This window comes from Sinomonas humi (genome assembly GCF_000802235.1).
GTDB classification, from domain to species: domain Bacteria; phylum Actinomycetota; class Actinomycetes; order Actinomycetales; family Micrococcaceae; genus Sinomonas; species Sinomonas humi.
The window spans coordinates 115,343-173,013 of sequence record NZ_JTDL01000104.1 but is presented as its reverse complement, the minus strand read 5'-3'; the positions used below and the strand labels follow the sequence as shown (position 1 = coordinate 173,013).

41 protein-coding genes (1 of these 41 cut by a window edge) are annotated in these 57,671 nt (G+C 65.9%); 24 read left to right on the top strand and 17 right to left on the bottom strand.

The genetic code is table 11. The features are described from left to right. Window positions 1–213 precede the first annotated feature (213 nt). Window positions 214–2,217, top strand: a complete 2,004-nt coding sequence (locus LK10_RS10250; protein WP_231567714.1) for a GmrSD restriction endonuclease domain-containing protein — start codon at window positions 214–216, stop codon at window positions 2,215–2,217. Window positions 2,218–2,685: 468 nt separating this feature from the next. Next, window positions 2,686–3,828 carry a hypothetical protein gene (locus LK10_RS21870; RefSeq protein WP_156144121.1) on the top strand — a complete coding sequence of 381 codons (1,143 nt, stop codon included), beginning with the start codon at window positions 2,686–2,688 and terminating at the stop codon, window positions 3,826–3,828. Window positions 3,829–4,376: 548 nt separating this feature from the next. Here LK10_RS21870 and LK10_RS10240 read toward each other — a convergent pair. From LK10_RS10240 to LK10_RS21865, 3 genes are read right to left on the bottom strand one after another with little or no spacing between them, the layout of a single operon-like run. Beyond that, window positions 4,377–4,928 (bottom strand): hypothetical protein, encoded by a 552-nt coding sequence (locus LK10_RS10240; protein ID WP_043123146.1) that lies wholly within the window; start codon window positions 4,926–4,928, stop codon window positions 4,377–4,379. 35 nt (window positions 4,929–4,963) lie between these two features. After that, window positions 4,964–5,938, bottom strand: coding sequence for a hypothetical protein (locus LK10_RS10235; protein WP_043123143.1), 975 nt, complete (start codon window positions 5,936–5,938; stop codon window positions 4,964–4,966). Further along, a complete protein-coding gene (locus LK10_RS21865) occupies window positions 5,920–6,213 on the bottom strand; it encodes a hypothetical protein (RefSeq protein ID WP_156144120.1) in 294 nt (97 codons plus the stop codon). Before LK10_RS21865 ends, LK10_RS10235 begins: the two co-directional genes overlap by 19 nt. A 562-nt stretch (window positions 6,214–6,775) precedes the next feature. On the opposite strand from LK10_RS21865, the gene mobF reads away from it, so the two are divergent. Next, entirely contained in the window at window positions 6,776–9,823 is a 3,048-nt protein-coding gene (mobF, locus tag LK10_RS10230; protein WP_081998435.1) for a MobF family relaxase, read from the top strand. Window positions 9,824–10,034: 211 nt separating this feature from the next. On the opposite strand, the gene LK10_RS10225 is transcribed toward mobF, so the two are convergent. From LK10_RS10225 to LK10_RS10215, 3 genes are all read right to left on the bottom strand, one after another. Further along, complete coding sequence (locus LK10_RS10225) at window positions 10,035–13,382, bottom strand: Swt1 family HEPN domain-containing protein (protein WP_043123141.1); 3,348 nt, start codon at window positions 13,380–13,382, stop codon at window positions 10,035–10,037. 1 nt (window position 13,383) lies between these two features. Further along, window positions 13,384–16,143, bottom strand: a complete 2,760-nt coding sequence (locus LK10_RS10220; protein ID WP_043123138.1) for a DUF1156 domain-containing protein — start codon at window positions 16,141–16,143, stop codon at window positions 13,384–13,386. Between the two features lie 256 nt (window positions 16,144–16,399). Beyond that, the gene (locus LK10_RS10215; RefSeq protein ID WP_043123136.1) at window positions 16,400–19,810 is read right to left on the bottom strand and encodes a helicase-related protein; all 3,411 of its coding nucleotides are present in this window, start codon (window positions 19,808–19,810) and stop codon (window positions 16,400–16,402) included. A 119-nt stretch (window positions 19,811–19,929) separates the two neighbouring features. On the opposite strand from LK10_RS10215, the gene LK10_RS10210 reads away from it, so the two are divergent. Next, entirely contained in the window at window positions 19,930–22,608 is a 2,679-nt protein-coding gene (locus LK10_RS10210; protein WP_052207189.1) for a DEAD/DEAH box helicase, read from the top strand. 503 nt (window positions 22,609–23,111) lie between these two features. On the opposite strand, the gene LK10_RS10205 is transcribed toward LK10_RS10210, so the two are convergent. Beyond that, a complete protein-coding gene (locus LK10_RS10205; RefSeq protein WP_156144119.1) occupies window positions 23,112–24,812 on the bottom strand; it encodes a hypothetical protein in 1,701 nt (566 codons plus the stop codon). 831 nt (window positions 24,813–25,643) lie between these two features. Here LK10_RS10205 and LK10_RS10200 point away from each other — a divergent pair. From LK10_RS10200 to LK10_RS10190, 3 genes are all read left to right on the top strand, one after another. Beyond that, complete coding sequence (locus tag LK10_RS10200) at window positions 25,644–26,696, top strand: LLM class flavin-dependent oxidoreductase (RefSeq protein WP_043123288.1); 1,053 nt, start codon at window positions 25,644–25,646, stop codon at window positions 26,694–26,696. A 120-nt stretch (window positions 26,697–26,816) separates the two neighbouring features. Continuing rightward, window positions 26,817–28,235 carry an MFS transporter gene (locus LK10_RS10195; protein ID WP_197061904.1) on the top strand — a complete coding sequence of 473 codons (1,419 nt, stop codon included), beginning with the start codon at window positions 26,817–26,819 and terminating at the stop codon, window positions 28,233–28,235. 19 nt (window positions 28,236–28,254) lie between these two features. Beyond that, entirely contained in the window at window positions 28,255–28,830 is a 576-nt protein-coding gene (locus tag LK10_RS10190; RefSeq protein ID WP_043123129.1) for a dienelactone hydrolase family protein, read from the top strand. Window positions 28,831–28,833: 3 nt separating this feature from the next. Here LK10_RS10190 and LK10_RS10185 read toward each other — a convergent pair whose 3' ends face one another. Beyond that, entirely contained in the window at window positions 28,834–29,748 is a 915-nt protein-coding gene (locus LK10_RS10185; RefSeq protein WP_043123127.1) for an Fpg/Nei family DNA glycosylase, read from the bottom strand. Between the two features lie 200 nt (window positions 29,749–29,948). Here LK10_RS10185 and gcvH point away from each other — a divergent pair, with 200 nt between their 5' ends. From gcvH to LK10_RS10160, 5 genes are all read left to right on the top strand, one after another. Continuing rightward, window positions 29,949–30,335 (top strand): glycine cleavage system protein GcvH, encoded by a 387-nt coding sequence (gene gcvH, locus LK10_RS10180; protein WP_043123125.1) that lies wholly within the window; start codon window positions 29,949–29,951, stop codon window positions 30,333–30,335. A 31-nt stretch (window positions 30,336–30,366) separates the two neighbouring features. Beyond that, complete coding sequence (locus LK10_RS10175; protein WP_052207187.1) at window positions 30,367–30,855, top strand: FHA domain-containing protein; 489 nt, start codon at window positions 30,367–30,369, stop codon at window positions 30,853–30,855. Between the two features lie 15 nt (window positions 30,856–30,870). Then, window positions 30,871–31,593: a transcriptional regulator FtsR gene (gene ftsR / locus LK10_RS10170; protein WP_043123283.1), complete on the top strand. Its 723-nt coding sequence runs from the start codon at window positions 30,871–30,873 to the stop codon at window positions 31,591–31,593. Beyond that, on the top strand, window positions 31,590–32,096 hold the full coding sequence (locus tag LK10_RS10165; protein ID WP_043123122.1) for a bifunctional nuclease family protein: 507 nt from the start codon (window positions 31,590–31,592) through the stop codon (window positions 32,094–32,096). The genes ftsR and LK10_RS10165 overlap by 4 nt, the downstream gene beginning before the upstream one ends. Before the next feature lie 209 nt (window positions 32,097–32,305). Then, a complete protein-coding gene (locus LK10_RS10160) occupies window positions 32,306–32,899 on the top strand; it encodes a MerR family transcriptional regulator (protein WP_043123121.1) in 594 nt (197 codons plus the stop codon). Between the two features lie 93 nt (window positions 32,900–32,992). On the opposite strand, the gene LK10_RS10155 is transcribed toward LK10_RS10160, so the two are convergent. Beyond that, window positions 32,993–33,817 carry a ParA family protein gene (locus LK10_RS10155; protein ID WP_043123117.1) on the bottom strand — a complete coding sequence of 275 codons (825 nt, stop codon included), beginning with the start codon at window positions 33,815–33,817 and terminating at the stop codon, window positions 32,993–32,995. Between the two features lie 211 nt (window positions 33,818–34,028). Between LK10_RS10155 and LK10_RS10150 the strand changes: the two genes are divergently transcribed. After that, complete coding sequence (locus LK10_RS10150; protein ID WP_043123114.1) at window positions 34,029–37,430, top strand: pyruvate carboxylase; 3,402 nt, start codon at window positions 34,029–34,031, stop codon at window positions 37,428–37,430. 106 nt (window positions 37,431–37,536) lie between these two features. Next, a complete protein-coding gene (locus LK10_RS10145) occupies window positions 37,537–38,787 on the top strand; it encodes a MinD/ParA family ATP-binding protein (RefSeq protein ID WP_081998434.1) in 1,251 nt (416 codons plus the stop codon). 18 nt (window positions 38,788–38,805) lie between these two features. Here LK10_RS10145 and LK10_RS10140 read toward each other — a convergent pair whose 3' ends face one another. Beyond that, window positions 38,806–40,620 (bottom strand): AMP-dependent synthetase/ligase, encoded by a 1,815-nt coding sequence (locus LK10_RS10140; RefSeq protein WP_043123113.1) that lies wholly within the window; start codon window positions 40,618–40,620, stop codon window positions 38,806–38,808. Window positions 40,621–40,761: 141 nt separating this feature from the next. On the opposite strand from LK10_RS10140, the gene LK10_RS10135 reads away from it, so the two are divergent. Further along, window positions 40,762–41,826 carry an ROK family glucokinase gene (locus LK10_RS10135; protein ID WP_052207186.1) on the top strand — a complete coding sequence of 355 codons (1,065 nt, stop codon included), beginning with the start codon at window positions 40,762–40,764 and terminating at the stop codon, window positions 41,824–41,826. 33 nt (window positions 41,827–41,859) lie between these two features. Here LK10_RS10135 and LK10_RS10130 read toward each other — a convergent pair whose 3' ends face one another. The 3 genes from LK10_RS10130 to LK10_RS10120 are packed head-to-tail and all read right to left on the bottom strand — an operon-like array spanning window position 41,860 to window position 43,917. Further along, on the bottom strand, window positions 41,860–42,390 hold the full coding sequence (locus tag LK10_RS10130) for a hypothetical protein (RefSeq protein ID WP_043123110.1): 531 nt from the start codon (window positions 42,388–42,390) through the stop codon (window positions 41,860–41,862). Continuing rightward, on the bottom strand, window positions 42,387–43,142 hold the full coding sequence (locus LK10_RS10125; RefSeq protein WP_231567713.1) for an alpha/beta hydrolase: 756 nt from the start codon (window positions 43,140–43,142) through the stop codon (window positions 42,387–42,389). Before LK10_RS10125 ends, LK10_RS10130 begins: the two co-directional genes overlap by 4 nt. A 1-nt stretch (window position 43,143) precedes the next feature. Next, entirely contained in the window at window positions 43,144–43,917 is a 774-nt protein-coding gene (locus LK10_RS10120) for an alpha/beta hydrolase (protein ID WP_043123107.1), read from the bottom strand. A 67-nt stretch (window positions 43,918–43,984) separates the two neighbouring features. On the opposite strand from LK10_RS10120, the gene LK10_RS10115 reads away from it, so the two are divergent. Beyond that, window positions 43,985–44,725 (top strand): lysophospholipid acyltransferase family protein, encoded by a 741-nt coding sequence (locus LK10_RS10115; protein ID WP_052207184.1) that lies wholly within the window; start codon window positions 43,985–43,987, stop codon window positions 44,723–44,725. Window positions 44,726–44,778: 53 nt separating this feature from the next. After that, the gene (locus LK10_RS10110) at window positions 44,779–46,170 is read left to right on the top strand and encodes a class II 3-deoxy-7-phosphoheptulonate synthase (RefSeq protein ID WP_043123105.1); all 1,392 of its coding nucleotides are present in this window, start codon (window positions 44,779–44,781) and stop codon (window positions 46,168–46,170) included. Between the two features lie 41 nt (window positions 46,171–46,211). Here LK10_RS10110 and pknB read toward each other — a convergent pair whose 3' ends face one another. Together pknB and LK10_RS10100 are read right to left on the bottom strand one after the other, a co-directional pair. Then, window positions 46,212–48,257, bottom strand: coding sequence for a Stk1 family PASTA domain-containing Ser/Thr kinase (gene pknB / locus LK10_RS10105; RefSeq protein ID WP_043123104.1), 2,046 nt, complete (start codon window positions 48,255–48,257; stop codon window positions 46,212–46,214). Between the two features lie 49 nt (window positions 48,258–48,306). Next, a complete protein-coding gene (locus LK10_RS10100; protein WP_052207183.1) occupies window positions 48,307–49,449 on the bottom strand; it encodes a LysM peptidoglycan-binding domain-containing protein in 1,143 nt (380 codons plus the stop codon). Between the two features lie 184 nt (window positions 49,450–49,633). Here LK10_RS10100 and LK10_RS10095 point away from each other — a divergent pair, with 184 nt between their 5' ends. Next, window positions 49,634–49,966, top strand: a complete 333-nt coding sequence (locus LK10_RS10095; protein ID WP_043123101.1) for an Rv2175c family DNA-binding protein — start codon at window positions 49,634–49,636, stop codon at window positions 49,964–49,966. Window positions 49,967–49,972: 6 nt separating this feature from the next. Here LK10_RS10095 and LK10_RS10090 read toward each other — a convergent pair whose 3' ends face one another. Further along, a complete protein-coding gene (locus LK10_RS10090; RefSeq protein WP_043123098.1) occupies window positions 49,973–51,076 on the bottom strand; it encodes a polyprenyl synthetase family protein in 1,104 nt (367 codons plus the stop codon). Between the two features lies 1 nt (window position 51,077). Next, entirely contained in the window at window positions 51,078–51,641 is a 564-nt protein-coding gene (locus tag LK10_RS21860) for a hypothetical protein (protein ID WP_156144118.1), read from the bottom strand. A 119-nt stretch (window positions 51,642–51,760) separates the two neighbouring features. On the opposite strand from LK10_RS21860, the gene dinB reads away from it, so the two are divergent. From dinB to LK10_RS10055, 6 genes are all read left to right on the top strand, one after another. Further along, window positions 51,761–53,056 carry a DNA polymerase IV gene (gene dinB, locus LK10_RS10080; protein ID WP_231567712.1) on the top strand — a complete coding sequence of 432 codons (1,296 nt, stop codon included), beginning with the start codon at window positions 51,761–51,763 and terminating at the stop codon, window positions 53,054–53,056. Between the two features lie 193 nt (window positions 53,057–53,249). After that, window positions 53,250–53,609, top strand: coding sequence for a DUF3040 domain-containing protein (locus LK10_RS10075; RefSeq protein WP_043123095.1), 360 nt, complete (start codon window positions 53,250–53,252; stop codon window positions 53,607–53,609). 397 nt (window positions 53,610–54,006) lie between these two features. After that, window positions 54,007–54,438: a division/cell wall cluster transcriptional repressor MraZ gene (gene mraZ, locus LK10_RS10070; protein WP_043123263.1), complete on the top strand. Its 432-nt coding sequence runs from the start codon at window positions 54,007–54,009 to the stop codon at window positions 54,436–54,438. A 141-nt stretch (window positions 54,439–54,579) separates the two neighbouring features. Next, window positions 54,580–55,578 (top strand): 16S rRNA (cytosine(1402)-N(4))-methyltransferase RsmH, encoded by a 999-nt coding sequence (gene rsmH, locus LK10_RS10065; protein WP_043123093.1) that lies wholly within the window; start codon window positions 54,580–54,582, stop codon window positions 55,576–55,578. Beyond that, on the top strand, window positions 55,575–56,219 hold the full coding sequence (locus LK10_RS10060; protein ID WP_043123091.1) for a hypothetical protein: 645 nt from the start codon (window positions 55,575–55,577) through the stop codon (window positions 56,217–56,219). Before rsmH ends, LK10_RS10060 begins: the two co-directional genes overlap by 4 nt. Before the next feature lie 48 nt (window positions 56,220–56,267). Beyond that, window positions 56,268–57,671: the 5' portion of a peptidoglycan D,D-transpeptidase FtsI family protein gene (locus tag LK10_RS10055; protein WP_043123089.1), read on the top strand. It continues 447 nt past the right edge of the window; 1,404 of the gene's 1,851 nt are visible here — the first part of the coding sequence; its start codon is at window positions 56,268–56,270; the stop codon falls past the right edge of the window.

Here is a 57,671-nt window from a genome sequence, read left to right as displayed (position 1 = left end):
TGGGGACTGAGACGCTGTGCAGAGCGGTGCCGCGGTCTCCCACGGTGGTGGAGCAGGTGGTGGTCTGTTCGCTGACGAGGATGCACATCTTTGGGGGTTGGAGGCTCCGGGCGATCCGATTTACGATCGACGGTGCCGCCACCGTGGCGGCACCGTGCGACTTGGGCTTATGCCCGCCGATGGCAAACCAGGACGCCCACCTTCACGGTGCGCTTGGCGAACTCGCCCCGGACAAGCGCCAGCGTCCGGACCATCATCGCCACCGCTGCGGGTGTCGGTGCAGGGAACGTCGTGGACCACAACCCGATGGCGACGCTCCGCGCGGCAGCGCCGGGCGACGCATCGCGGCGAAGTAGAGTCTGCTGCGTGGGACACAAGGAGCCAATGTCGATCGCTGCAGCGCTGCGACAGATCCAGGAGCGCAAGCTCATCCTTCCGGCGATCCAGCGGGAGTACGTCTGGAAACCCTCCCAGATTATCCGCGTATTCGACTCCATCATGCGCGGATACCCGATTGGGAGCTTCCTCTCGTGGAAGGTGCTTCCAGAGACGGTCAGCAAGTTCAAGTTCTACGGATTCATGAAGGACTATAGCGCCTTCGACAATCGGCACAACCCTACGGTGGACATACCGACCGACCGGGAGGTCGTCGCCGTCCTCGACGGTCAGCAGAGACTCACCTCTCTCAATATCGGACTTCGCGGTACCTACGCCTACAAGGTCCATGGCGGCTGGTCGAACAAGCCCTGGTCCTATCCCGAACGCCGTCTCTATCTGAACCTTCTGGGAGGTGCCCCCGAGAATGAGCTCGGCCTCAAATACCACTTCCAATTCCTGACCAAGGAGGACTTGGAAGCAGCTGTGGCCGACGAAGGCAAGGTATGGTTCCCGGTCTCGGAGATCTTCGATGCAGCCGAACCGGCAGCCATGATGCAGATTCCGGCGAAGTACGGCGTCGGGAACAACGAGACAGCAGTCGCGCTCGCCGCCAAGCTCTGGCAGGAGATCCACCACAGGGCCAGCCTCCACTTCTACGAAGAGGACGTGCAGGACATTGAACGGGTCCTCGACATCTTCGTGCGAGTCAACTCCGGGGGCACCGTCCTGTCCTATAGCGACCTTCTCCTGTCCATCGCGACAGCTCAGTGGGAGGGGGATGCCCGTGCTGCTGTCCACGGCCTCGTCGACTCCCTCAACCAGACGGGGAACGGCTTCAACTTCTCACGGGACACGATCCTCAAATCAGGACTGGTGCTTGCGGACGTCGGCGACATCGGGTTCAAGGTCAAGAACTTCGGTGCCCCCAACATGGCGAAGCTCGAGGCCGGCTGGCATGCAATGAGTGCATCCCTCCACGTCGCGGTGGGGCTTCTCAGCGACTTCGGCCTGTCAGGTGGGGCACTCACCGCGGACAGCGTCCTCATTCCGGTCGCGTACTATGTGCACCGCCGGAGGCTAGGACATGCGTACCGCGAGTCGCCTGGGTCGCGCGAGGACCGCGAAGCCCTTCGGTCCTGGGTTCTCCGGTCCCTCATCGTGCGCGGCGTCTGGGGCTCCGGTCTGGACACCCTGCTCCGCGACCTGCGCGAGGTCCTCAGGTCGAACGGTGGCTCGGCGTTCCCGGTCGCGGCGATCGAGCAGGCGATGGCCTTCCGCGGCAAGTCGCTCGCGGTCACAGATGCCCTGGTCGATGACATCTTGAGCCTGGAGTATGGCAAAGCTCGGACCTTTCCAGTGCTTGCAGTCCTGTTCCCGCATGTCGACACCCGCAACCAGTTCCACATCGACCACGTGTTCCCCGCCGCACGACTCGACAAGAAGGCATTGACGAGTCACAGGAACGCGAATGGGACACCACGATTCACTGCCGAAGAAATCGAAGAGCTCGCATCGCTGCGGGATCGCCTGCCTAACCTGCAGCTGCTCCCCGGGCTAGAGAACATCGGCAAGTCCGACAGGGCACCGGACGAATGGCTTGCGGCGGAGTTTTCATCCCAGGACGAACGCAGCGCGTTCCTCGCACGGCATTCCCTGCCGTCGCCGCTGCCGCACTCCGTCGACGAGTTCACCGCGTTTTTCGAGCAACGGCGTGCGAATCTCGCGGCCCGTGTGCGCGACATGTTCAAGATCCGTAATCCGGAACCAGCCCGGGCGCAAATGGGCCCTTCGACCGCTGGCCTGGATGAGGAGCTCACTGAAGGCGACTACGAGGACTGACCCAGGGGTTGTGAGGGGCCCTGTCACCGCGGCCTGTACAAGCGCGCTCGATAGTCGTATCGACACCTGTTCCCCTCTAGGAACATAGGTCAGGGCGAGTTCTCACTTTTTCGGTTCTGAGCTGCAACCGCGAACGTGACGGTCAATGACCCCGCTGAATCTGTCGAGATTCTCGCGTGTGCCCGTTCGCTGGCCCTCATATCGAAGTCCCTCGTCGTACACGTCCAGCCACACGCCGGCATCCCACATGGACTCCGAGATGCGCGTTAGGTCTTCGGCTGTGCGAGAGGCTTGAAGGGCGTCGGTAAAGGTACCGTTCCTCGGCATCGCGCGCAAAAGGGTTGGCTAGGCACGGGGAAAGCAGCGCAAATCGCGCTAAGGCTGATGAGAGCCGTTGCACCCCTGCGGAAAAACTCAGCGCGATGTGCTACCAAACTACCTAGCGACTCATCGACAGCAGGAGACACAATGGCAGAAAGCCCGATCACCCTAGGCATTGCAAACACTTCCAGCTTGGCGTGGTCCGCGCCCCAGCGCTTTCAAGACGAGTTGGCAGTAGAGCTATCTCGTGACGCAGAGCACCATCTCTACTTCGTTGTCGTCGGCCCTGAACTAACCCCAACCGCTCTCAATGCGTCGTCCGATCCGGCGGTATGGAACCTAGACATCACTTACGAGACTTCGGCCGGTCAAGAAGCCCGCACCGTGCCGGTTCCCGAACATGCCTTTCCAGGGGAAATCTTGTCGTTTGGTGAGACAGAAGGAGTGCTGATTCTCACTCCCGCCGATGGTGCAGGGCACTCGCGGAGGGTCACTGTGGCGGAAGTAGTGAGGGCATCGATCAATGCTCGAGGGGACCGCACGCTGACGGCGCCTGAAGTTGCCTTCCCTGGAATGGAGTTGTTTTTTGATGTCGCAGCAGGAACGCTGACACCCGCTCCAGCCGATGGCGGGCAGTCGCGGAAGGTCACGGCAGCCAAGGTAGGGAAAACATCTAACACTCGTGAGCAGGAGCAGGCGGATTGGGTGAATGCTGCCGTGGAGGAATTTTTCACATTCGACGTAGTCTACATCGGACAGTCTTATGGACAGGACGGCAAGAGAAAAGCAATAGATCGTCTAACCGGGGGTCACAAGACGGTGGAAAGAATCCTGAGCGAGATGCAAGATTTTTCTCCGAACCGGTCGGTGGGGTTCATTACGATTGACCAACAAATGGAATCGGTCCATGCATGCATCAGAACGGGTCATGACGGTGCGGACCTACTGTCCGTGCGTAAGTTGCTGGCCGAACAGTTTACCGAAATCTCGAATTCTCCACTGTCGAAGACGACCGTCGATGCAGCAGAGGCCGCTCTCATCGCAGCTTTCCAGCCAAAATGGAATGTGAAGCTGAAGGACTTTCCTCAAACGGGAGCACCGGCGCTGTTGAAGAAGCTGAAGGAACAAGGCTACACCCACCTCTATGTTCATATTGACCTAAAAGATGCACTCGCGAAAGTCCGGGTGCACGGAAAACCGTCCTCACAGTTTAGTTGGAGGTTCGACCTGGACAACAGAGAAATCGAAGATCAAGATAACATGCCATGGCACCGATTCAACCTGTATTAGCCACTGCACGCATGGGTGCACCGAGGCTCAGTTCGCTTCCCAAATCGGCAAGAAGAGGTGCCCGTATTCCATGTCGTCTCGAAAACACGAAAGACAATGAGGCATACGTAACCTTGCATGGAGCCTGACAAGGGCTACTGTGCGTCGGCCCGTCCTTGTGTCGACCGAGGTAGGGCAGAATCTCCGCTTGCTCGAGGTTTCGTTCTCGAAGAATCCCGAAGACGCTATGGAAATCTCCTTCGTGGGACGGTGCGATGCTTCTCAAGCCCCTTGTTCGCTAGGACGGTGGGGCTCTACCACGGAACTGGGTCTCAACTTCACGCGTTCGACGCGGAGGGCCGGAACCGCTTCTTGGCCGGTCCGCCTTGAGTGTCGGTGGTCCCAGTCATAATGCAGCATATGCAGCCTTTTCGGCCACACCCGTGGGTTCAAGTCGGGGACGTAGGAGCGGCCGCCGCCCTTGGTCTGCTCGCGCATCTTCACCTTGCCCGCAAAGGAGATCCAGTGCTCGAGCCAGTCTGCATGTACCTCTCCAAGGTCGCTGGGAGTCAGCGACGGTTCAAGCGCGTGAAGTCTGAGACTTTCAGGAAGGCAGAATTGAGCCGCTTGAAGCACATCATGAGCACGAGGATCAGGTGGGCGATGACGGCGGTGAGAGCCCAATCGCCCGGCCTCTGCCACGCGAGCGGCTCGATGGAGCAGGCTAGGAGTGTGGCTACGCCCGACAGGAGAGTTGCGTAGAGGCAGTTGGCGAACAGCTCGTTGACCAAGGTTGGAGCTCTGGTGTCAATCTGCGGCGCGATCTCAGCCACACGGTCCTGTGATTCGGACGAGATCTGCATCTCTGCCATCTGCATGCGCAGCTGGAAAACAAACACCGTCACGGCGAAAGCGAAGCCGAAGACGATCGCCAGGGCGGCAATGATGTTCGCGTAGACGCCCGCGAATTTCAGGTCCACGAGCCACGCAACGACGCCGACTGCGCAAGGAATGCCGATCTGGGTCAGAAGGTCCAGCGCCGAGATCTTGCCGGTCCGGAAGTCGCGAAGGGTCGCGAAATGGCCGGAGACGATCGGAAGGACGTTGACCTTGGATCCCATGAGCCTCCCCCGAGTGAAGCGGCCTTCCGCCGGCCCTAGTCGATGCGCGACCTCCGCGTCCAAGCGCGGTCGTAGTTCTGCGATCTCCTGCCATAGTAGCGTTCGGCTTCGTCGTCGATGCGATCGACAAACGTGTTCATCGGCAGAGCCTGCTCCGCGTGGTCATTGAGCAGGATGCGGATCGGCGGAGTGCGCTCCTTCCCGATGACCATGGACTTGCGGCGCTGGCCGTCGCCAAGGGTGATGGTCATCTCTTCGTAGTCCTCGGCCCCGAATCCGAGGTCTGGCGCCGAGGCGAGCTTCTTCTGGATGATCAGCGAGCGTACCCACTCAGGTAGGTAACGGGTCCCCTTAAGGGGCGTCAACGTGGATCCGTAGCCGACCTCGAACGGGCGGATCGGATGGACATCGCCCACGTCGCTAGTCGCAGCGTTGATGGTGGCCCTGCGACTGACTGCTACCGTCTCAAGTTGAGCCTGCTGCAGCCAGGCGTCCGTCTCGACGACCGTCTGCCTGTCGACGGTCAGCTGGAGGGGCCGGCCATTCGTCCCGGGCTCCGACTGCGCCGCGACACGCAGGTGGGCAAGGAACGAGTCCAGGACCCTGCCCCCGCAGCCCTCATTTCCCTGGCGTTCGATGAAGAACAAAGCCTCCTGCGCTCCCGGCGGGACGAGGAGCGCGCAGCGCGTCTCGACCGTCTGGGCGTCAACCGAGCTGGTTCGGTAGGAGGCCTCGTGCAGGAGCGTGTCTACGACGTGATCGCCCTCGGTCCCGTAATGCCCGGTACGCATCGTGATCAGGACCAGCCTGTTGCGGCGCTCGACTTCGGGCTTCGTCCCGTAGGTCAGCTTGGTCGGGTCCTTGAAGTGGTCGAGGGGGAGTCCCCGGGCCCACTCCTCGAAGAGATCGAGGGCGTCGATCCCGTGGATATCGTCCATCCGGAACGTGTTGTCCTTGCGATGTGATTCATTGCACGCGAGGGACTGATAGGTCATGGTCTTGCGTGGCATGTGTTCCCCCTAGGCGCCTGCTCGGCGGTCTCCTGTGTCTCTTCGCCGAGCCCACCAAGGTGGCGCTCGCGGTCCTTGCGGTTTGTGGGCCTCCAGTGGACGGCGAGATCCTGCCAGTTGGACGGGAGCGCGCCGTCGTCCCCGTTGACTAGCGGGTCCGCCACCGGCAGGTCGGTCTTCTGTCCAGGGCGACGGCGAGCGGCCCTCTGCTGCTTCAGCTCGACGCGCGTCTCGTCGCCTTGGCCGTCAGGCCGGGTATTTGGTGCGGCGGGCATCGCTGAGTCCGCGGAGTTGTTCGTGCTGCAGTCCTGGGCATTCGCGGGCCGTTCATTCAGACGGCTCGCTTCGTACCCGGTAGCTACGATCACTTCGGGCATGGATGCGGCAAGACATGCAAGGCAACGCAGCCCACAGCAGGGGTCGGGAGCACCAGCGCTGCGAGGCCGCCCACCACAGACCACTTGAACAGCAAGGCGGCGCCTACAACGACATTTCGACACGAAAGCCCCCCATTCAACTCTTCGGCTGCAGGAAAATCATACGGCCGATACCAAGATCCCCCGGAGCAGACCAAGTCACGCGCTCGGAGGTGTCCGTAGCCGCCGGGATAGGTGAGCGCCTCCGGGGTGCCCATTCCCTTAGCCGACCCACCCCACCCGAAGGGCGCCCAGATCTGTAGGCAACGTCATCGTGGACGTCGCAGTGATCACGCTGCGCCGACGTCTAGCACCTGCCGAACAGGTCTCCCCGTTCCCGAGCGGTTTCTACTGAATGGACGCATGCTACCGCCGGTAGGTCCTGCGCACCTGTCTCTCACCGAGGGCGAGGGAGGCGGGCGTGAAGGGCGGGGTGACGCTGTTCCGCGGGGAGGGCTCGGCCGCGCGCCGGTATGTCGAATCCGATTGCTCGCGCGCCGATGACTACTACTTCGGCGAGGGGACCGTTGCCGAGTTCGTCCAGCTCGACCGAGACGGCAACGTCACGACCGTCCGTGACCTCTCCCCGGAGGCGTACGCGGCGTGGGTCGACTGGGCGCACCCGATCACCGGGGAACAGCTGGGTGCCCCGCGCCTGACGGGCGAGGCCCGTGGCGGTTCGCCGCGTTTCGCGGAGATGGTGGTCAACGCCCCGAAGTCGCTCTCGATTGCCGCGGCATTGCATCCGGAGGTGTCGGCCGCGCTCGACACGGCACAGCGGGACGCGGCCGCCGAGATCCGCCGCTGGCTCGCCCGGCATTCGGTGACCCGGGTCGGGCCCCGGGGCGCGCAGGAGGTTGTCCCCGTCGAGGAACTGCACACGGTCGCCGTCGCGCACCGCACGAGCCGGGCCGGGGACCCGCACCGGCACATCCACCTCCAGATCGGCGCACGGGTGCGCGCGGCCGGCGCCTGGCGTGCCCTCGACACGGCGGCACTGTTCGCCCAGCAGGGCGCAATCCGCGCGCTCGGCACGGCCGTGATCGCGGCCCATCCTGTGCTGGCCGAGGTGCTCGACGGGCACGGGCTGACACTGGATCCCGTCACCGGCGAGGTCGCCGAGCTGCAGCCGTTCAACACGGCGATGAGCAAGCGGGCCGTCCAGGTGGAGCGGAACCTCGCCCGCCTGAACGCCGAATGGGAGGCCGCGCACCCCGGCGAGATCCCTGGGCCGGTGGTCACGGCCCGGTTGCAGGCCAAGGCCTGGGCGCACGAGCGGCCAGCGAAGAAGCCGACCAGCCCCGCCGAGGAGGCCGGGTGGATCGCTGAACTCCGTCGGGCCGGATACGACCCCGCAACCCTGGAGCGGCCGGCGCCGCCCGCGGTGGTTGCGCTCGACGGCCTCTCGATAGAGGAGATCGCCTCCCGCGCCCTCGACCGCTGCGCCGCCCGCGCCTCCGCGTGGACCGTGCACACGGTCACCGAGCACATCACCCAGCTGGTGACCGAGCACGGCGTGCGCGCAACCGGCGAAGATGTGCGGGAGTTCGTCGCGCTCGCTACCCGGCTCGCCCTTCAGGACTGCCTCTCGCTCCTGCCGCCCGGGGCACCCGCGCCGGAGCACGTCGCACACCTCACGAGCGTGCGCGTGATCGGCGCCGAGACCAGGCTCCGCGACCTCCTCGCCGCCCGCATCGCCGACGCCGAGCCCGAGCCCCCCGCGCTGGACGGCCTCGCCCAGGCCAAGGGCCTGGACCCCGACCAGTCGGGGGCGGCCGCGGCCGTTGCCTCGGCGGATGGGCTCGTCGTCGTCGAGGGAGCCGCCGGTGCGGGGAAGACGACGATGCTCGCCGCCGCGATCGCCGCCTCCGAACGCGAAGGGCGTCCCGTGCGGGTGATCGCCCCGACGAGGAAGGCCGCACAGGTCGCGGCCGAGGAACTCGGCGTGCCCGCGGACTCGGTTGCGGCGCTCGTGCACGCGCACGGCTGGCGATGGAACGACGACGGCGTCTGGACCCGCCTCGCCCGCGGTGCGGTCGACCCCGAGACCGGTCGCGTCTACGACGGCCCGCCCGCCGCCGCGCGGATCGGCCGGGGCGAGCGGATCGTCGTCGACGAGGCCGGGATGCTCGACCAGGACACCGCGCTCGCCCTGTTCACCCTCGCCAGCGAGTCGGGGGCGAGCGTCGCGCTGGTCGGCGACCGCGCGCAGCTGCCTGCCGTGGGCCGCGGGGGAGTGCTCGACATGGCAGCCCGGCTCCGCGGCCGCACCTGGCAGATGACCAGCGTGCACCGCTTCGCCGATCCCGCCTACGCCGACCTCACCCTCGCCTTGCGCGACGGCCACGACCCCGGCGCCGTGTTCGACCAGCTCGCCGCACTCGGCCTCGTCCGGATCCACGCATCTTCGGACGACGCCCAGGCGCACATCGCCGGCACCGCCCGGGACGGCGAGGCGATCACCGTCGCCACCATCGAGGAAGCCACCGCCCTCAACGAGCGAATCCGCGCCCGCCGCGTCCAGCAGGGCACCGTCGACGGCACCCGCACGGCCTTTGGCAGCGACGGCTTGGGCGTCGGCGCCGGCGATCTGATCCAGACCCGATGCAACGACGCCCGGCTCGGGGTCGCCAACCGGCAGACCTGGACGGTGCAGCAGGTCGACGCCGACGGATCGCTGTGGGTGCGCGAGACCGGCACAAGCCGAAAGCACGCCACCAGCGTCCACCTCCCCGCCGACTACGTGGGGGAGCACGCGCACCTTGCCTACGCGGCGACCGCCTACGGAGTCCAGGGCGCGACCGTGACGGCGTCGCACACGCTGCTCACCGACCAGACGAGCGCGGCGGCCGTCTACGTCGGCATGACCCGCGGCCGCCAGACGAATGTGCTGCACGTCATCGCCGATAGCCCCGCCGATGCCCGCGAGCAGTTCGTCGCCGCGATGGAACGGGACCGCGCCGACCGCGGCCTCGCCGTCGCCACCGCCTGCGCAGGGCAGGTGGTCCGCGGGCTCGCCGACGACGGCCCAGCCAGGCGGGTGCGAGACGAAATCGCCGCGCTCATCGCCCGCGCCGAGGCCGCCGAGCGCAGGGCGGCGCGGTGGGGCCGCGTCGCCGAGCTTCTCGCGACGGGCACGCGGCGCCCGACACTATCCGTCAGGGAGGAAAGACTGGCCGCGATGGCCCGCGTGTTCGGCGTAGACCAGGTCCGCCGGGCCGCCGCGCGGTACGAACAGGCCAACCCAGACCGCCAGGCCCGTCGTTGGACAAAGACCGCAGAAGACGCGCGAACCGAGGCCGAGGCGCTGAAGTCGATCACCCCTCGCGACGCCGTCGCGCGCATCGAGCGCACCCATGCAGAACAGGCGCGGAAGGCCGCAGCCCGCAAGCCTCAGCTGGCCGAAGCCGAGCGTCCAGTCGTGCGCGGAGCCGCACCCGGTCGGGAGGCTCGTGGTCCGAGCCTCTAAGCGAGCTAACGAGCGAGGAGCGGCGGAAAGCATCACCGACCAGGACGTTGTCCAGATTCGTCTAAGGGCCGACAAAGACCAAGCCGCACCCCCCCAGTTCGGCTGGCGCGAAGGTTCCGAACCGCACCTCGGAGGCGCGCAAGGGCCTCTTGCCACTCGGCCGACCAGACTCACACAGAAGAGTATGAACCGTAGTGGCCGCCGGCGGGTCTCAGGACTCCTCGAAGCCTGACTGATCGAATCTAAGCGTTCGGGCATTCTCCGAAACTGTGCGGATCTGGCTTTCGTTGAAGCCCGTCGGGTCGGTAGCCTCGATTTCGATGCGCACGACGAGATTCGTGTCTGTGCCAGCACGAAGGTGCGCGATGACCTCGTCGGCGACGTTCTTGAAGTCGAAGGCAATCTTGTCGGGATTGAGCGCCTTGACCCCATAGAAGCGCGTCGGTGCCGCGGCAGCAATTGGACTCGGTGAAGTTGCACCGGACGGCTGCTCCTGAGGAGCCGTGGGCCCAGGAGGAACCGGTGTTGTGGGCCCGGGCTCGGCCGCACGCTGTTTTTGCGCGATGTCGGGTCTGACCAGAAGCAGAGAATCGCTCGCTGTCGGCGCAACTACTTTGTCTTCCGGTACCCACAATCCGATGTATCGGTCAGCGGCCTGGTCGTAGCCACTGGCCAATGCGAAGGCGTCGGTCTGCCAGATCATCGGCATGTCGATGACGCCCGCATCGAGGACGCGGCGATCACGCAGGCGCGGCATGTAGGGGTACTGGCTGTAGAGACTCCAGAGCGACCCCAGAGAGACGTGACCATCCTTCCAAATCTGCGGCACCTTGCTGATCGCGAGCCGGATCGTTGCAGCAGCTTGCCGGACGGAGAGGTCCCCATCGTTCCCTAGCCGACGCGACACGCGATCTGCGAGCGAGTCGGACTGGCCCTCGACCTTGGTCTCGCGGATCACAAACGGCGCCCCGGGGTCAGGCTGAGCCGGGACCAGCGCCCAGATGAACGTCTGCAGCAGCCGGGAAGTCACGGTCTGGTCGGCTTGCGCCTTCCTCTGCGCTGCTTGATTCCTCTGATTCTGTGTCAGATCCAGATCGGCCTCGTTGTCGAGGACATGCTTCCAGCCAAGGTAATCGCGAGTAGCAGCGGCCAGCTCCTCCAGCCGGGCCTCGTCAGCAGCAAGGTAGACCAACATATTGCGGTAGCTCCGATTGGCGCTCCCCCGATGCTCAGTCGCTTTCTGTGCGAACTCCTTCGCTGCGGATTCCGTGGCGCGCTTGTGGTCAAATTTGGGGTGGAGGATGACAAGCCGCGCCTCGTCGATGTCCGGGACGTCCGCGTTGGTCTCCGGGCAGACGTGGACTCCGGCGAAGTCGCCACGGGCGCGAGCCTGACCCTGGAGACGCTGGACGATCTCCGCCCACACGTCCTCCCTATGGAGCCGTTCGGCCTGGTCTTTGGCAGTACGGGAGATGTTGGGCTGGAGGTCGTACCAGTACTTGCCCGAGCCAGAGTAGAAGTAGGTCGCCCGGTCGCCGAGCTGGGTGAGTGCTGCATGGAAGTTTCCAGGGACGTCGCCGGGAATCGCGGTGCCGAGGAAGACTCGCTGGGTCCCGATGCCCTTATGCACCGAGCCCGGGGCAACGGTCGGCGCAGCGCCGAAGAACACTGTTCGGGCAAGGCGCTTGGTCAGGGCTCTCTGCCCGAACAGGGGCTTCTCGGCGTCGATGCGTGCCGGTTCCGAATTCTGCCCGTCGACGTCGGCGTCGATGGTGGCCTTCCACGAGTCTTGGAGGTACTGCGTGAGCTCAGCATTTACGTTGGCGGTCGCGAGCGGGATCGAGCCGGGCATGATTAGCGGCGAGGCGTCCTCGCCGATCCACAGCGTATGGATGACCGTGCTCATCAACCGCAGGACGCCCCGGGTCCGCTGGAACCGCTCCAGCGACGACCATTCCTCGTAGAGAGTGTCGAAAAGTTCCGGGTGGACCGGGTAGGTTCGCTTGATCCGGTCTTCGTACGCCGGCTCCCTGGCTTCACGGGGAAAGTCGTCGGTGTATTTGCGGTACATCTCGATGTACGCCTTCGCGGTGGCACCGATCGAGGCCAGGGCGGTGGCATCAGGCTGCTTAAAGAGGCGCTGCTTGACAATGTGATAGGCCTCATCGGAGGAGGCGGGACGCCATTGGTCGGCAACCCGGCGCACGACGTTCTGGAGGCGTCTGAGCGCCTCCAGTCCGTTGGCGCCGCCTACCTCCTCGGCGTTCCCTACAGTGATCCTGTCTCCGTCGTCGCCGGTCTCCGAGGCTGGGATCGAGATGGCGAGCAGTACGCCGGAGGTCCCTTTGCTCGCCTCGGTCAAGGATTGAGCGAAGGTGAACTGGTCGTCGAAGGTGCCGCCGGCCAGGTCGTCACGGCCCACCAGAGAGCGGGCGTAGGCGACCCACTCGTCGATCAAGATGACCGCCGGCGCGTATCGGGCCAGCAGCTCATGAAGGGCGCTGCCGGGATGGGTTCGATCGGCATCCGACCTGGCAACTAGGGCAAAGGCCTCTGACCCACCCAGCTGCCACGCCAGTTCGCCCCAAATCGTATTCACCTGCGTGCCATCGTCCTTGGTCATGCCGGACGGGCTGAAGTGGTTGCCGACAATCGCCACGCGGTTGACCTTCGTCCCGGTGTAGCCATTGCTGGTCAGCAGTTCCTGGGTCTCCTGAGGGAACTCCCCGACCGGGAGTCCAGCGGCGACGTGCCACAGCGAGAGCATCGAGTGGGTCTTGCCGCCACCAAAGTTGGTTTGGAGGTTGATGACGGGTGAGGCGTTACCGTCGCCGGAGAGGCGCCGCACTGCGCGGCCGATCAGGTCGCGCAGGCCCTCAGTGAGATAGGTGCGCTTGAAGAACTCGACCGGGTCTGAGTAGTCCGAGTCGACTTCCCCACCAGTCGCTACTTTGTAGAGGTCGGCAGCGAACTCCGAGGCATGGAAGTTGCCTGTCGCTACATCATCATGCGGCTGGAGCACCTCGCGCCACGGCCTCAAACCCGCCGCTTCTGGGTTCGTCACTGCGGCTTTTAGGACTTTCTTGTCGTCCTTGTCAGCGGTCACCCGGCGGAGGTTCAGCCGGATGCTTCGAACCTCTTCCGCCTCGGCTATCGCGCCGACCAGCTTCAGCAGACGCTCCCCTGTGTCGAGGGAGCGGTAGGCGTCGTCATCGGTGAAGGAGCCGTTGTGCGCCCAGTTGTTGCGCACCTCGCGTAGTTCGATCGCGAACGACTCGCCGGCCTTGCCCAGCGTCTGGTTGAAGGGATACCAACCCTGCTTGTAGCCGCCGGTGATGTTGGCCTCGGTAAGCATACGGAACTGCACCTGCGGGTCCAGCGGGTCATAGACCTTCCCCGTAGGCACACCGTTCTTCAGGTCCTTGCCCTGAACCAGCTTCGTCCACTCGGAACCCAATACCGGATCGGCCTGACCGATGACAGCCGAGATGAAGTCATCCAGCGCCGGAGCCATCATCTGGAACATCCGATCGATCCGGTCGCGATTGCTCAGCGCCATGTCAGTCCTCCTCGTCGAACTCGAAAGCGCCTTGGGCGGCCGTCGGCTTCTTCTGCATGCGGGCGACGTCGAGGATCTCGGGCCAGCTCGTCACAAGGCTGTTGAAGGACAACGCATCTTTGGTCCAGCCGTTGCTCTCGGCGATGCGGAACAACAGGTGAGCCAGCTCTTTGATCAGATCTGCATCGATCGCGCCGTCCGTCCTGCCGAGCGCGGCTTGGAGGAAGTCTCCTGCTGGTGCGATACCGTCCTGCTCCAGCACCTTGATCAAGTGGTGGAGCGCCCCCCAGTTGCTGGTGTGCGGGTCCTTGAGCACGTCGTAGGCCGAAGTCAGATCAGCGGGCTTGATGAGCCGCACGCTGCCCGCTCGGCTCGTGAGGATTTCATCTCGGTCCAGCACCTGGACGCTCGTGTTACGCGCCCGGGCGATATTGTCTGCGTCACCAAACTTCCCCACGCCGTAGCCATACTGCCTGTACCAAGCGATGGCGAAGCGGCTCGTGGCATCGAAATCGCCTTCCTGCTCGTTTAACACCTGGTCGAGAATCTCGTTGATCCGAGCCAAAGCGGCTCGCACGGTCATCTTTGTGCCGTCAGGTTCGAGAACCGCAGTGTAACGGCTGAACACTGCCATTCCGGGCCCAATCGCTGCTTGGGGAAGGTCGACCGGCGCGATCTGGCCCTGCTGCAACTTGCGTAGCGCATCCGGGAGTTCGGATTCCAGGGCCGCAATGAATCCTCGGCGGTCCGTCGTGGACGAGCTTTCCTCGCGCGGGCGAAGCGACAGGACGATCGATGAGGCAAGCGCGTTCGTGCCGCTGGCGATCATCCTGTTGCTTAATTCCGAACGGTTGGGCCAGGTCGATGTGATCTCCCAGCCACTGTGGATCATTCCCTCAAGCAATGTCTCCCAACCCGTGGAAACTTCACCTGAATCATCTGTCTCGCTTTGCTTGAATGCATACCAAACAGTGATTGGAATGTCGCTTCGCGCTGAGGCTCGCGCACGTTCGAATACGGCTCGGAAGCCCTCCTCAAAGAAGTCCCTGGCACCTTTCTTGCCGGAGTGCCGGTAGGGATTCGCCACAAGTTCCTCAGCCTTCGGGACAAGGAGAGTAGACAGCAGCGCGGGATGCACATTTCTCAGGGTCCGTCGCAACCACACGTAGAAGAAGTCCGACAGATCGGAGTATCCGATATTGTCGTAGTAAGGCGGATCAGTGCTCAAAACCACATTCGAGTAGTCGCGAGTGGAGGCGTCCGCTTGCTGGACCTCGCCCTCACCCTCAACCGGAAGCCGCTCGAGGACTTTAGCCACCCAATCAACGCTCTCGCTCCAAGTGCCGCTCGACTTGGCAAAGGGGTTGGTTTCCGCGAAGTCCCAGGTCATTGGTATCGCCTGCCGAGCAAAGACGCCACGAACCTGCTCCTTCGATGGGCTCGCATCCCAGGAACAGACGGCTGATTGCCGATCCGCCCCGCGACTGACTGCTAGTCCTAAGTAGGTGACGACGGTGTCGGCATACTCTTGGCTCCCGCCATCATTGAGAATCCGCTGCCGAGCTTCGCTGACAAGGTCGCTGAACGTAGTAAGGGCAACCAATTGCCGTTTGGTAAAGAGGTCGGAAAATGTCGAAAGCCCATACTGCGGCGTCCAGATGTTCCGGGGATCGTATCCGAGCTCTTGGGCTGGGGCGTCGAGGCGATGGTCAACGGCTGCAGCGGTCACCTGATCGTGCGTCGGCGCCAGATAGATCCTCTGTCTTGATCCTTCAGCGACGGTTGCCATCAGTGTCGCGCCCATTCGGCCCGCCACACCTTCGGCCTTGATGTAATCCTTCTCGACCACAGCGTCGCACACGATGCACATCCCGCCTCGGCGACCAGACATCGTGCCATCCGATTCCTTCGTCGGCGCCTCGGCAATGTCGTATCCGATTTTGAACTCGATCCGCTGCGGCTGAGTCCGGTCAGGGAGCACAGTAGGGACGACGTAAGCTTCCTTGCCCTTTTTCTTGCCCAGCCACCAGGAGCGTACGAGGGGCATCTCAATGCCGCATGCCGGGTTGGGGCATCTGACGGTGCGTGCCCAGATCCAAGCGATTACCGTCGCCTTCGTGCCGTCAGAGAGGGTGGCCTTGGGGTAGAGATGACCGATACGCTTCTCGGCCTCATCGCGCATCCATTGGCCGTACGCCCGGACGTCGGCAGCAAGGCCATCTGTTGCGTTCCATGAACGGAACTCCGAGTCTGCAAGCTGGGGAAAGACCGGTGGCTGGTCGCGGAACTTCGGCGGGAGCTCGATCAGAGCCTTGTTAATGAGGACAGCGACCGGATTGAGATCAGAAGCATGAGCTGTGAGGCCAAGTCGCTGAGCTTCGAGCGGGATTGTCCCGCCCCCTGCGAATGGATCGAGGATCTCCGGCGGGTTGCCGTCCGTTGATCTGAGAATTTCGGCATGAGCCTCGGCGAGTAGCTTGTCATCCCGAATGTTCTCCCAGACAACGAGCCGCTCGATCAGCTCATGGAGCCGTTCGCGCTCTTTGCGCTGCAACTCTTCGGTTGGGAACTCTTCGGGGCGCCCGCTGGGGTCATCGACAAGCTGGGCAAACAGCACCGCCCGGGCCGCAGCGAGCGGACGGCGCGCCCACCACAGGTGCAGGGTCGAGGGGTGCCCATGCCGGATCGACTTCTCGCGCGCCGACTCTCGGTTGATCGCTTCCAGCGGCAAGGCCACCTCGATCAACTTCTTCTTTTGCACTACTTCCTCGACCCTCTGAGTCCGAGTGTGGACTCGACTGCGCGACGGCAGGTTGACGTCGCAACTTCCTGACCAAATCTAGCGGCGTGAATCGACAGAACCGGTGCAGGTCGGGACGAGATTGTCGTGCGATGCATCAGGAGAGGGAACGCCGGAAATCTCTGATGCGCTGTTGCCAACTGAGGGTGGCGCTGCCCGTAGCCGGCCTGCGGTTCGTTCTCGCCCACGACATACGGCGATCTTTCCATGGGCTCCATCAGAACGGATCCGTTCCCTTGGCCCACATTTTGGCCCAGTCGCCGCGGAGACCTGTGGCGTCGAAGTCGCCGAGGTCGGTGGTGGCGAACGGGTCGTCGAGGTAGCGGACCTCGTCGTGCTGGGGTCCGCGTGGGTCGACGCGGACGAGGGCGAGGCGGTACCGGGGCACGGCGTTCTTGCCAGTCATCACTTCGTTGTGGGTGATGAAGAAATCCTCGGCGCCGTCGATGCGTGCCTTGACCTCGATCCGGTAGGTGTCGCCGTTAGCTGCTGTGGAGAGGATGTCGAAGCCCGGGTTGCTGAACGCCTGCTCGATTGGCTTGCGGCCGATCTCGCGTTCGCGGGCCATCACGAGGTCGACGCCGCGGCGCTCGATCTCCTTGGTCTCCTTGGCATGGATCGGGGCATGAGCCGGGAGCTCATTCTCGAGCATGTTGAGGGGCAGCACCAGGGCCGCGGTGAGGATGTGCGGGGGTTTGGTGGACATCAGGGCCTGCTGGTCGAGCAGCTCCAGCCGCCGGCGGAGGCGGAGGTCGAGCTCGACGGCCTTTCGGTTGAGGCTCTCGGAGGATTCTTTGGCCTTTTCCCCCGCCCGCTCCTTTTCTGCGGCGATGGCGGCATCGAGAAGGAGCCGGTCACGTTCGCCTTCGAGCCGCCTGGTGACCAACAGGCGGGTCTTGTGGAGTTCGGCAGTACGGCGTGGTTGTACCTCGGCGAGATAGGCGGGGAGCTGGTTGGCGATGATCCAGCTTGTGGCCCTGTCCTCAGCATCTGGCAGCCAAGGAAGCTGCCGGAAAGCCGCGGTCGCTGGGGTGTCAGGGGCGGCAACACAGTCAAGGTAGGGTGCTGGGCCGGCGGGGGTGACGGTGCCATAGCTGTCGACGTAGGCGTAGCCGAAGCGTCGTGCGACGCTTGCGCCGGTGGCGTCGGCGACTTCCTCGATCACCCCGACCAGCAGCTGTGGTTCCTCCAGTGTCGAGGAGACCAGGACCGTGCCCTGATTGAGGCTGCCACCAAATCGCCGGATCGCTTCATCCATGACGGCGTCATGCAGCGGATGGCCGGGAGCGAGAAGGTCCGCCCGGGCGAGGCTGTCGGGCTGGACCCGGGGCAGGTCGAAGGCGATCCTGTCGTACTTGGTCGCGATCGGTCCCTTGTTGGCGGAGCGGACTTGCTGGGGGACGTTGGCGATCTCGTAGCGGCCTTTCTCGCGTTTGGCGATGCGCCCGCCGAGCCGAGTGAAGGCGGCCTTGAACGCCAGCTCGATGTAGTGCGGCTGGAGCCGGCGGGCGCGGGCTTCGTCCATCGCCGCTCGGAGTGCGGCGAGGTCAGCCTCTGCGAGGTGTTCGGAGGCGAGGGCACGCTCGGCGAGGAGCTCTTTGAGGCCTTCACCGACGCTGGCGTCGATGACTTCCTGCATCTTGGCCTTAACATCTGCCCGCTCGCCGTACTGGATGGCGTCCAGGAGCAGGCTGCGCAGGGGAGTCTCGCTGAAGGCTTCGCCGAGGACGTCGAAGACCTTTCCGCCGTAGGCTTTGCGCTGCTCCTCGATCTTGTCCAGCAGGCGGGTGAAGACTTCGCCCTCGCGAGTGTTGGAGGCAACGAGGTTCCAGAGGCGGCAGACTTCCTCCTGGCCGATGCGGTGGATGCGGCCGAACCGCTGTTCGATCCGATTCGGATTCCACGGCAGGTCATAGTTGACCATGAGGTGCGCCGCCTGGAGGTTGAGGCCTTCGCCGGCGGCGTCGGTGGCGAGCAGGATCTGGCAGTCGCGGTTCTTGGTGAATTCCTCGGTGATCTGGCGTCGATCGGCGCGGCGTACGCCGCCGTGGATCGCTCTGACCGCCTCCGGCCTGCCCAGCAGCGAGCCGATGCGGGCCTGGAGGTAGCTGAGGGTGTCGCGATGCTCGGTGAAGACGATGAACTTGCGCGGCCAACCGTTCTTGTCAGTGACAAGCACGTTGTCCTGGAGGATCGTGGACAGTTCGGTCCACTTGCGGTCGGTGCCCGTGTCACGGACCTGCTTGGCGGCCTTCACGAGCTCGCCGAGCTCGACGAGTTCGGCGTTGAGCTCCTCGACCGTCTGTGCGGCGGTCGCGGCGTCGACGAGCTCCTCCTCCAGTTCTTCGGTCTCCTCGGCGTTGAAGTCGTCGGCGTCCAGACCTTCAAGGTCGACGCTGGGCTCGGTTTCGGAGTAGGTGCCGTTGAGAATCTCCTGCTTTTTGCGCTCGAGCCGCTCGGCGCGGCGGACAAGGCTCTTGTAGATGGCCTCGGGGCTCGAGGCGAGACGGCGTTGGAGGACTGTGAGGGCGAACCCGACGGTGTTCTTCCGTTTGCCGCCAACTCTGTCGGCGCGGTCCATGCCCTCGCGGACGTACTGCGTGACCTGCTCGTACAGCTCGTACTCCAGCGCGGTCAGCTCGTAGGGCACGGTCTCGGCGATGCGCTCGGGGAAGAGTTTTTTCCCCTCGAAGGTGAGCAGATCCTCCTTGACCATGCGGCGCATGAGTCCGCTGGTGTCGGCCGTGACCTTGTTCTTGCCCTCGAACCGGTCGCGGTCCAGCAGGGTCAGGAAGAGCTGGAAGTCCTCCTCCTTCCCTGAGTGCGGGGTAGCGGTCATCAGCAGCAGGTGCCTGGTGATGTCGCCGAGCAGCTCGCCCAGCTGGAACCGCTTGGTCTTCTCCAGCTTGCCGCCGAAGTAGTGCGCCCCCATCCGGTGCGCCTCGTCGACGATGATCAGGTCCCACTCGGTGTCCTTGAGCTGGGCCTGGAGCTGTTCGTTGCGGGAGAGCTGGTCCATCCGGGCGATCAACAGCGGGTTGGACTCGAAGACGTTGAAGTTGACGTTGGCGTCGATCAGCTGGTTGGTCAGCAGGTCGAAGCGCAGCCCGAACTTGAAGAACAGCTCGTCCTGCCACTGCTCCACGAGCCCGCCGGGGGCAACGATCAAGCACTGTTTCACGTCGTCCCGCAGGATCAGTTCCTTGATGTAGAGCCCGGCCATGATCGTCTTGCCCGCGCCCGGGTCGTCGGCCAGCAGGAAGCGAAGCGGGGTCCGCGGCAGCAGCTCCCCGTACACGGCACGGATCTGGTGCGGCAGGGGCTGCACGTCGCTGGTGGCCACGGCCAGCATCGGGTCGAACAGGCCTGCCAGGGAGATCCGCTGGGCTTCGGCCACGAGCTTGAAGTCGCTCGCGCTAGCATCGAACGCACGCCCGCCGGCCTGGGCGACGCTCAAGGCGTCCTGATCCTTGCGGAAGACGACCTGCTGGCCGAGGCCGCCCGCAGCGGTCTTGTAGGTCAGTTCAAGCGCACCAGTACCGTGCCACTGGGCGGCGATGACCGTGATGGCCTCGGCCGGGATGAGGCCCGCGATACGCAGCCCGGGCTTGAGCTCTTCCAGCAGCACGATGGACCTCCTTGATCGATAGCCGACTCACTCTAACGGACCGGGCCGACGGAATCAGCGGGATTGTCGGGGATCGGCACTAATCTTTGCACTAAAGCTGCGGATAAAAGGGGGGCGCTGTGGAACGGGACGAACGCGAGCGGCTGCGTGGAACTTCCGAAGAGGCCACACGCTGGCTCGCCCAGGCCAGATCCGTTCAGGCCCGCCGCTCCTCGACCGAGAAGGCCGGGGACGAGGCCGTCGCCGCCCTTCGCCGCAGAACCGTGGATGTGCGGCACGAAGGCCAAGTTGCCTGGCGAGTCCTGCCCCTGCGACCCGGAGACGAACCCTACTTGGGCTGCACCGCACGGCACGCCCAACTGCCACGGATCAGCCCCGAGGAACGGGAGGTCCTCGACCTCCTCACAACCGATGTCGCCTCGGCAATCGATGATGCCAAAGCGGTGATCGGTCTGCGGCGCTTCTTCCTTGGCGGCAGGAAGCGCGAAGCCGGCGCCGGCGCTGCCGCCTTCTTGAACCGCTACCGCGAGTGGGCCCACTCGGCTGGTCTTCCGCAGCTGCTTGTCCGTCTCGGCGGTCAGGACGGCGGCCCCTCCCAGGTCCCTGTTGAAGCTGCACTGGCCGACTGGGTGGGGCTCGGTCGCCGGCTCGCCGATCTCGGCGCGAGTCAGCACCTGCTCGCTGTCGCGGCCCCGGCTCAGCTGTCTGATGCCATTGAGGCCATCGACGCTGCCCTGCGGCGAGAGGAGCGCTTCCGTGCGGACGCCATTGCCACGGGCGAGGCAGTGCGGAAGCACGAGGTGCGGCGCCTCCTGTCCGACATGCCGGTCGAACGGCTCAAGGAGGCGACCCGGGACCGCCTGCGCATCGGACCCCTCACGGACGCCCGCCTGAACACGGTCCAGGCTGTCCTTGACCGAGGGAACCAGCTGGCCCATCTGCCCGGAATCGGGCAGACCAGCGCCACGCGCATGCTCGGGGCCGCCCGAACGCTCTGGCAGATGACACACGATGAGACTCCCGTTCGGATCGACATCAAGGACCGCACTGCCGCAGGCACCGAACTGCTTCGACGGCTGGCTGCCTGGGACGCCATCAGGAGCATCAAGGGCGCCACCACTGACCTGGCTTTGAAGGAGTCCCTGGTACCCGTTGCCCGTGCGCTCGATGGCCAGATTAGTCACCTCGCAGTGCTCGCCAGCGATCGGTCAGTGGAGGAGTTCACCGGGGCTGTGGAGGCCGTTATCCGGCGCGCCCGGCAGATTCCCACGACGGCACCGGCGGATGAGGCGGCCGATCCGTGGGAGGATTTCTTCCGTCGGCCGGCGGACTACTTTGCAATGCTCTCCGAGCTGGGGTTCGTCACCGAGGACGAGCAGAAGGCCCACGGAGACCTCCCCGACGACATCGTAGAGGCCGTCCGCAGCCTCGAGCTCGACACCCAGCACCTCTCGGCGTCGCTGCGTGGGTACCAAAGCTTCGGTGCAAGGTTCGCCCTCGTCCAGGGCAAGGTGATCATCGGCGACGAGATGGGGCTCGGGAAGACCGTCGAAGCCCTCGCCGTCCTGGCCCACCTCCGCTCCAAGGGAGCCCACCACTCACTGGTGATCTGCCCGGCCGCGGTCGTGACCAACTGGGTCCGTGAGGTCCGCGCCAAGTCCAGACTCCGGCCGTACCGCCTCCATGGGCCCGGCCGGGACGCAGCCGCCCTCGGCTGGGTTCGAAGCAGCGGGGTAGCCGTAACCACTTTCGAAACCCTGCTGTGGGTCGAACCCTACGTCCGGATGCTCGATGGCCTGGGCTGTGTCGTCGTCGACGAAGCCCACTACGTCAAGAACCCTGCGACCCAGCGCGCCCGCCGCGTCGCCAGGATCATCGATCTGGCTGAAAGAACCGTCCTGTTGACGGGAACACCGCTGGAGAACCGCATCGACGAGTTCCGGACCCTGGTCGGCTACATTCGCCCCGACCTTGCCGTCGACGGCAGCGGCCTGTCGCCGAAACGCTTCCGTCGGCAGGTCGCGCCGGCCTACCTGCGTCGCAACCAAGAAGACGTCCTCACCGAGCTCCCCGAGCTGGTCGAGGTAGAGGAATGGCTCCCCTTCTCCGCGGAAGACGAGGAAGCTTACTTCGATGCAGTTGTGGCCGGGAACTTCATGGCAATGCGCAGGGCGGCAATGGCCAGCGGCACCCGATCCGGGAAGATGCAGCGCCTCGTCGAGATCGTCCAGGAAGCCGAAGACAACCGTCGGCGCGTGATCGTCTTCTCTCAATTCCGCGACGTGCTCGATCGAGTCGCCCATACCCTGCCCGGCGAAGTCTACGGTCCGCTCACTGGCTCAGTGCCCGCCGCCGCCCGACAGGCCATGGTCGATCAATTCTCTGTCGCAGGGCACGGCGCCGTGCTCGTCTCCCAGATCGTCGCAGGTGGAATCGGGCTCAACATCCAGGCCGCATCGGTTGTCGTGATATGCGAACCACAGCTCAAGCCCACCACCGAATGGCAGGCCATCGCCCGGGCGCGACGCATGGGACAACTCGAATCAGTCCAAGTCCATCGCCTTCTCTCCGAAGAAGGAGTCGATCGACGCGTCACTGAGATCCTTGCCCGCAAACAGCAGCTCTTCGACGACTTCGCCCGCGTCAGCGAAACAGCCGACAGCGCGCCTGAAGCCTTCGATATCTCCGAAGCCGAGCTGGCGCGAGACATCGTCGCGGCCGAGAAGGAACGCCTCCTCGCCCAGCCCCCGACAGGTTCTGCGAGCCCCGAGCCAAGTGCCGCAATCCCCGAAGCGTGACCCCGGACTAGGCAGCTCGGAAAGGGGCGTCCGTGATGGACCTCGATCCCGGGGCACCCGGACTAGCCGCTAGGCCGAAGGAAGAACCTCGACACGAGATCAGCAAACCGGCATCGCCCACCTTCACTGAGAAGGTAATTGCCCACTATGGAGATGCCTGAGCGAACTTGCGCGGCGGTTCGGCAGCTCGGCTTGATCTAGATTCGGCTTTTGACAGCGACCGCCCCAGCGAGTACGGCGCGGAACTGATCGGATTCGCCACCGTATGCGCCGTCCACATCGCCTTGCGCACCGGCTTCGGGATCAGCGCCTTCTTCGCCATCCGCTTGGCTGATCAGACCGGATGCATCGCCCGGCGGACGCTTCGCGGCACAAGCCGCCTCGACAGAAAACCCAAATCCCTGTCCCCCTTCGTACCTCGAATTGTGAGGAAAGCTTACGTTCTACGCGGGACAAAACATCCGCCTCCGCGGCGGCGACATCCATATGGCTCTCCGGCAGGTTCACTTGGCGTCCTCGCTCCCCTCGTCAGCGAAAAGGCGCGCGAGCACGTCTTCTCTGCGGTGGATGCCCTCCTCCAGCAGGAGCCGAATTACCCTCTCGGCCGTTTCAGGATGCTCCATGATGATCTCCGCGGTCTCCTCTCTGAGCTGGCGTCCGCGCATTTCGTGACTCTGCGTCCGGCGGTTCCGGACGAGGTTCGGCGACAGGTCATAGCGGGCGTCCCGGTGGTTCTGGTCGTAGTAGTGGATCGCTCTGGCGACGGCGGCGTAGCGGGAGATCTGTTCTTCGCTGCTCATATCGAGAGGGTCGAAGACCGGGTGCGGGTAGTCGGCGGCGTGGCGCAGCCCGTTCACCACCTCGACGAGGAAGGTGGGGTCTAGCTTCAGGTCGGGCAGAGCCCTAGCGAGGAGGACGCACTCCCGGACGATGTTGTATCGGATTCCGTTTGAGTTCCGCACGATCTCCCAGCAAGAGTCGGCGTCGATGATCCCCTCCCGAAGGGCGTTGGTCAGGAGGACGATATCCTTGTCGTGGAGCGCTTCGATGGCCGCATCGATCCGCCCGGCCTCCGCATGCTCTACCCACGAGCCGGCCAGAGCGTGCCCCTCCTCTGTCAGGTAGTAAGCGAGCCGTTCCCGGTTAGCTTCGCCCCGGAGCAGGTACTGAGCCGACTTCGGGAGCTTCGTGCCCTCCACGCGGCCGCGGATTGCTTCCGGGTCGGGGAGCCAGTTGTTCTCGATCATCGACGCGATCTTGTCGAGCTGCTCGTAATGTTCGCGCAGCAGGTCGAACAGCTCGGGCAGCATCGGCTCCAGCTCGTCGAACAGGGCCTCGTCCCGGACCCCTAGGGTCCGCTTCAGGGAGCGGACGATCTGACCGTCGGTGATCAGCGTGGGTGGGGGCTCCTCCTCATCTGCCTGCTCGGCTGGCACACTCCTCTTGGTTCGAGCTTGCGGGAGGGTGAATTCGTACCCCTCGGACTTCAGGTGCTCCAGCAGCGTAGAGAGCGAGGCGTTGCTGGTCCCGATTTCATTCACCCGCACGAAAGAGGCGACTTGCCCCACGAGCAGGGGGTTGACGCGCAGGAACTTGTCCAGATGTGGGTTGACTATCGCGAGATTCCAATCCGTGGTCCCGTTCGAGCTGTAGGTTCTGGCGCGCTTGATGGCAGGGCTGTCAGTGCCGACTGCTCCGATGAATTGGATGACCGCCGCTGCTCCTTTCAATTCTGCGGCCGTCTCGATGCGCGGCATCGGCTCCTTATGGCTAGGGCTGTAGTTGTGCATCAGCCCGATGCAGGCGCTGACGAATCCGTCACCGCGCTCCTCATACTCTTCATCTGCGATGGGGATGCCGCCCTCGCGTCGGAGCTCCCGGGCAAGGAGCAGGGCGTTGAACATGTCGTTGCCGTGCTCCTTGCGCCACGTGCGCATGACGATAGTGGTGAGAATGTCGGCGGGGACTTCGCGTTTGGCAAGAATGTCCCGCAGGAGCGCGAGGTTCCGGCTGTCCACCATTTCGAGGAAATAGGTGATGTCCTTGCCGTTTCGGCTCCAGTCGTCGAAGCCGTGATCGGGCAGGTTGTGCGTTGAGAGGAAGACATCCCGCTCGTCGGAGCTGAGCGGTGCGGGGACATCAACGGCAGGTGTCGGCTGGGCGTTCACGGCAGCGCCAGTGAGTTGGCGAGGTGCTCTACCCATCATGCCCTCCCCGCAGGCGCCGGGAGTCCCTCTGCTGGACCACCGTCGGCTCCGCTAACGTCGGCGTGTGGGCCCCTATTCGACTGGCCCCGTGCTGTGCCATGGCGTCATAGTACGTCGCGGCTGTCAAAGCTGAGCCGGGATCACCCCCCAAGTTATCTCTGCATGATCCTGGGCGGCGGCTGGCCGCTCCGCCTGGGCGGCATCAGCCCGTACCTCGGCCGAGTAAGCGCCTCGAACCGGGTCAACGGGAGACGCTTCCACGGCCAGACCAAACGTGACATAAACGCGGCCTCTCCCCGGGGTTTTTCCAAACGGACATGAACGAGGGTGTTCCATGGTTAGGAAGGGACGTGAATCTCCACACAGATGACATCCCTTTCCAACCCTAACCGGAGGCCTGGGAACAGGCCTCCAATACGCGGCAGGCAGTCCGTCAACTCGCGCCTTGAACTCGGATCGGATAATTGACGAAATGCTGTTGTCCACATAATCTTCCGGCGAGTATAAGACCTCCCACCAGTGAATCCGTCTGTACGGGCAGCCGGGCCGCCCACCAGATACCCATCGAAAACACCCGTGACCGACCGGAGATGACCGGGTACACTCCATGTGGGGGAGTCGCCCGATTCCCCGTCTGATCAGGGAAAACGCGAAATTTCCGCAGCCTTCCGGAGAATTCAGAAATCCTCCAAGGGGTCGCAGGTTCAAATCCTGTCAGCCCGACAACAAGGCCATCGATCTTCCGACATCGATGGCCTTTGTCGTTTCCTCGCACCCTCCGAGAGCTCCATGGGAATGCCTGCGCCCTCTGCGTGGTTTGCGGCTGATGTGAAGGCTTTCGGATTCCTCTCATTCGGGCACTACGCACCCTTCCGCGGCTCGCAGACGCAGTCCGCGAAGGACATGATCCTCCAGACGATCGACCTCGCTGTCGGCGCGGACGAACTCGGCGTCAACGGGGCCTACGTGCGGGTGCACCATTTCGCGCCCCAGCAGGCCTCGCCGATTCCGCTGCTCACAGCGATGGCCGCGCGGACGCAGCGCATCGAGGTCGGCACGGGCGTCATCGACATGCGGTACGAGAACCCGCTCTACCTCGCGGAGGAGGCTGCGGCCCTCGACATCATTGCCGCCAACCGCATCGCGCTCGGCATCAGCCGGGGCTCACCCGAGCCCGCGGTGCGCGGCTACGAGGCCTTCGGCTACACGGGCTCCGCCGACCCCCGCGGTGCGGACATGGCGCGTGAGAAGTTTGCGCTCTTCCTGCGCGCAATTGACGGGGAGGGCGTGGCCGACGGCGACCCGCACCAGTTCCCGCACGGCACCCGCCTGCCGGTCGAGCCGCGATCGCCGGGCCTCCGCGAGCGGATCTGGTGGGGGAGCGGGACCCGCGACACCGCGGAATGGGCTGGGAAGCTCGGCCTGAACCTCATGAGTTCCACGCTGCTCACCGAGGATGCCGGGGTCCCGTTCCACGAGCTCCAACGCCAGCAGATCGACCGCTACCGGGCCGCGTATGTGGCGGCGGGGCACGCGGGCGCTCCGCGCGTGTCGGTGAGCCGCAGCATCTTCCCGATCGTGTCCTCGCGAGACGCCATGTACTTCGGGTCGCGGCCGGACGGCGATCAGGTCGGCGTCATCGACGGCTTCCGCTCGACGTTCGGCAAGACCTATGCAGGGGAGCCCGACGAGCTGATCGAGGAGCTCTTGAAGGACAGCGCAGTGGCCGCCGCAGACACTGTCATGCTCACTATCCCGAACCAACTCGGCGTCGAGTACAACCTCCACGTGCTGGAGGCCTTCGCCGAGCATGTGGCGCCTGCGCTCGGCTGGAAGCCGAATACTGACGGCCCCGTCGAGGGGTATCCGGCGCGAGCTTGACCTGGGCAACCTCGGAGGTGATTCGAAGCTCCCTTTCTGGGTAGAGAGCCGTTGTGCCCGGACTTCCGGGGCCGAAGCGTCCTGTGAGCACTCACGGGGCCCACAAAGCGAGGGGCGATGATGGACCAAGCGACAATCCGCCGGCTCTCCGACGATGCGACCCAGACCCTCCTGAACAAGACAGGAACGGTGTCCAGCTTCAGGGGCGGCTGGATGATGATCGCGACCATCCTGATCGAGGCCTGGGATCTCTACGCGATCTCGTTTGTCCTCGTCTTCATCAGTGCCGAGTATCACCCGAACGCCTTCGAGCTGGGCCTCGTGACCGCGGGCGTCCAGGGCGGCGCACTCATCGGCGCTCTGATCGGCGGCTTTGTCGCTGACAAGCTCGGCCGCAAGGCCGTGTTCATCCTGACGATGGTGCTCTTCATCATCCTCGCCATCGTCCAAGGCTTCTCGGTCGGCGTGTGGGACCTGATCGTCGTCCGGTTCCTCATCGGCATTCCGCTCGGAAGCGACATCTCCAACGGCTACGCCTACATCATGGAGTCGATGTCCAAGGGCGCCCGCGAGGTCATGGGCAGCCGCTGGCAGTTCATGTTCGGCTTGGGCGAGGTCTTCTCGATCGTGGTCATCACGATCATGTACGCGACCGGAATGGACCACCACATCCTGTGGCGCGTCGCCCTCGCGATCGGCGCAGTTCCGGCATTGATCCTGCTGCTTGCCCGCCTCAACCTCCCTGAGACGCCGATGTCGCTCATCCACAGGGGCCAGTTCGTCAAGGCCAAGGAGGTCTCGCAGCGTCTCTTCAACGATCCGCTCGAGATGCTCCCGAATGAGGATGTCGAGATCGAGAAGCCAAGGGTGCGGGACTTCCTCAAGGTGATCTGGGCCGACCGGATCAAGCGTCGGGCCACGATCTTCGGCTGGATCTCCAACGCCTGCCAAGGCGCCGAGTTCACGGCGTTCGGGTTCTACCTGCCGGTCATCCTGGTCACCGCCGGCGTCGGAGTCAGCACGAGCGGTGGCAGCTCGAACATCACGGGCACGAACCTCGTCACCGCCGCGATCTACGTCCTTGCCACCATTTCGGGATTCGTCGCCCCGATCATGATCGCCAGGATCGGCCACAAGGGCGTCGCGATGTGGGGATTCGGCCTCGCGTTCGTTGGCCTGCTCATTGGCGCCTTCGCGCTCGGAGCGGACATCAAGTGGCTCATCGTCATCGGGGCCTGCGTTCTCATGTGGGGACACTACTGGGATGCCTCGAACGGCATGACGATCACGTCCATGGTCGCCCCGGCGCGGTTCCGCGCTACGGCGTCCGGCTTCGGCTACGTGTTCGTGAAGGCGGCCTCGTTCTTCGGCGCCTTCATCTTCCCGGTCATGACGGCGGCCTGGGGCAAGGTGGGCGCGACGCTCGCCGTCTCTGTCCTCTCGCTCATCGGCTTCCTCTCGGCCTGGCTGATCCTGCCGGAGCTCTACGGGTACGTAGACCAGGAGGAACGGACAGCGACAGAGGCGGGGCGCGCATGAGCGGAAGGGGCTGCGAGTAGTGGCTGAAGCCGTCCTCTTCCATCACGCCCTCGGGCTCACATCTGGGCTCCTCGACTTCGCCGAGGAGCTCCAGCGTGCGGGGCACGTTGTGCATACCCCGGACCTCTTCGACGGCAAGACTTTCGACAGCGTGGACGACGGCGTCGCCCACGCTGAGGAGATCGGCTTCGGCGAGATCCTTTCGCGGGGCGCACGCGCGGTCGAGGACCTGGCTCCGGGGCTCGTCTACGTGGGGTATTCGCTCGGCGTCCTTCCCGCCCAGCAGCTCGCGCAGACTCGCGCGGGGGCACGCGGTGCATGCTTGATAGCCGCCTGCGTTCCGGTCGCCCAGTTCGGCACGTCGTGGCCCCCGGGCGTCCCAGTCCAGATCCACGGCAAGGATGGCGACCCGTTCTTCGCCCCCGACGGCGATCTCGCGGCCGCGCGCGAGCTCGTTGCGACCACGCCCGGCGCGGAGCTGTTCCTCTACGAAGGCAGCGAGCACTTCTTCGCGGACCCGAGCCAGCCAGGCTACGACGCGGGAGCGGCCGAGTTGCTGCTCGAGCGGGCACTCACGCTCATGGATGTGGTCTGAGGCCTATTTCAGGAACTTCGAAGTGGTCCGGTCCGCGAGGATCTTGCCGCCGGTCTGGCACGTCGGGCAGTACTGGAGGGCGCTGTCCGAGAACGTGACTTCGCGGATGGTGTCACCGCAGACCGGGCATGCCTCGCCTGTACGGCGGTGGACGCGCATGCTCCGTCGCTTCTCGTCCTTGAGCTCTTCCGGCGGGTGGCCGAGAGCATCGTCCATGGCCTCTTGGAGGACGCTCCGAAGCGAGCCGTAAAGGCGCTCGCTCTCCTCGTCGGAGAGTGTCGAGGCAATCGCGAAGGGGGAGAGCTTGGCCGCGTGCAGGATCTCGTCGCTGTAGGCGTTTCCAATCCCGGCTATGACCTTCTGGTTCCGCAGGAGCCCCTTGATCTGCTGCCGGTGATTGAGGAGGCCGCGGAACTTCTCGAGTGTGAAGTCGGGTTCGAGCGGCTCGGGTCCGAGCTCGGCGATCGCTGGCACATCCTCGAGCCGCCGCACGATGGACACAGAGAGGCGCTTCCAGGTCCCCGATTCCGTGAGATCGATGCCCGTGACCTCGCCGTCGCGCTCGAAGCCAAAGCGCGCAGCCACGTACCCCTTGCCGCGCGGGGGCTTGGGGTCCGGCAGCTTGTCGGCGAGCCGCACCCAGCCGCCGAGCGCGAGGTGGACGACGACGGCGAGTCGGCCTGCGCCGTCGTCGTCAGCGCCGCCATCCGTGCCATCGTCTTCAGGCACCGTGACAATGACGATGAACTTGCCCCGCCGCCCGACCGAGTCGACGCGCCGGCCGACGAGCGCGGAGAACGGGGGATCAGCGGTCTTGAGGGCGTGGATCGAGGGGAAGAATGCCCTCTCGATCCGCGCTCCCTGGAGGCGTCCGTCGAGGTACGCCGCCAGTGCTGTGACTTCAGGGAGCTCGGGCATGGCACCGCCTTTCGTCCTGACCTCGATGGCCACGGGAGGGGCAGGGTCTCAGCCCGGCGGTTCACCCCACCGTGGCCCGCGCCTGACTCGTCCATCGTGCCAGAAAACCCCACCCTGAACAGGGGTTTCGTTATGCCTATACTTTCAGCGGACACGGCCCCGCGGGATTCCGAGGCCACTCCTTCGACGAAAGGCGCACCATGAGCAATGTCCCAGGCGACCTCGCCTACACCGCCGAGCACGAGTGGGTTTCGGCCGCGAACGGCGACGGCGTGGTGCGCGTCGGCATCACTGACTTCGCCCAGGACGCCCTCGGTGACGTCGTCTACGTCCAGATGCCCGAGGTGGGCACTGAGGTGAGCGCCAACGCGGTCGTCGGCGAGGTCGAATCGACCAAGAGCGTGAGCGACATCTACGCTCCCGTGAGCGGCACCATTGTGGGCCGCAACGAAGCGCTCGACGGCGATCCCGCCCTCGTCAACAGCGATCCTTACGGGGAAGGCTGGCTCATCGACGTCAAGCTGAAGGACACCGCCGAGGTCGACGATCTGCTCAGTGCATCGCAGTACGAACAGCAGGTAGGGTAGACATCTGGGGATACACCGAAGAGGAGGAATGATGGGCAGCGAGGAGCGTCGTGGTCTGGACGCAGGAGAGGCCACGGAGCGCGACATCTCTGCGTCTGAAACGACGTCTATCCATCTCCCGCCGATCGGCAAGGAGCCCCTTCGGGCCCGCCAGCTGACCTCGGAGGAAGAGGCTGCTATCGATGCGCTCCCGTTCGGTTCGGCCCTGCTCATCGCCCACTCGGGGCCTAACTCGGGCGCGCGCTTCCTTCTCGATTCGGAGGCTACGACGGTCGGTCGGCACCCGAACGCAGACATCTTCCTTGACGACGTCACGGTCTCGCGCCGGCACGCAGAATTCCGCCGTACGCCGAGCGGTGCTTTCGAGGTCGTGGATGCGGGGAGCCTGAACGGGACCTACGTCAATCACGATCGAGTGGACCGCGTGGTGCTGTGGACCGGGGCAGAAGTACAGATTGGCAAGTTCCGGCTCACTTACTACCAGAGCCCTGCAACGAGCACGGTGAGGCACTCCGCCTAGGGGGCGCGCATGGCACTGGCTCATTCGGAGCGCAGGGGGGCGTCGAGCCTCAACATCGGTGAAGTTCTGGCTGCCTTGGCCGGGGAATTCCCGAGCATGACGGCTTCGAAGATCCGTTTTCTGGAAGAGAAGGGCCTCATTTCTCCCGAGCGGACCCCTGCCGGCTATCGGCAGTACGGTGAGCGGGACGTTGAGCGCCTCAGGTTCGTCCTCGCGTTGCAGCGTGACCAGTACCTCCCGCTCAAGGTGATCAAGGACTACCTCGATGCGATCGACCGTGGAGAGCGGCCGGAAAGTCTCCCGGGCGGCCTGACGCTCGCGCCGCGGGCGGTGAGCGACGACGTCGCGGCAGAGCTTCGAACAACGAGGGCGCGCGCGCTCTCAGAGGAGCAGCTCCGCGCGGAGTCCGGGGCCAGCGTCTCGCTCGTGGAGGCCCTCAGGAGCTATGGGCTCATTTCCGAGGAAGATGGCCGGTACGACGAGCACGCCCTCCAGGTCGCGCGGGCCTGCGTGCAGCTCGAGTCCCACGGGATCGAGCCGCGCCATCTTGGCCAGTTCCGTGCGGCCGCCGAGCGCGAGTTCGGGCTCGTCGAACGAGCCGTGGCTCCTATCGCATCGCGTCGCGACGAAGCGGCCCGGGCGCGGACCGCCGAAACGGCCCGGGAGATCAGCGACCTATGCCTCACGCTCCACCGTGCGCTCGTGCACGGCCGCATCTCGAGGATGGAGGGGTCATGATCGAAGTAGAGGTCGTCGGCGTGCGCATCGAGCTGCCGTCCAACCAACCGCTCGTCCTCCTCAAAGAGAAGCAGGGCGAACGGCATCTCCCCATCTGGATCGGCACCGCGGAAGCGAGCGCGATCGCGCTCGCCCAGCAGCACGTCGTCCCTCCTCGGCCCCTCACGCACGATCTGCTCGTCAATGTCGTGCACGGCCTCGGCCGTCAGGTCGTGAGCGCGACGATCGTTGCAGTCCAGGACAGCGTCTTCTATGCCCAGCTCGGCTTTGACGACGGCACGGTCATCGAGTCCCGCGCCTCGGACGCGCTCGCCGTCGCGCTTCGGGTGAACTGCCGCATCTGGTGCGCGGACGCCGTTCTCGAGGAAGCTGGTGTCCAGCTCGCGGAAGGCAGCGAGGAAGGCACGGAGGAGGCGTCGCCGAGCCCGGAGGAAGAGGAGCGCGAGATGCGCCGCTTCCGGGAGTTCCTCGCGGACGTGGAACCTGAGGATTTCGACGAGTAGTCCGACACGGCATCGGCTCAGGGCCGCGGTCTTTGCTTTCCCCTCCCGTCGGTTCTAACGTCGTCGTTGGAAGCTCCCATTGCATCGCCGACTGGCTGGGGTGACACTGGTAGTTGCACTGCTGGATGTAATTACAGTGCTGCTCTTCAGTAGCCTCCCTCTCTGGGGCGGTGCAGCATCCCCGCGGGGGGCGAGAGAAGGAGGGTGACGTGAGTCCCAAGGGCGAGTCGGGAAAGCTGCGTCAGATCAGCGGGCCCGGCGCTGATGTCCCCGTCGGCGAGCAGGGCCTGTTGTTCAGCGAGGACCTGCCTGTGCTCGACGAAGAAGCGGGCTACCGTGGCCCTACCGCCTGCAAGGCGGCAGGCATCACGTATCGGCAACTTGACTACTGGGCCCGGACGGGCCTCGTTGAGCCAACCGTGCGCGGAGCCGCAGGCAGCGGTTCGCAGCGGCTGTACGGCTTCCGCGACATCCTCGTGCTCAAGGTCGTCAAGCGGCTCCTCGACACCGGGGTTTCGCTGCAGCAGATCCGGATCGCTGTCGGACACCTGCGCGAGCGCGGGGTCGAGGACCTTGCCCAGATCACGCTCATGAGCGATGGCGCCTCGGTCTACGAGTGCACCTCAGCCGACGAAGTCATCGACCTTGTTCAAGGTGGCCAGGGCGTCTTCGGAATTGCTGTGGGCCGCGTGTGGCGCGAGGTCGAGGGGAGCCTCGCGGAACTGCCCAGCGAGCATGCAGAAGACCAGACGTTCCCAGGCGATGAGCTGGGCCGGCGTCGGGCTGCACGGAAGACCGGCTGAGTCGGGGAACGACGACGGCGCGAGCGCCAGGGATGAGAAAGGGCACCCACGATGGGGTGCCCTTTGTCGTATCGAAAGCCCAGTGACGAAACGTCAGCGAGAGGCGCGAGGACGGAATTCCTGGCTCTGCTTGATGACGGCCTTGAGCAGCTGATCGAAGAGGGCGGCTGTCGTGCGCGCCGCGTCTCCGGGCCAGTGGTGGACTGCGTGAGCAGCGCCTTGGATCTGCTGCCAGTTTGCGAGCTCGGGGATGTGCGGGGCGAGGAGCAGCGGGCCGAACATCTGCTTCATCTCCTCGAGCCGGTAGGCGTGCTCCGTTGAGGAAGCGCGCACCCGGTTGGCGATGATGCCCGCGGGTGCGAGCTTCGGTGCGAACTCCTGCCGGAAGAGCTGGATCGCCCGCATCGTCCTCTCCGTGCCAGCAACCGAGAACAGCCCCGGTTCTGCGACGAGCAGGACGCGATTGCTGGCGCCCCATGCCATCCGGGTCAAGCCGTTGAGCGAGGGCGGGCAGTCGATGAGCACGAGACCGTAGTCCTCGACTCCATCGAGCATCTGCGAGAGGCGGCGGAGGTCGCGACGGCCGAGGTCAGGCCGGTCGTACAGGCTGCTGAGGGATCCGCCGAAGGCAACATCGAGCCTGCGGGTTCCCCTGCCCTCGAGGCTGGCCGCTCTCCGGACCCAGCTGCTGCTGACGATGTTGTCGAAAAGCTTCACACGGCGGGGAGATTTCAGCACACGGCCGACTTCGAGCTTGCCGTCGGAGGCTACCCCGAGCGCGGTCGAGGCATCGGCATGCGGGTCGAGGTCGACGACGAGGGTCGGGATCCCGGCGGCTAGCGCCGCCGATGCCAGTCCCGTGGTCACAGACGTCTTACCAACCCCACCTTTGAGGCTGCTGATGCTGACTACTTGCACTGGAGAATCCACACCTATCCGCTGGCCGACTCTCCACCATCTTAGTGGGGCCGAGCGACCATTCCGGCCCACACGCCCGGCCATGCGTCGTGCACATTACAAGCTGCGACCGCAGTGATTCCGAGCACACGGCGTTGAGTTGGTACTTTGCTGGTGTAGAGACTAGGCACCACCTAGCCGCACCCTTCAGTGCCCCCGATCAGGAGTCGACGTGTTCTCGAAAATTCTGGTGGCCAATCGCGGAGAGATCGCTATCCGAGCGTTCCGCGCAGGCTACGAACTTGGTGCCAAGACCGTTGCCGTATTCCCTTACGAAGACCGCAACTCAATCCATCGTCAGAAAGCGGACGAGGCCTACCTCATCGGCGAGGAAGGCCACCCCGTCCGTGCCTATCTGGACGTCGAGGAGATCATCCGCGTTGCCCAGGAAGCCGGTGCGGACGCCATTTACCCCGGCTACGGCTTCCTCTCGGAGAATCCCCGGCTTGCCCGTGCCGCAGCGGAAGCGGGCATAACCTTCGTGGGGCCGCCGGCCGAGGTGCTCGAGCTTGCGGGCCACAAGGTCCACGCGCTCGCGGCTGCCCGCAAAGCCGGCATCCCCGTACTCAAGTCGAGCGCGCCGAGTTCGAATGTCGAGGAACTCATCGAGGCGGCTGATTCGATCGGCTTCCCGATCTTCGTCAAGGCAGTCGCCGGCGGCGGTGGGCGCGGCATGCGACGTGTCGATGCGCGGGACGCCCTCCCGGAGGCGCTCAATGCCGCGATGCGCGAAGCGGACGCCGCCTTCGGCGACCCGACGGTCTTCCTCGAGCAGGCAGTGCTGCGTCCGCGGCACATCGAGGTCCAGGTTCTCGCCGACGGCGAGGGCAACGTCGTGCACCTGTTCGAGCGCGACTGTTCCCTTCAGCGGCGCCACCAGAAGGTCATCGAGATCGCGCCTGCGCCCCAGCTCGACGAATCAATCCGTCAGGCGCTCTATAGGGATGCGGTCAAGTTCGCGAAGGCTCTCGGGTACGTCAACGCGGGGACCGTCGAATTCCTCGTCGATACGGTCGGCGACCGCGCGGGTCAGCATGTCTTCATCGAGATGAACCCCCGCATCCAGGTCGAGCACACGGTCACCGAGGAGGTGACCGACGTCGACCTCGTCCAGGCGCAGCTGCGCATCGCCTCGGGCGAGACCCTCGCGGACCTCGGGCTCTCCCAGGAGTCGATTCAGCTCAAGGGTGCGGCGCTCCAGTGCCGCATCACGACCGAGGATCCGGCCAACGGATTCCGCCCCGACGTCGGCAAGATCACCGGCTATCGCTCGGCGGGCGGTGCAGGCGTACGTCTCGACGGCGGCACTGTCTACCAGGGCGCGGAGATCAGCCCGCACTTCGACTCGATGCTCGTCAAGCTCACATGCCGCGGACGCGACTACGCGACCGCGGTCAAGCGCGCCCGCCGCGCTCTTGCCGAGTTCCGCATCCGCGGGGTGTCCACCAACATTCCGTTCCTTCAGGCCGTGCTCGATGACAAGGACTTCGTCGCCGGAAACGTCGCGACTTCGTTCATCGACGAGCGTCCAGAGCTGCTCCACGCGAGGAGCTCCGCGGACCGCGGAACGAAGCTGCTCACGTGGCTCGCTGACGTAACCGTCAACAAGCCCAATGGCGAACTCACGGTACACGCTGATCCGCGCGACAAGCTTCCCGCCGTCGACTTGGCGGATGCTCCTGCCGGCTCCCGGCAACGCCTCCTCGAACTGGGCCCGGAGGGTTTCGCGAGGGCTCTTCGCGAGCAGGCTCCCGTCGCCGTTACCGATACGACGTTCCGCGACGCCCACCAGTCGCTCCTCGCGACGCGCGTCAGGACCCGCGACCTCGTCGCCGCGGGCCCGGCGGTTTCGGTGCTCACACCGCAGCTGCTTTCGGTCGAGGCGTGGGGCGGTGCGACGTATGACGTGGCGCTCCGCTTCCTGGGCGAGGATCCCTGGCAGCGGCTCGCGGCTCTCCGTGCCGCGATCCCGAACATCTGCATCCAGATGCTGCTGCGTGGTCGCAACACGGTCGGGTACACGCCGTACCCGGAGGAGGTCACCGACGCTTTCGTCAAGGAGGCTGCCGAGACCGGAATCGACATCTTCCGCATCTTCGACGCGCTCAATGACGTGAACCAGATGGCCCCTGCCATCCGCGCCGTACGGGAGACCGGCACGGCCGTCGCCGAGGTGGCCCTCTGCTACACGGGCGACCTCCTTGACCCGGACGAGAAGCTCTACACTCTCGACTACTATCTCGACCTCGCCCAGAAGATCGTTGACGCGGGGGCGCACATCCTCGCGATCAAGGACATGGCGGGGCTCCTGCGTCCGGCCGCGGCTGCGAAGCTCGTGACCGCCCTGCGCGAGCGGTTCGACCTCCCTGTCCACCTGCACACCCACGACACGGCGGGCGGCCAGCTTGCAACGCTCCTCGCCGCAGTCAATGCCGGCGTCGACGCCGTCGACGTCGCTTCAGCGTCACTTGCTGGCACGACAAGCCAGCCTCCGGCGTCGGCCCTCGTCGCCGCCCTCGCGCACACGCCTCGGGACACCGGCATCTCGCTCGAGGCCGTGAGTGCTCTCGAGCCATATTGGGAGGCTGTGCGCCGTGTGTACGCGCCGTTCGAGTCTGGCCTTCCGGGCCCGACGGGCCGCGTGTACCGCCACGAGATCCCGGGCGGGCAGCTCTCGAACCTGCGCCAGCAGGCCATCGCGCTTGGCCTCGGCGAGCGTTTCGAGGCGATCGAGGACATGTACACGGCGGCGGACCGGATTCTCGGTCACCTCGTGAAGGTCACGCCGTCGTCGAAGGTGGTCGGAGACCTTGCGCTCCACCTTGTCGGCCTCAACGCGGACCCGGCCGAGTTCCAGGAGAACCCGCAGAAGTACGACATCCCCGACTCGGTCATCGGCTTCCTCGGCGGCGAGCTCGGCGACCCGCCCGGCGGTTGGCCCGAGCCATTCCGCAGCAAGGCGCTGCAGGGCCGCACGGTGAAGGTCCGCGAGGAGACTCTGAGCTCCGAGGACTCCGAGGCCCTCCGGGGAGACTCCGCAACGCGCCGTGCAACGCTCAACCGGCTCCTCTTCCCCGGCCCGACCAAGGAATACCTCGCGAACCGCGAGGCCTACGGCAACCTGTCCGTGCTCGACACACGCGACTACCTGTACGGGTTCCAGCGCGGCAAGGAGCATGTGATCGAGCTCGAGCGCGGCGTCCGGCTGATCGCGCAGCTCGAAGCCGTCTCCGAACCGGATGAGAAGGGCATGCGAACGGTCCTGGCGCTCCTGAACGGTCAGTCGCGTCCCGTGTCGGTCCGCGACCGGTCAGTCGAGAGCAACGTCGCCCAGGCTGAAAAGGCCGACCCGACGAACCCGAACCACGTGGCCGCGCCGTTCGCCGGTGCCGTGACGGTGACGGCGAAGGAGGGCGATGTCGTCAAGGCGGGCGACACCGTCGCGACCATCGAGGCCATGAAGATGGAGGCCTCCATCACGACGCCGACGGCCGGTACCGTCTCGCGGATCGTGATGAACGGCGTTCAGCAGGTCCAGGGCGGAGACCTCCTTCTGGTGATCAAGAGCTCCTGAACCTGAGCGGGAACCGACCCGCTACACTGGCTGCGGTCGAAGAGCCGGGGCGGGCGACGCAGTGGCGCCGCCCGCCCCGGTGAGCAGTCGAGCCTGAGCGGGAGCCATGACCGACGAGAAGAATCAAGAGAACGACGCCGTCGAGGCGGCCGGTGATGCCGGTGCCGCCGAGGAGGCAGGCACGCCCTTCGAGGTGGTCTCGGTAGCGGACGCCCGGGAGCGTGCGTCTGCGGGTTCCCTCGCCGGGCTCGCTCTGCCGGCACCCATGGCTGGCGCGTCCGTTCCTCCGGCGCCGGGCAAGCCCCCTGCCGGGTACCTGCAGGTGTCCGCCCGCGCGCCAGAAGCGCTGCCGGACGCCGACGTCGCCGAGGCTCCCGAGCCCGTGGCCTCAGATGCCCAGCCCCCCAGCGAGCGGCGGACCCGCCCGGAGGGGCCGGAGCCGGCGTCGTCGCTCACATCGGATCGCCTCATCGAGAAGGCGGCAGCCCCGCCCGAGGCCGGTTGGCGCCTCTGGCTATACCGGGCAACGCTCGGCTACGTGAACCTCGGCGACCCGGACCACGTCCGGCTTCGCCGCGCCCTCGAGCACCGCATCGCCACGCGTCTGGGGGAGCGGACGCGATTCGTGCCTGTGCTCTCGCGCAAGGGCGGGGTGGGCAAGACCACGGTCACGACCCTCCTCGGCATGGCGCTCGCGGACTTGCGCGAGGACCGGGTCATTGCGTTGGACGCGAACCCGGATCGCGGAACGCTCTCGGACCGCAACCCCGGCCGCGCAACCCACACCGCGCGCCATCTGGTGAAGGACCGCTTCTCGGTCGATTCGTTCGCGCAGCTCTCCGAGTACACCGCGCGCGAGGGTTCGCGCCTGGACGTGCTCGCCTCCGACCCGGACCCCATGGTGGCGCACGCGTTCGACGACGGTGACTATCGGGCGGTGACGGACGTCCTTGGGCGCTACTACTCGATCGTCCTCACGGATTCCGGAACGGGGATGGTCCATTCGGTGATGAAGGGCACCCTGGAGAAGGCCGACGCCGTAGTCCTCGTGTCCGGCGGAAGCGTCGACGAGGCGCGACTCGCCTCGGAGACCCTCACCTGGCTTGAGGCCCATGGCCGTGAAGACCTCGTGAAGAAGGCGATTGTCGTCATCAACCTCGGCGCGGGCGAGGGCACGCGCGTCGATGTCGACGAGATCGAGGAGCATTTCCGCACGCGCGTCGCGCACGTGCTCCGGATCCCACACGACCGCCACCTCGCGGAAGGCTCGCAGATCGAGTTCGGCAAGCTCCGCCAACCGACCCGCGCCGCCGCGACTGAACTCGCCGCCCTCGTTGTCGACGAGCTCGTCGGCTGAGGCGCAGGAGGCCTCGGGTCAGACCGAGGCGGCCTTCGGAGCCGCGTAGATCTCCTCGACGACGGTGCCGAAATCGGCCATGATCTGGGCCCGCTTGACCTTGAGCGACGGCGTGAGGTGCCCAGATTCCTCGGTGAAGTCCGTGGGGACGATCCGGAACGCCTTGATCGCCTCGGCTTTCGACACGGAATCGTTGGCCCGGTCGATCACTGCTTGGACATGGGTCCGCACGGCCTCGTTCTCGGCAGCCGCGGCGAGATCCATGGCTGGCAGCCCGTGCCGTTCGAGCCAGCCCGGAAGGGCTTCCTCGTCAAGAGTCACGAGCGCGGCGATGAAGGGCCGTCCCTCGCCGACGACCACGACCTGCGAGACGATCGCGTCGGCCCGGATCTGGTCCTCGAGCGGTGCCGGTGCCACATTCTTCCCGCTCGCCGTCACGATGAGATCTTTCTTGCGCCCCGTGATGGTGAGGAAGCCGTCCTCATCGAGCTCCCCGATATCGCCCGTGTGGAACCAGCCGTCGGTGAAGGTCTCAGCCTGCAGGTCGGGCAGCTTGTAGTACCCACGCATGACGCACACGCCTTTGGCGAGGATCTCACCGTCGTCTGCGATACGCACGGCGTTGCCGGGGAGCGGTGCGCCGACCGTCCCGATCTTGATCCGGGACGGCGTGTTGACGCCGATGGGGGCGGTGGTCTCGGTCAGGCCGTAGCCCTCAAGGACGAGCAGGCCGATTCCGTGGAAGAAGTGGCCCAGCCGCTTGCCGAGCGGCCCGCCCCCCGAGACCGCGTAGCGGATATGGCCCCCCATCGCGGCCCGCAGCTTCCGGTACACGAGGACGTCGAAGAGCTGGTGGCGAAGCCGGAGTGCGAGGCCGGGGCTTCCGCCGTCGTCGTGAGCCGCCGACCACGCGATCGCGGTCTCGGCGGCGAGCCCGAAGATCCGCCCCTTGCCCTCGTTCTCGGCTTTTGTGGCTGCCGAGTTGTAGACCTTCTCGAACACGCGGGGGACGGCCAGGATGAAGGTGGGCTGGAAGCTCTGCAGGTCAGGGAGCAGGTTCTTGATGTCCGGGGTGTGGCCCACTCGGATTCCTGAGGCGACGCACAGCACCGAGATGAAGCGCGCGAACACGTGGGCGAGGGGGAGGAACATGATCGTCTTTGCGCCCGGAGTGAAGACCTGGGGCACGGCCGCAATGGTGTTCTCGGAGAGGCCGACGAAGTTGCCGTGGGTCAGTTCGCAGCCCTTGGGCCGGCCGAGGGTTCCTGATGTGTAGATGATGGTCGCGAGCGAGTCGAGGTCTGCGGCGCTCCGACGGGCCTCGAGCTGCTCATCGCTCACTTGGGCACCCGCCGCTCGGAGCTGGTCCAGTCCGGCGGGCGTCATCTGCCAGACATTGGTGACCTGAAGGTTCGAGGATTCGATCGCGAGGTGGATCATGTCCTCGTGATGGGCCGTCTCGCCGAAGGCGGCGACAGCTTCCGAGTTGCCAAGATTCCAGGCAACCTGGGAAGGGGAGGACGTCTCGTAGATCGGCACAGATACTGCGCCCGCAAACCAGATCGCGAAGTCGACGAGCACCCATTCGTAGCACGTGCGTGCCATGATGCCCACCCGGGCGCCCTGCCCGACCCCGCTGGCAATGAGCCCCTTTGCAAGGCGCTCGACGTCGGCGCGGAACTCGGTCGCTCGAACGTCCTGCCAAGAGCCGTCGGGATCCCTGCGTGAGAAGAGGGCTGGGTTGGCCGGCTTCTCCGCCTGCTCGATGAGGAAGTCCGTGATGTTCCTTGCTACCGCGTGGGGGACAAGGGGCGGGACGATCTTCTCGCGCACGTTGGCTCCTTTGTTTGCCCTCGAGAGGTGCGTACCTCAACCATAGCCAAGGCCGCAGCCGTGTGGCCTGTGCCACGTTCCGAATGCTACTGGTCAGTAACATTACTCGGAGAGCCGTAAACCGGCTACTAGACTGGCTCGGTGCCTACTCCGCGCCGCCCGTTCCCGCCCCGCCGTCCAGCAGGCCCACGGCTCCGCCGCCGCGGACTCGCAATCGGCATCGACATCGGGGGGACGAAGGTCGCAGCCGGGGTGGTGGACGCCGAAGGCCAGATCATCCGGGAAGCACGCCGTGCAACTCCGGGCTCCCAGCCGCGCGAGGTGGAGCGGGTCATCGTCGAACTCGTCAACGAGCTGAGCGTGGACCACCGCATTGCGTCCGTCGGGATCGGCGCCGCCGGCTGGATGGATCTCGACGGCGGAACCGTGCTGTTCAGCCCGCACCTTGCATGGCGCAACGAGCCGCTGCGGGACAACCTCGAGCGGCTCCTGCGGCGACGCGTGCTTCTCACGAACGACGCCGACGCCGCAGCCTGGGCGGAATGGCGATTCGGCGCCGGGCGGGGCGAGCAGCGACTGGTGTGCATCACCCTCGGCACCGGAATCGGCGGCGCCATGGTGATCGGCGGCCGCCTCGAGCGCGGGCGCTATGGGGTCGCCGGGGAATTCGGGCATCAGGTCATCATGCCGGGAGGGCACCGATGCGAGTGCGGCAACCGGGGCTGCTGGGAGCAGTATGCCTCGGGAAATGCGCTGGGCCGTGAAGCCCGGGAATTGGCTCGGGCCAATTCGCCCGTTGCCCAGGAGCTCCTCAAATCTGTGGGAGGGGACGTCGATGCGATCACGGGCGCAGTGGTGACTGAGCTTGCCCGGCAAGGCGACCAAGCCTCGCACGATCTCCTCGAGGACGTAGGGGAGTGGCTCGGCCTCGGCCTCGCGAATCTCGCCGCAGCCCTCGATCCCGGCACGTTCGTCGTGGGCGGCGGCCTGTGCGACGCGGGGGATCTCCTGCTCGCGCCCGCCCGGCGCGCGTTCGCGCGGAACCTCACCGGCCGCGGCTTCCGCCCGGCGGCGCGCATTGAGCGCGCCGAGCTCGGCCCTCAGGCGGGGCTCATCGGTGCCGCTGACCTCTCCCGGGTGAACCCGCGTGCGGGGTGGGCCGTGTCGGGCTCGAGCCCCCGAGTCGGCTGGGCTGCCGGGCGCTGATTGCCGGCGTCGAACTATTCAGAGTCGAACTATTCAGAGGCGGGCGCCGTCGTCGTCCTCGTCCTTTTCCCGCGGCAGGCGCATGATGAGGTAGCCCACTGAGCCGATGAATGCCGCCACGAGCACGGCAATGGCCCACGCCGGGATGTCCCTCCAGAAGAGTGCCGAGAGCAGGAGGCCCACAGGCGAGCCCAGCGCGCCGAGCCAAGCGAGTACGGCTGCCGGGTCGGCCCCGGCGAGGATGGGCTCCGGCTCCTCGGGCACGAACTCGCCGTCACCCTCCGGCTGGTCATCACGGAACACCGTGCCCCGGGGGCGGGCAAGTCCGAAGGGGTCGAATTCCTCGAAATCGGGCGCCTGAGCCTCGTCCTCCGGCTGCTCGAGCGCGCGGACGGCTGCGGCACGCTCTGCGGCCGAGGGTTCCATAGGCGCGGGTCCGAAATCCTCGTCCGGGAACCCCGGGCCCAACCGCGGGTCGTCTTCCCTCAGGCGGGCGACGAGATCGCGCCAGATGTCGTCGTCGGCCGCGTGGTCCGCGCGGTCCGGGTCGGGACGCCCGTTCATGCGTGCTCCTCGGTGTGCTCGGTCCTTGTGACGGCGGAAGCCGTGACGTCCCGGATGAACGCCGCGGACCGCGTGAAGATCGAATCGGCGTCGTTGTCGAGAGTCGCGACGTGGTAGCTGTCCGGCAGCCTCACGAATCGAAGGTCCGAGCCGCCATAGCTGCGCGTGATGGCGCCGACGCTGCGCTCGCTTGTCACGACATGGTCGACGGCGGAGCGGAACACCTGAAGCGGTGCCGTAACCCGCGGAAGCAGCTGGACGGTGTCCCGGAAGAGGAGCTTGAGCTGATGTGCTGCGGCGACGGGAGTGCGGTCGTAGGCCTGCTCGTCCTGGCCCGGGCGCTTGATGTCGTTGCCGATCGCGGGCACGGACCGCAGGGCGTACCGCATGACGCCGGAGAGGTGCGAGCGCGGGTCGTCGACGACGAGCGCCGGATTCACCACGGTGACGGCCGCGACCGGGTGCAGCGCGGCGAGGCGCAGGGCGAGGGCCCCGCCCATCGAGAGCCCCCCGGCGGCGACGACGGTGCACTCCTCGGAAAGCTCGAGGTACGCCGACTCGAACGCGTCGTACCATTCGTGCCAGCTGCGCCTCGCAAGGTCGCCCCACGTTGTGCCGTGACCGGGGAGAAGCGGCGTCACGACCCGGAAGCCTTCCGCCCGGAGGGCCTCGGCCCACGGAGCGACGGCCGCGAGGCTGCCCGTGAAGCCATGGCTCAGGACGACGCCCACCGTCGCCGAGACGCTGTTCATGTCAAGCATTATGCCCCGATCGGGATCCGGGCGTGCGAGTCGCATGGCTTGCTGCGCATCGCGCGAAGAATTCAGCGGTCCGCTCGACGATGAGCGGGGCTTCCGCATCCCGGGTGGCAACGTGAGGACTTTTGTGCAGCGGCACGAAGTCGACCTCGCGGCTCGACACCGTCTGCAGAATGCGGCGGAGGGAGGAGGGCGGGATCACCGGGTCGACGTCGGACTTGAACGCAATGAGCGGGGCGGTGACACGGGGCAGGGAGCGTGCGGTGTCCCTGAACAGCAACCGCAGTTCGTGCACGGCCGCGAGCGGCGTGACCGGATAGTCCCCCTCGTCGCCCGCCGGGTTGGGCGCCGCCGGCTCATTGATGGGCAGCGTTGTGCGCCGGACGAGCCGGATCACTCCGAGATAGCGCACTCGCCAGTCGTAGAACCCGAGTCCCGGATTGACGACGGCGATGCCCGCGACGTCGAGCCTCGCAGCCGCTCTGAGGGCAAGAGCTCCGCCCATGGAGAGCCCGGCGACGAACAGCAGGTCCGTCCGGGCCGCTACGCGCGCACAGGCGTCTTCGAAGCATTCCGCCCATTCGCGCCAGCGCCGGCCCTCGAGGTCCCGCCAATCGGTGCCGTGGCCGGGAAGGAGGGGCACCTCCACGTCGAAGCCGCGGGCCGCAAGTCCCTCAGCCCAGGGCAAGACAGACGACGGCGCCCCGGAGAACCCATGGCAGACGGCCACGCCGCAGCGGGGCCCGGACTCGTCGGCGCGCGAACTCATGGACACATCGTGGCATCGCTAGAGTGATGTCAGGAAGCACGCTCGCGCTGTCGACGGAAGGCAAGCGTTGATCTACTGGATTCTGAAACGGATCTTCATCGGGCCAATCGTCAGAATGCTGTTCCGGCCGTGGGTCAAGGGGCGCGCGAATGTTCCGGAGGCAGGCGCGGCAATCCTCGCCTCCAACCACCTCTCGTTCTCGGACTCGATCTTCATGCCGCTCATGGTCCGCCGTCCGGTCGTGTTCCTCGCGAAGCAGGAATACTTCACCGGCGCCGGAATCAAGGGCCGCTTGACCGCAGCCTTCTTCAGGCTCACCAATCAGCTCCCCATGGACCGCTCCGGCGGGACGGCCTCGACAGCGTCACTTGGCGCGGGGGCCCAGGTCCTCCGGGGCGGCGGCCTGCTCGGGATCTACCCCGAGGGCACGCGCTCGCCGGACGGGCGGCTGTACCGAGGCAAGGTGGGCGTTGCCCGCCTCGCCCTCGAGGCTCGCGTTCCGGTCGTTCCAGTCGCGATGATCGGAACTGAGAAGGTCCAGCCCATCGGTCAGCGATTCCCGAGCATTCGACGGGTCGGCGTGATCTTCGGGCAGCCGCTCGACTTCTCGGAGTTCTATGAGAACGCCGAGGACAGGGCTGTTCAGCGGGCGGTCACCGACCGCATCATGCAGGAGCTCCAGCGCCTTTCGGCGCAGGAGTACGTCGACGTCTATGCCGCTACCGTCAAGGCGCAGCTCGCCGCCGAAGAAGCGGCGGGCAGCGGGACCGGAAAGGCTCGCGAAGGGGAGACGACGGCGGGCGGGTGAGGCGCCGTCGTCATGCTGCCGGGGCCCCGCTTCGGCTGAGCTAGCCTTGTCTCGTGACTCAACTCTCCACGCCCCCGCCGGCCCCTTTCACGAGTACCTCCCAGAGCGGTGCCGCGGACTATCCGGGTCTCGACGAATGGCGCTCGCTGCCCGTGTCGCAACAGCCGTCGTGGTCTGACGCCGAGGCCTTCGAGCGCTCGGTCGCGGAACTTTCGATCCTCCCGCCGCTCGTCTTCGCGGGCGAAGTCGACCTCCTGCGCCACCGGCTCGCGGACGCGGCGCAGGGCCGGGCCTTCCTTCTTCAGGGCGGCGACTGCGCGGAGACGTTCGAGGCTGCCACGGCGGATCGGATCAGCGGGCGCATCCGCACGATCCTCCAGATGGCCGTCGTCCTGACGTACGGTGCGGCGATGCCGGTCATCAAGATGGGCCGCATGGCAGGTCAGTTCGCGAAGCCGCGCTCGTCTGACGTGGAAACGCGTGAGGGCGTGACGCTCCCCGCCTATCGTGGCGACATCGTCAACGGCTACGAGTTCACCCCGGAGTCACGTGCCCACGACCCGCGCCGGATGCTGCAGGCGTACCACACCTCGGCCGCAACCCTGAACCTCATCCGGGCCTTCACGCAGGGCGGATTCGCGGACCTGCGGCTCGTGCACGCGTGGAACCAGGGGTTCACGAGGAACCCGGCCCATGCCCGTTACGAGTCGCTCGCGCGGGAGATCGATCGTGCCGTGAAATTCATGGACTCGTGCGGGGCTGACTTCGAGGCGCTCAAACGCGTCGAGTTCTTTGCGAGCCACGAGGCACTCCTCCTCGACTACGAGCGCGCGTTGACCCGCATCGACTCACGCACGGGCCTCCCGTACGACACTTCGGGCCACTTCCTCTGGATCGGGGAGCGCACGCGGGAACTTGACCACGCCCACGTCGACTTCCTCTCGCGTGTCCGCAATCCCATCGGCGTCAAGCTCGGTCCGAACGTCACGGGCGACGACGCGCTGCGGCTCATCGACAAGCTCGATCCCGAGCGCGAGCCCGGGCGGCTCACCTTCATCACCCGAATGGGCGCGAAGAACATCCGGGAGAAGCTCCCGCCTGTTGTGGAGAAGGTGACAGCGTCCGGGGCACAGGTGCTGTGGGTCACCGATCCCATGCACGGCAACACCGTCACGTCCCGCAACGGCTACAAGACGCGCCGCTTCGACGACGTCGTGGACGAGGTGCGCGGGTTCTTCGAAGTCCACCACGCGCTGGGCACGGTCCCCGGCGGCTTGCACATGGAGATGACGGGCGACGACGTCGCGGAGTGCCTCGGCGGCTCCGACCCCATCGACGAGGCAGCCTTCGAGGACCGTTACGAGTCGGTGTGCGATCCTCGGCTCAACCACATGCAGTCCCTTGAGATGGCCTTCCTCGTCTCGGAGGCGCTGACTCGAGACTGATCCCCGGAACCGGCGATCGCGAGACCGGCGATCGCGCTCGCCTAGACGACGGTGAGCGTGATCGTCGACCCCTCGGGAACATCGCGGTCAGCTGGATCCTGCGCCCGCACCGTGCCGAAGAAGCCGCCTAGGATGTTCTCAACCTTGACGGTGAAGCCCAGCTTCTCCAAGGCTGCTTGCGCAACGCTCGCCTGCTGGCCGACGAAGTTGGGCACGTGCACCATGCGGGGACCCTTGGAGAGGGTCAACGTCACGGTCGAGCCCTTGGGGGCGTTGAGGCCTGCAGACGGGGTCTGGGCTGCGACCGAGCCGGCGGGGATGTTCCGGTCGAACACGGGCGAGTCGGCGATCGCCGGCTGAAGCCCGGCTGCCCGGAGGGCGGAGACGGCGTCGTCCTGGCCGAGTCCGACGACGCGTGGAACAGCGACCGGCTGTGGCCCCTTCGAGACCGTGAGCGAGACGGCAGTTCCATGCTTGACGGGAGTTCCCGCCGACGGGTTCTGGGACATCACAGTTCCCGGCGCAGCGCTGTCACTATATGCCTGGTTGACCGTCCCAAGTGACATCTGCGCCTCCGCGAGAGTTGACTTGGCCGCGTCGAGTGGCTTGTTCGTCAGATCCGCGAGCGGAAAGAGCTCGGGGCCCTTCGACACCATGACTTGGACACCCTCGAACTTGCGGATCTGGCTCCCAGCTCCTGGGTCGCTTGCCACGACGAGTCCGGAGGAGACCGTGTCGTCGTAGACATCGTGCCTCGTGAAGGCGAGCCCCGACTGCTCGAACAGCGACCGGGCCTGTGCAACGGTGAGGTTCTTGACTGGCGGCACGGTCGCGAGGGCGCCCGGTCCGAAGCCGAAGAACCAGCCTGCGGCCGCGGCGAGGAGGGCGAGGACGACGACGATGGCAAGCCAGATCGCTCCGCGTCGCCGGGGATTCCCCTTGCCGAGCTGATGAGTGGGCCGTGCGGCCGCGGCACGCACGGCCCGGTCCTCCGCCTTCGCCTGTCGCCGCAGCTCCCGCGGGCTGCGGGGGGCGGGCGGCGCCGGCCGCGGCATGACGCTCGTGTGTCCCGAACCCATGGCCGTGATGACTTCTGTTCCCTGAGCCCTGTTTGGGCTGTGGCCGAGCGCTTGGGTCCGATGTGTCGTCATCTGCTCGGTGAGCGACTCGTGGGGCCCGATGAGGCTCGTGGCGGCCTCGACGCCGTGCACCTTCGCCCCTGGAGCCCTGTAGTCGAGCTGCTCGTCTGTGAGGGAGCGCCTGATGTCACGGACCTCGCCGAGCAGTGCGAGAGCGCTCGGCGGCCGGCCATCGGGGTCTCGCCGGGTCATCCACCCGACGAGTTCGTCGAGCTCGGGGGCGAGCCCGGGGGCAAGCATCGAAGGGGCGGGCACGTCCTCGTTGACGTGGCGGTACGCGACGTAGCTGCGCTCGCTGCCCGTGAACGGCGGATGCCCGGTGAGCATCTCGAACAGCATCACGCCGGTTGCGTAGAGATCGGTCCTAGCGTCGACCGGGCGCCCCGTGAGCATTTCAGGTGCGATGTATTCCGCGGTGCCGAAGAGGGTGTCTGTCACGTTCGTCGCGCTGAGGCTGCGGGCGAGACCGAAGTCCCCGACCTTGACGCGACCGTCGTCGGCGAGGAGCACGTTCGCGGGCTTGACGTCGCGGTGGATGATGCCTGCAGCATGTGCGGCCGCGAGGCCCTCCACCACGGCATCGATGAGGGCCAGCGCCTGCTTCGGCGCGAGCGCGCCGTTCTCGTCGAGGAGTTCGCGGAGCGTCCGTCCGGGGACGTACTCCATGACGAGGTACAGCACGCCGCCATCCTGGCCGCGATCGAGCATGGAGACGACGTGAGGATGCGAGAGCTGAGCCGCCGCGATGGCCTCGCGCTCGAAGCGTTCCGCGAAGTTCTGATCCCGGCTCAGGTGCGGGTGGAGGACCTTGAGGGCGACGCGCCGCTGGAGCTTTGTGTCGGTGGCGAGATAGACCGTCGCCATCCCGCCCGTCCCGAGCAGCGACTCGACCTCGTAGCGGTCGCCGACGAGGCCGCCTACGAGGCCGTCCGTGTGCTGTCCGTTCACCCTACGATCCTAAGACGAACGAGGGGACGCGGAGCGGATGCCCCGCAGTTCAGCGGAAGAGCGACATGTTCGCCTTGACCGCCTTGACGTACGCCTTGGTGTCGTCGAACATCCCGCGCTTCGCAACCGAGCTCTGGCCTTGGTAGTAGCCAGCGATCGCGATGTCCTGGGAGGGGCCGGCGTCGAGGAGCGCGCGGAGGATCGCGATGCCCGCGGTTGCGTTGTCCCTGGGGTCGAGAGGATTGAGGTTTCGCCCCACCAACCCCGAGGCCCAGTCCGCGGAGGAAGGGACGAGCTGCATGACGCCGATGGCATTGGCGGGGGAGACCGCGCGCTGGTTGAAACCAGACTCCTGATACGCGAGGGAGAGGGCGAGGACGGGGTCGACGCCCATAGTGCGAGCCGTGTCGGCAACGATCTGCTTCATCTGCTCCCGCGTCGGAACGGGGGCGGCATTGAGGATCCGCTTGTTCTCGTTCGCTGACGAGACCACGGCGTCAGGGTACGTGAAGCCGAGGAAGCTGTTTGCGACGAGAGGCTTCGCCGGAGCGGCCGATGCTGCCGTGACAGCAGGGGAGCCACCAGGAAGCTTGAGGGTGCGACCCGCATAGATGACCGATGAGAGGCTGAGGCCGTTGGCGGAGAGCAAGTCACCGAGCGAGACCTTGAGCCTCGCCGCGATGCCATAGAGCGTGTCTCCCGGCCGGATCGTGTAGCTTCCACCCGACTGCGGGGCAGCTGGGGGCGGTGTGGGGGCTGGGGTGGCCGCGGGGGAAGGGCTGCCGGCGAGTCGCAGCTTTTGGCCGGGGAAGATCAGCGAGCTCTCATGGAGCCCATTCAGCTCGAGGACTTGATGCCAGTCGAGCCCGAACCGCGTAGAGATGCCGATCACGGTGTCACCACGGGCAACCGTGTACTCGGCTGGTGGGGATGGAGCGGCGGCCACGACCGCGGGCGCGAGACGGCTCGGGACGAGGGAGGCGATCTCGGAGGCTGGCACGACGTCAGCCTGGGCGACCTTTGCTTCCACGTCCGTGTGGGCGCCTTGGAGCTGCGCAGGGGCAATCGCGGCGGTGGCGGGTTGTGCGAGGGCGAGCGACGAGAGGACCACGGCAGGGAGCGTGGCCGTCGTGACGGCGACGGTGGGCAGCTTGGACCTGTGCCCGGGCAGTGCCTGACGGGTGGCCGACATGAATAGTCCTCCCTGTGACCATGTGTCTGCTGTTACAGAAGTGCCATATGACAACTTCAGATACGGATGTGACTCAAGTGAATCTCTCATGGATCCGAGGGGAGCACAAGGCGCCCAGACGGCGGACTAGGAGCCGCGGCCTGCTCCATGGCACGCTTATGCGGTCAGTGAGATTGAAGAGCTGGTGTCAGAGTGGCTTCCGTTGCCCGAGATCGCCGAAAGGCTCGGCTGCAAGATCACCAAGGTGCACGGGCTCTTGGATGAGCGGGCACTCGTGGCACTCCGGATCGGTGAGCGGAACATCCGCTCGGTTCCCGCACTTTTCATCGACGGTGACCACGTGGTGGATAGCCTCAAGGGCACGATTGCGGTCCTCGCCGATGCCGGGTTCTCGGACGAGGAGCTCATCACGTGGCTCTTCACGCCTGACGAATCGCTCAAGGGCCGTCCGATCGACGCCCTCCGTGAGGGCCGGAAGACCGAGATCCGACGGCGGGCGCAGATCCTCGCCTGGTAGGTCGCCTCAGGCGGCGCGCTGGACAGCTGCGAGGCCCAGGCCCTGAAGCGCGGCGCACACGTCCGCGGGTACGGGAAGCTCGCCGAGCGCTTCGAATGCGCGCGTCGAGAGACCGTCGATGAGCGTCTCGGTCGCGTCGAGCGCCCCGCTCGTGCTGATGATCTCGCGTAGGCGCTCGACATCGTCGTCGCCAAGGTCCTGCCTGCCCAGGCTCTCTTCCAGCAGCGCCGCTCCCGCCGCCGTCGACCGTTCGAGCGCGTAGGCGACAAGCACTGTGCGCTTTCCCTCGCGCAGATCATCGCCAGCAGGCTTGCCCGTCGTCTGGGGGTCCCCGAAGACCCCGAGGACGTCATCGCGCAGTTGGAAGGCTTCGCCGAGCGGAAGCGAGAAGCGCGAGTAAGCGGCAAGCAGTTCCTCATCGGCGCCGGCGAGCGCGGCCCCGATTGCGAGCGGATGCTCCGTCGAATACTTTGCGGACTTGAAGCGGATGACATTGGCGGCGGCGGCGACAGCCTCGCTCCGCGCACGGCTCGGCCCCACGACTTCCTCGAGGATGTCGAGGTATTGGCCGGCCATCACTTCTGCGCGCATGGTGTTGAAGATGCGGCGAGCGGCCGTCGTCGACCCGGCGGCCGGGCCGATTGCAGTGAATGCTTCCTCGCAGAAGGAGAGGCACAGGTCGCCCGTGAGGATTGCTGCCGCCTGCCCGAAGCGCTCTTCGTCGAGTGCCCAGCGGTTGTCGCGGTGCAGCTGCCCGAACCTTCGGTGCACACTGGGACCGCCCCGGCGTATATCGGAGCGATCGATGATGTCATCGTGGATGAGCGCGGCGGCTTGGAAGAGTTCGAGCGCGACTCCGGCCTGAACTGCTTCGCGGCCGAGGACTTCGCCACCAGCACCACGCCAGCCCCAGTAGCAGAAGAGTGCCCGGAGTCGCTTCCCTCCTGTCACAAGGCCAGAGATCGCGTCCATGAGCGGCGCGACATCGGCGGACACGCGGGCCATCGCCGCGGCTCGCCCTTCGATGAAGCGGGTGAGCTCGTGCGCGAGGGATTCGCGGAAGCGAGCCTGTTCGTCCTGCTGGGCCGACGCGGCTGCTTGGGCCGACATGCTACTTGAGGGCCGAGGGGTTCACGGAGGCGCCGACCGTGTAGGTCGTGCGCCCATCGACGGTGACGACGGCGACGTTCACAGTCTCCTTGCCGTTCGAGCGGACGAAGTCCTGGCTGTCCGTCGTCCCGACCTTGGTGGGGGCAACCGCGGTGAAGCTTTGGCTCGTGAACTGCCCTGAGTAATAGGAGAGGATCTGGGCCGAAGCCGAGGAAGTCGAGGCGATGAGGGAGGCTTTCGCTGGGGTGGTGGTGGCGTCGTAGCTGGTAGATAGCGGTGTCGAACCGGGCATGATCGGAATGACCTTGGTGGGGAATCCGGGAACGAGAGCGTTGACGGTGGAAGATGCGGACGACGACGGGGTGTCGCTTGCGCTCGCCGTCGGCGAGGCGGCATCCGTGGCCGTGGGGGAGGGTGTTGCGCTCGCAGCCGGAGAAGCGGTCGCCTGCGCGCTTGCCGTGCCTGAGTCGGAGCAGCCCGCGAGAAGCACGGCGGCGATGGCGACGACCGGGACGATCCCTCCGCGACGATTCCTCAGCTGTGCTGTCCTCTTCGGAATTGTCATCTTCGGCATAGTCGTCCTCGGCACCGTCATCTTCCGCACTGGCACTCGCATCCTCCTGTTGTTCCGGCTGAGTCCCGGTCAAGTCTACGGGGCGGGGACCAGCGGCCTAGCATGGGGGAGTGGATGCGAAGGACGTCGGGGGAGCCGGCGGGGGAGCGGCGCTCGAACCGCTTGAGGACCTCCGCCGACGCGGAATTCTCCACGTCGACATGGACGCGTTCTTCGTTGGCGTCGAGCAGCGAGAGCGCCCTGAGCTGCGCGGCAAATTGGTGATCGTCGGCTTTCCCTCGGAACGGTCCGTGGTGCTCTCGGCGAGCTATGAGGCGCGGGCCTACGGCGTGCGAAGTGCAATGCCCATGGCGAACGCGTTGCGGCTGTGCCCGCATGCCATCGTCGTGGAGCCCAGGCACGCGCTGTACTACGAGGCCTCTCGGGAGCTCATGAAGCTCCTCGGCGAATTCACCGATCTCGTCGAGCCGCTCAGCGTCGACGAAGCCTTCCTCGACGTCTCAGGAGCGGTCCGGAGGCTCGGGGCGCCCGAGCAGATCGCTGCATCGATCAAGGCCGCCGTGCGTCAACGCCTCGGCCTCACCGCGTCCGTGGGTGTCGCATCCAGCAAATTTGTGGCGAAGATCGCTTCGGCCCGCTGCAAGCCCGACGGGCTCCTAGTGATCCGCCCAGAGGAGACCGTGCCGTATCTGCACTCCCTGCCGGTCAAGGCCCTGTGGGGTATCGGGGGCAAGACAGCGGAGGTCCTCGCGCGGCTCGGCATCCATACCGTTGCCGATCTGGCGAATACGCCCGACTCCACGCTCCACAGGGCGCTCGGCGCCTCCGGGCTGCACGCGAAGGCGCTCAGCTGGGGAATCGACGAGAGGCGCGTCACGCCCCAGCGCGATGAGAAGAGCATCGGGGCCGAGGAGACCTTTGGGGCGGACGTGAGCGAGGAAGCGGTGTTGCGCCGCGAGCTCCTGAGGCTCGCCCACCGCATCGCCGGGCGCCTGCGCTCCTCCGGACTCGAGGCCGGAACTGTTGCCCTCAAGCTCCGCTACGCCGACTTCTCCACCCTCTCGAGATCACGGGGGTTGACCGTTCCCACCGATTCGGCCCAAGTGCTGTTCGAAGAGGGGGTCCGACTGCTCGCAGCTCTCGGTCCGAGGCCCCAGAGTGTCCGCCTCATCGGGCTCCGTGGTGAGCGGCTCGTGCGCGGGGGCGGTGCCGTCCAGCTGAGCCTCGAAAGGCGAGACGAGAACTGGCGGAGCGCAGAGCAGGCGCTCGACGCCGTGACTGCGCGCTTCGGGAGCTCATCCCTGCGGCCGGCGAGCCTTCTGGACGACGGCGACGAGCGGCGTCGTCCGCCCTCTCTCGGTGGTCCTGCGAAAGGGCCCGACGGGCCCACCGCCCCTTTTGGATGAGAACCCGAAAGCATATCCTTAAAAGACCTTGAATATCGGTGAAGCATCGAATCGGCGGGCAGCCGGAGAACTATCACGGACGGGCGGGGCAGCTCGTTGAGCCCCAACCGATGCTCGCGGAACTGGACGTCGGTCCGGTGCGTTGTGCTGATGGCGGTCCTGTGTCCGTCGCAGTAGGCAAGAAGGAGTCGCGATGCCTCTCTCCGAGCACGAACAGAAGATGCTCGAGCAGCTTGAGAAGCAGCTGCACGAGGAAGACCCCAAATTCGCGGACTCCATGGGGGCTGACGCGCTACGCCGATTCTCGACGCGTCATGTCGTCTTGGGAGTGCTCGGCGGCATCGTGGGACTCTTGGTCCTGCTCTTGGGCGGGGTCCAATTCTCAAACGTGTTCGTCGGAGTCATCGGATTTCTGATCATGGGTGCGAGCGTCTACTACGGGACTCTGAGGCGCCCGGGCCGAATGCGTGCGCCGCGCGCAGGGCGCTCCAAGAGCGGTTTCCTCTCACGGCTCGAGGCGCGCTGGGACGAGCGTCGGAAGGAACAAGGCTGAGGGCCAGGAAGGCCCCCCACTTTCCTCCCCACTTCGCTCCCCATTCTGGCTGACCTAGTTTCGGCGGGACCCGCTACTCGCGGGTCCCGCCGCTTTTAACGCCGTTTTTAGCGCCTAACGCCGTTTTTAGCGGCGTCTTCGAGCCGTTTCCCCCGGCCACGTCGTGGTGCCCGGCTCCACGACCTTCGCACGGCATCCTTCAGCCTCCACCTCGGCTCCACTTCCCCCCACCCCCGGCTCTCTCGCGAGATTCCGGGGTTTTTACGTGTGCATCCAAGGAAGAAAAGTGCCGTGTTGCGTTGACCGTGGAGAAGAGTGGAGTAAAGTGGTGGCTGTAAGAGGGAAGTGGACGGAATAGGGACGTGCAGCCCCTCGGGCCAGACGGGTGGTGGTGCCGGTGTTGCTCGGTACGTATTCGCCGCGTCTGGACGAGAAGGGGCGGCTCATCCTCCCGGCCAAATACCGCGACGAACTGGCCGACGGGCTGGTTCTGACACGGGGCCAGGAACGCTGTCTCTACGTCTTCAGCCAGAAAGAGTTCGAACGGATTCACGAGCAGATGCGAGAAGCCCCTATCTCCTCGCGCCAGTCCCGTGATTACCTCCGGGTCTTCCTGTCTGGAGCCTCTGACGAGGTGCCCGACAAGCAGGGGCGCGTCACGATCCCCCAGAACCTGCGGAAGTATGCAGGCCTGGACCGGGACCTAGCCGTGATCGGCGTAGGGGCCCGGGCTGAGATCTGGGACGCCCAGGCGTGGGAGGACTACCTCGCCGAGAAGGAAAGCTCCTTCTCGGAAACCGACGAGGACGCCCTACCAGGGCTTCTCTGAGGCAACGGTCGGCGGACCGAGATCTCCAGCCGCCCGCGGCCCCGTCCTGGCTCACCTTCCCCGGAGCCAGGGAGGGACCCACGGTGCGGAGGGGGATCCCGGCTCGCCGAAGTGCAGGAACACGGCAGCGAAGGAGGGGACATGCCGCAAGAGGACGAAAGCCGCCCGACCTCAGAGCGCCACGTCCCCGTGCTCAAGGAGCGCTGCGTGGCGCTCCTTGCGCCCGGCGTCGAGGCCGCTCGCATGGCCGGCCGCGCTCCTGTGGTCGTGGATGCAACCCTCGGGATGGGCGGCCACAGCGAGGCGATCCTCGAGCGCTTCCCGGACCTGACGCTCGTCGGCATCGACCGTGACGAGCAGGCTCTCGCCCTTGCGGGCCAGCGGCTTGCGTCTTTCGGCGAACGGGCCAAGCTCGTCCACGCCGTCTACGACGAGATTCCGGAAGTGCTCGACAGCCTGGGCCTGGATGGGGCGGACGGGGTCCTCATGGATCTTGGCGTCTCCTCGCTCCAGCTGGACGAGCGCGAGCGAGGATTCGCCTACTCGTATGACGCGCCGCTCGACATGCGCATGGATACGTCTCGCGGCCACACTGCGGCGGATGTCGTCAACACGTACTCGGTCGAGGACCTCACCCGGATCATCCGGGCATGGGGCGAAGAGAAATTCGCTGGGAGGATCGCGCGGCGCATCGTCGAGGCACGCGCCTCCCGCCCGTTCGCGACCACCGGCGAGCTTGTGGACGCGATTCGAGCGGTAGTGCCGGCCAGCGCGGCGCGGACGGGAGGCCATCCGGCCAAGCGGACGTTCCAAGCGCTCCGCATCGAGGTCAACGAGGAACTCGACGTTCTCGAGAGGGCTGTGCCGGCGGCGGTCGACTCGCTCCGCCTCGGCGGACGCATCGTCGTCATGTCCTACCACTCGCTCGAGGACAGGATCGTCAAGAACGCCCTCCAATCCCGGTCGCGCTCCACGGCTCCTCCGGGCTTCCCGGTCGAACTCGAGGAGCACAGGCCGGAGCTGAAAGTCGTCACCCGCGGAACCGAGGTTCCGACCGCCGAAGAGATCGAAGAAAACCCTCGGGCCGCCTCGGCCCGATTGCGAGCCGCCGAACGCATCAAGATCAGGAGCAAACGATGAGCGCAGCAGCCCAGACGAAGGCCATGACGTCGGGCACCTCCGCCGTCGCGGGACGTCCCGCACCGGCGAGTACGCCGCAACGGGCGCCGCTCTCCCTCGTCCGCACCCTTCCGGTACGCCGACGTGCCCCGTTCGCCGTCTTCTGCCTTGGCGTCCTCGCTGTGGCGCTCATCGCCGTGCTCGTGCTCAACATCTCTGTCACTTCCGGGCAGTACCAGCTGGTGGAGCTCAAGAACCAGCAGCTCTCCCTCGAGCAGCAGAACCAGGACCTGCAGCAGCGTGTCCAAAACTACGAGGCTCCCCAGAATCTGGCCGCCCGCGCGGCACAATTGGGAATGGTGGCGGCGACGTCGAAGGGCCAGATCGACCTGAAGACGCTCCTCGTCACTGGCCAGCCGACGCCCGCCCAGAAGGGCGCGTCGCAGGGTGCGGTCATCGCGTCCCCCGAAGTTGCCGGGTACGACGCGACTCCCGCCCCCTCGCCGTCGCCCTCGGACGCGCTGAAGCAGACCAACGCCGCTGCCAAGGCGACGCCAGCATCTCCGGCGCCGAAGGCTGCGGCGCCTACCGCCCCGGCGACGCCGGTGGTGCTCAACGGCGGGACAGTTCCCGCGCCGCAGCAGAGGACGCCTGGCCAGTAGCCGGTTAGGCCCGGCGCCGGGCGAGAAGAACGAGCAAGGGACTTAAGCGTGGCCAAGGCGAGCAAGAGCACGGCGCAGACAGGACGCACGACGGCGGGGCGCAGCAGGGGTTCCACAGGATTTCCCGTAAGGCTCCCACACGCGACCAAGCGTCTCCGTCTCGGCGTCGGCATCATGCTCGTCCTCCTGCTTGTCATCGGTGGGCGGCTCATCATGGTGCAGGGACTCGACATCGGCGGCTACGCTCAGGCTGCGCTCGACAAGCGACTCCAGACGACAGTCCTCCCGGCGCAGCGCGGCGAGATCGTGGATGCGTCCGGCAAGGTCCTCGCCCAGAGCGTGATTCGCTACAACATCACGGTCGACCAGACTGTGGCGTCCAACTTCACGGACTATCAGCGGACAGAGAAGGAAGGCGACGGGACCAACCTCGTTACCGTCTCCCGCAGCCAGGCGATCTCGGATCTGGCAGGCGCGCTCGGTATGACGGTGGATCAAGTCACCGCCGCTGTCACGGGAACCAAGAAGTTCAACTACGTCGCGCGGAACGTGACCCCGGACGTCGAGCAGCACGTTTCCGATCTCGCCTTCCCCGGGGTCTACTCCGAGGGCACTTCCCAGCGCGTGTACCCGCAGGGGGCTGTCGGCGGCAACCTTGTGGGTTTCGTGGGAAGCGACGGCACGGGACTTGCGGGCATAGAGCAGACCCAGAATTCCCAGCTCTCCGGCACGGACGGGAAGCGCACGTACGAGATCGGAGCCGACGGCCTGCGGATCCCGGTCGCAACAGACGACTTGACTCCGGCCCAGAACGGCCAGACGGTGAAGCTCACCATCAACTCGGACCTGCAGTACTACGCGCAACAGGCGGTGCAGTCCTCGGTCGACCAGCTCCACGCAGAGTGGGGCAATGCGATCGTCATGGACGCGAAGACGGGCGACATCCTTGCGATGGCTGACACGAACCCTGTCGATCCGAATGATCCCTCCAAGACAGCGGCCAAGGACCGCGGCGTCCGCGCGGTCACGGCGGCATATGAGCCGGGATCTGTGGAGAAGGCGCTCACGATGTCGGCCCTCATCCAAGAGGGCAAGGCCAATCCCCTGAGCGAATACACGGTGCCGCCGACCGTGACGATCGACGGCGAGACATTCAGCGACGCCTTCACCCACGGCACGGAGAAGCGCACGCTCGCAGGCATCCTCGGCTACTCGATGAACACGGGGACCGTCCTGGCGGGTCAGGCGCTCACCAACCAGCAGAGGTACGACTACTTCACCAAATTCGGGATCGGCCAGGCGCCCGACATCGGCCTGCCGGGCGAGGCGTCCGGGATCTTCGCAACCCCTGACAAGTGGGACATCCGCCAGCAGAACACCGTCCTGTTCGGTCAGGGCGTGACCCAGTCCACGCTGCAGACAGTGCGCGCCTACGACGCCATTGCCAACAAC

Bases quoted from the DNA above. Each gene is read 5' to 3' on its own strand.
- gcvH (WP_043123125.1), top strand. From the start codon at position 29,949: ATGAGCAATGTCCCAGGCGACCTCGCCTACACCGCCGAGCACGAGTGG.
- LK10_RS10240 (WP_043123146.1), bottom strand. From the start codon at position 4,928: ATGGGATCCAAGGTCAACGTCCTTCCGATCGTCTCCGGCCATTTCGCG.
- LK10_RS10205 (WP_156144119.1), bottom strand. From the start codon at position 24,812: ATGGGTAGAGCACCTCGCCAACTCACTGGCGCTGCCGTGAACGCCCAG.
- LK10_RS21860 (WP_156144118.1), bottom strand. From the start codon at position 51,641: ATGACAATTCCGAAGAGGACAGCACAGCTGAGGAATCGTCGCGGAGGG.
- LK10_RS10060 (WP_043123091.1), top strand. From the start codon at position 55,575: ATGAGCGCAGCAGCCCAGACGAAGGCCATGACGTCGGGCACCTCCGCC.
- LK10_RS10075 (WP_043123095.1), top strand. From the start codon at position 53,250: ATGCCTCTCTCCGAGCACGAACAGAAGATGCTCGAGCAGCTTGAGAAG.
- LK10_RS10100 (WP_052207183.1), bottom strand. From the start codon at position 49,449: ATGTCGGCCACCCGTCAGGCACTGCCCGGGCACAGGTCCAAGCTGCCC.
- LK10_RS10145 (WP_081998434.1), top strand. From the start codon at position 37,537: ATGACCGACGAGAAGAATCAAGAGAACGACGCCGTCGAGGCGGCCGGT.
- rsmH (WP_043123093.1), top strand. From the start codon at position 54,580: ATGCCGCAAGAGGACGAAAGCCGCCCGACCTCAGAGCGCCACGTCCCC.
- LK10_RS21865 (WP_156144120.1), bottom strand. From the start codon at position 6,213: ATGCCCGCCGCACCAAATACCCGGCCTGACGGCCAAGGCGACGAGACG.
- LK10_RS10195 (WP_197061904.1), top strand. From the start codon at position 26,817: ATGGACCAAGCGACAATCCGCCGGCTCTCCGACGATGCGACCCAGACC.
- LK10_RS10090 (WP_043123098.1), bottom strand. From the start codon at position 51,076: ATGTCGGCCCAAGCAGCCGCGTCGGCCCAGCAGGACGAACAGGCTCGC.
- LK10_RS10185 (WP_043123127.1), bottom strand. From the start codon at position 29,748: ATGCCCGAGCTCCCTGAAGTCACAGCACTGGCGGCGTACCTCGACGGA.
- LK10_RS10235 (WP_043123143.1), bottom strand. From the start codon at position 5,938: ATGCCACGCAAGACCATGACCTATCAGTCCCTCGCGTGCAATGAATCA.
- LK10_RS21870 (WP_156144121.1), top strand. From the start codon at position 2,686: ATGGCAGAAAGCCCGATCACCCTAGGCATTGCAAACACTTCCAGCTTG.
- LK10_RS10120 (WP_043123107.1), bottom strand. From the start codon at position 43,917: ATGAGTTCGCGCGCCGACGAGTCCGGGCCCCGCTGCGGCGTGGCCGTC.
- LK10_RS10125 (WP_231567713.1), bottom strand. From the start codon at position 43,142: ATGAACAGCGTCTCGGCGACGGTGGGCGTCGTCCTGAGCCATGGCTTC.
- LK10_RS10130 (WP_043123110.1), bottom strand. From the start codon at position 42,390: ATGAACGGGCGTCCCGACCCGGACCGCGCGGACCACGCGGCCGACGAC.
- LK10_RS10165 (WP_043123122.1), top strand. From the start codon at position 31,590: ATGATCGAAGTAGAGGTCGTCGGCGTGCGCATCGAGCTGCCGTCCAAC.
- LK10_RS10225 (WP_043123141.1), bottom strand. From the start codon at position 13,382: ATGGCGCTGAGCAATCGCGACCGGATCGATCGGATGTTCCAGATGATG.
- LK10_RS10175 (WP_052207187.1), top strand. From the start codon at position 30,367: ATGGGCAGCGAGGAGCGTCGTGGTCTGGACGCAGGAGAGGCCACGGAG.